Below are 57671 nucleotides of genomic sequence, written 5' to 3'. Positions count from 1 at the left end.
CAAGAATATTGGGAACAGAACGATTTCTTCGGTGATCTTGTAAATACCCCATTCTTAACACAACATCATCGTAGAATAGTTAAGCCACCTGTCTGTATTCAGCAGGTGTCATATCATTAAGTGAATCATGAGGTCTTTCGGTGTTATAAACCTTGATCCAGTCTTCAGTCAGCATATTGACCTCGTTTAAATTGTTGAAAAGGTAGCAATCTAAAACCTCATTGCGATAACTGCGATTAAACCTTTCAATGTAAGCGTTCTGATAAGGACAGCCAGGCTCAATATAATCAACATAGACACCATGAGCTGATGCCCAATCAGTGAATGTGCTAGATGTAAACTCACTGCCATTATCCACACGAATTTGCTTAGGATAGCCATGCCACTCAGCTAGTTGATCAAGGTAGCGAATTACTCGGAGTGAGGGAATACTAGTACCAATATCAATGCCGAGTACTTCGCGGTTATAATCATCAATCACATTAAAGGTTCGAAAGCGAATATTGTTGTGCAGCTTATCGCTCATAAAGTCCATAGACCAGGTATGACCCAATGCGTCTGGCACACTTAGCGGCTGAGGGTTACGTGCTGGTAGCCGTCTTTTAGACTTACGGCGTAGGTTTAAGTTTAACGCTGTATAAACACGGTGTACTCGCTTATGATTCCATGAATAGCCAAGCTTGCGTATACGCTTAAAACACTTTGGGAAACCCCAACGATTGTGCTTATCTGTTAGCTCATTTAAGACATCAATAATCTCACTATCATCAGATAGCTTAGGCTTATAGTAGTAAGCAGTTCGACTCATACAGACCACCTGACAGCTCAATGCAATACTGACACCATACTGCGCCTGCAATTCTTGCGCCCAGACTTTGCGCTCAAGGGCAGGCGCTATAGCTTTTTTATGATATCTTCCTGCATTTGCGCTTTAAGGCTTAAATCAGCATACATCTGTTTAAGCCTACGGTTTTCTTCTTCAAGCTCTTTTAAGCGTTTGACATCAGAGGCTTCCATACCACCATACTTGGAACGCCATTTATAGAAAGTCGAGCTAGCAATCCCGTATTTACGACACAGCGCTTTAGCAGGTATCCCAGCATCTGCTTCTTTTAATATCGATACGATTTGGGTCTCAGTCATTCGTTTGCTCATATTAAAACTCCTTATGTGTATTTTATAAGAAATTCTACGTTTGAGCTGTGCTATTTTAGGGGATAGGTACAATTTGATTGTAGGTATGATAGGGAAAGATATTGAACGTAATGTAGAGTTGATTAAAAACTTAGATAACCTTCCTGAAAAAAGTTTTGAAGTTTTTATTAACAAACTAAGCTCTGAAACCTTCGACGATCTGTCAGAAGAAAATAAAAAGCGTATTTGGAACGAGTTAACAGTACTATCTGTTAAGCATCGTAAATTTACAGATGCAGAGTGGGTATTACCAAGTCATATGGTCGATAAAATAGAGGATGTTTCTGAAAAATTTGCACCAAAAAATCCTTTTTTACTTTATCAATATTTATTTTCAGAAAGAGACTTTGAGCTTTATGAAAGTAATGATGACTTTAGTCAAGAGCAAAGTAAACTTGATGAAAAAAGAATGGTGGCAATAGAAGAGTTGTTAACCTACAGCGGAATTGAACAGGTTATAGAATTCATAAAAGTAGTATCCTCACCTCAAGCTGTCGGGTATGCTTTAGCTAGTATCTCGAATGATGAGATAGATGAATACTTATTACCAAGTTTGTTAACAACTTCGGATAATAAGTTAAAAGAGTTTTTGAGTTCATACATATTAAAATCGTTAAGAGAGAAAAGTTGGGATTGGGTTGATAATATTAATAGGTTGAACTGGTCAGAAGAGGATTTAGGTCAGTTTTGAACCGCCCCGACTATATCGGAGAGTGTTTTACTTGAGTCAGGCAGCAATGCCTGATAGGGTTAAATTGTCATAATACCGCTTTTCAAACTCAAAAGGCGAGACATAACCAATCCTACTATAGTCAGTTCAAAATAAAATTGTTATGCCTTGAACAAATATCATAAAACAATTTAGATAAATCATTCTCCATCCAGCCTTGGCGTAGAAACTTCACCTGAGCCCATTTTTTCTCGATAGGGTTCAAATCAGGGCTATAAGGTGGCAGCCATAGTATACGATGACCATGCCTGTTGAGTAGCTTTTGAACGCGTTTGTTTTTGTGAAATCGAGCATTATCCATCACAATCACGCATTTTGTTTTAAGACTTGGGATTAGTTTGTGTTTGCACCAGTTGTAGAATATGCTGCTGTTAATGTTGAGATTAAAGTAATCAAGCGCAAACAGCATTTTGTTATACAGAGCACCAATAACGTTGGTTCGCTTTTTACCTTGCCAGTTGTAGCTATCGATACATGGCTTACCAATAGGCGCGTAACCATGAGAGCGGATGGTCTCGTGCTCAAAGCCGCTTTCATCCATATAGACGATGGGATAGCCTTGCTGCGTAAAGCGATCAAGCTTTCCCTGATACGCCGCTCTTTTGATCGGACAAGCTTTTGGATGTTCTAAGGTCTTTTTTTTGACTGATGCCAAGACGCTTTAGAGCATGATAAATGCCTGTTTTGCTACAGTTCAGACGACGCGCTCGCTCATACTGGTAATCATCGGGATGTTCTTTGACATCATTAAGTAGCACGTCATCTGGTATTTTATAGGGCTTGGTTTGCCTGGTTGTTTTGCTATAAATACGTCTCTTCCAGTTCTGTATAGTGGTTGGACTGAGATTGTAAAACTCAGCTGCCTCGGCAAAGGTCATACCGTCATCTATACTTTTTAGTACCTGTTTGCGAAAATCTAGTGAGTAAGTCATGGTCTTTATAATAACAATTGGGTTTGATAATTAGTTTATAACACTTTTATATGGTCTTGACTATATGCAGTCGTGTTTTATTGAACCAATCTACCCACTCAAGGGTTGCTAATTCAACATCGTTCACACCAGTCCAGTTCTGCTTTAAATAATGAATCACCTCAGACTTGTACAGCCCATTGACCGTTTCAGCCAATGCATTGTCATAAGAATCGCCTGTTGTACCAACAGACGCAATCACGCCGCAGTCTGTCATCTTATCGGTGTAGCGAATGGATAAGTACTGAACGCCTCGATCACTGTGATGAATGACATCCTTAGGGTTATTCCTGTCTGTTAGCGCTTGATTTAATGCCGCCATCACCATATCGGTGTTCATGCGATTAGAGACTTTCCAGCCCACAATAGCGCGAGCAAACACATCAATAATAAAAGCGGTATATACCCAGCCGCTTGTCGTCTTGATATAGGTAAAGTCCGCCACCCAGAGCTGGTTAGGACGACGAGCACTAAAGTTACGATTGACTAAGTCATCAGCGCGTTTTTGGTCGTCACGGCTGTTGGTGGTAATTTTGCTTTTGCCACGCCAGACGCCTTGTAGGTCATGCTGTCTCATTAAACGCTCTACGGTGCAACGAGCAACCTTTATGCCTTCCGCTTGCATCTGCTGCCAAACCTTACGCGCACCATAACGGCATTTACTGTCCTGCCAGATGCGTTTAATCTCGCTGAGATAGTAGTCGTCATGCTGACTGCGTAATGAGCGCTTGTGTGGGTTGTCGCTTAAGTCTTGAGCACGATAATAAGTTGACGGGGCAATCGGTAATACTCTACAGATCAGCTCGACCCCATAAAGATGTTTATTGTCGTCGATGAATTGAATCATGATTTTAGTCAGCGGTCGAGCTCCGCCTGGGCGAAAAAAGCGGCTGCTTTGCGTATAATTTCATTAGCTTGCTTGAGCTCTTTATTCTCGCGTTCAAGCTCTTTAATACGTGCAGCTTGATCCTCAGCTTGAATATTAGCTGGTATAGTTCTATCGATGTGCTTTTTATGCCACGATCGCAGGGTTTCAGGCGTGCAGCCAATCTTAGGAGCAATGGCTTGAATAGCTGACCAAGTGGAGGGATAGTCGCTCGACGCTTCTATCAGCATGCGAACGGCGCGTTCTTTAATTTCGGGAGTATAGGTTTGTCTTTTCATTGTCGTATTCTCTCAGAATATTAGGTCTCCGACAATCCCGGGGCGGTTCATTTTTATCTTATTTGCCATTTTCTGAAAACACATGGGAAAGAGTCGAGTCTTGGTTGTCAGAAGATGAAAAAAAGTATTGGACTCGAACATTTACTAATGCCTTATATATTGAGAAAGATATAAAATTTGCTGTGGATAAGCTTTTACACTATGAGAGACCACGAGCAGCTTTAAGATGTATATCTAGTGGGATGTTTCAAGGTAAGAACTTGGATAGTGAGCAATCTATAGAGGTACTACTAGCTAGCTTAAACTCTAAAGAATCTATTAACGCACTCGTACCATACGAAGTTGTTAAGTTAATAAAATACTTACAGTCTGAAGAAGAAATAAATCAAGAAGCGTTAGCTAAAATAGAATGGGCTTATTTACCATGGCTTGATTACAAGCTTGATGCTAGACCTAGGCTTTTAGAATGGAAGCTTGGTACAGACGCCAGTTTCTTCTGTCAAATAATTCAACTAATTTACAAATCTAATAAAGCTACCGAAGAAAAACCTAATACAGATAGTGTAGATGAAAATAAAAGACAACTAGCTACTAATGCATGGCAATTACTACATAACTGGAATACTGTGCCTGGAACAGATATGGAAGGTCACTTTGACTCAGGTTTATTTCAAGAATGGTTCGAAGAAGTTAAAAAAATATGTATAGATTCTGGGCATTATAGAGTTGCTATGCAGCAAATAGGTGGTGTTCTTATCAACACATTAGAGGATAGTGATGGATTATGGATTGACATGACAGTTGCTGCAACTTTGAACGATAAAGATGCTAAAGAACTTCGTCGTGGTTATAGTATGGGCTTATACAACTCAAGAGGTGCGCATTTAGTAGATCCGACTGGTCAACCAGAGAAAAAGCTAGCAATCGAATATGATAATAAAGCAGAGGCTATTGAAAACGCAGGTTATCACCGTTTTGCAGTGACACTTCGAGAGCTTGCTAATGGTTATAAAAGGGAAGCAGAAGGTGTTATCTCTGATTATAAGGATAACTAAGAAGACAATCATGATACTGATATAGTTGTCATATTTAAAACTCTTAGTTTAACCTCGCTACGAAGGTGCGTTTTAGCCGTGACTGACGCGGTATCCTGTGCGCCTAAGCGGGTTGCGGGCACTTGGGCTAGAGGGGGTCGCTCGAATGTTGGAACGCCTCTAGCTTTAGTGCCCGCCGCGCTTAGAGGTACAGATACAAGCAGAAGGCGCGATTGGCTCCCCAATATTACCAGCCACAATCATCCCACCTCTTGACTACTCCCAATACCTCTATACCTTAAACTTGCGCAGATTACTTGGCGGGGTAGCCTGTGATGTCTTGAATGCTTTGGTATAAGGGTTTTAGGCGCTCGTACATCTTCAGATAGACCTCGTTATACAGGCGTTTGTAGAGTTGTACGTTGGCTTCAATCGGGACGAATTCGTCGCCTAAATGGGTCATGGCGTCGCTCGCCGTGGCGTGGTTGGGATAGACGCCGAGACCCACCGCGCAGTTGATGGCTGCACCGAGGCCGGTGGCCTCATAAGTGTGCGGGCGGTAAGCGGGCATGGCAAAGATGTCGGCGGTGAGCTGCATGGCGGCGTCGCTTTGGGAACCGCCGCCTGAGACGCGCAGGTGTTTGATGGGTTTGCCAGTGCGTTTCTCGATGGTATCAAAGCCGAGCTTGAGCTCGTAAGCCAGCCCCTCTAAGATGGCGCGGTACACGTGCGCGCGGGTATGCACATCACCAAAACCGATAAGTGCGCCTTTGCCCTCAAGCCCAGGATGACGGACGCCCGGTGACCAGTACGGCTGCATGATAAGTCCCATGCTGCCGGCTGGAATGCCTTTGACGGCGGCATCAAGGAGCTTTTCGGTGTCGATGCCTTGGGTTTTGGCAAGTTGTTGCTCGTAGTGGGCGAATTGTTCTTTAAACCAGCTGACCATCCAAAAGCCGCGATAAATCATGTATTCGTGATTGTAGTAATTTGGGGCGGCGGCGGTGTAGGCGGGCATGTGTTTGAGTATCTCGGCATAGTCGGGGGAGATGGTATTGATAGTGGCGGTGGTACCAAAGCTAAGACACGCAGTATCGGCGGCCAGCCCCGCTGCGCCTAGAGCTTCGCAGGCTTTGTCACTGGCGGCGGCAATCATCGGCGTGCCCTCTGGGATACCTGTGACTTTGGCAGCTTTGGCGCTTATCTCACCAAGAGTTTGGCCTGGTGGGATGATTTTGGGCATTTGCTCGGGGGTACAGCTAAACAGCCGCCATTTAAGGGTGTTGGGTTTGAACCATGTTTGCGCTTTGTAGTCGTATGGCAAGTAGCCGACCGAATGACCATTTGAGTCGATAAGTTTACCTACTAGCTGATAAGTGAGGTAGGCGGAGAGGTTGACGTAATGCGCGGTCTGCGCCCATATCTCAGGCTCGTTTTGCGCCAGCCAATTACAGCGCGCTTTTTGCTGGGCATCTTTGACCAGCTCGCCCATGCCTATGACTTTGGTAAGCGGGTTTAAAAAGCCAATGTCATGAGTCTCAGCGCGGCGCAAATCCATCCAAACGATGGCAGGACGTAGCGGCTGCATGTCTTTGTCCAGACATATCATGGTATAGCGCTGGGTGGCGAGACTGACGCCAGCGATTTGCTCAGGTTTAATGTCGCAGGTCTGCCAGAGCTTTTGGCAGGCCTCTGTCAGCTTTTGCCAATAGTAATCGGCGTGCTGCTCGGCATAATTGGGCTGCTCGGAGAAGTACGGCTCGATAGGCACACGGGCTTTGGCGATTTCGCTACCGAATTGATCAAAGATAAGCGCTCGCACGCTTTGGGTGCCGTTATCGATGGCTAAGAAATAGATGGGGTCGTGAGCGGTGGTCATAGTAGTCCTTTACTATGGGAGATATAGATATATAGTCTTTAAGGTAACCAAGGCACTAAGCGGCAGGCAAATGGTAATAGCGTTGCCATAACTCGCTATAGCGAGCGACTTCTTGCTGCCACTTTTGCTCATTCCAGCCCAGCTCTTGCTGGCAGATTTGCTTCAGTCTGGTGCTAATCAGCGGCGTCATTGCACCATGCGGGAGGATTAAGCCTAAGCGTGTACGCCGTAGCAGCAAATCATCTAAATGGATGACCTGCTCATAGCGCGCGGCAAAGCGAATCTCCGCCCAAATGGTGTTGCTATCGGTGACATAAGACAAATCATCGTCATGTGCTAGCGCTAATAAGTTATCGAGCTGCAGACCATAAAACCCTTGCAAGCGCTGCTGTAAGAGTTTTGGTAAAGTAGCAAATTTGGCATGAGTCGGCGTAGGATTGTTAAAGACTTGATCGCTATTCGTTTTTAAGTTTTGAGTAGCAGAGTCATCAAGGTCGAGCACTTCTTGACATTTTGCCAGCACATCAAGCGCAATCAGGCGAAAGGTGGTGAGCTTGCCGCCACTGACGGTGACAAGGTTATTGTCGAGCCAGACGCTATGATCGCGCTTTTCTTTACTGGGGCTAACGCGCTTACCATCACCGCCATCAGAGATCAACGGGCGCACGCCGGCCCACGTGCTGATGACGTCTTCACGATTCAAGCCAGTCTCATTAAATAGCGAGTTAGTCGCGTCTAATAAATAATCGACCTCTTCATTGGTAATGCCGACCTCTTCGTCATTAAGTGGCGGATGATCCAAGTCGGTGGTACCAAGTACCGTGCGGTTCTCCCACGGGAAGACGAACACCGCTCGTTTATCAGCAGGATGTAAAAAGGTGTAGGCTTGCTGAATTGGCAGGCGCTCTTGACTGACGACCAAATGACTACCGCGTGAGGGACGGATTTGCTGATGAAAGATGTGCTCGCTCTGGGCACGCGCCTGCCTACGCAAAGTATCGGCCCAAGCGCCGGTGGCACTGACCACCACTTTGGCATGGACGTCAAAAGTCTGATTGCTATTGTTAGAAGCCGTGTCTTTAAGCGTAGCACCGACGACTAAGCCTTGCTCATTAGTGAGTAATGATTCGGCTTTGAGATAATTAATCGCCTGCGCGCCGTCATGTACTGCTTCATCGAGTACGCGCATCACCAGCCGCGAGTCATCGGTGATCGCATCGCTAAATTGACTGGCACCCAAAAACTTATCTTGCTTGATATTAGGATTTAGCCGTAAAAAAGCGTCTTTTTTAAAGTATTTAAAATAGCGCTTGCCCGCTATCTTGTCGTAGACGCGCAGCAAGGTATTAAATATCCACGGCGGCGGAAACTTGCCTTTGTAGTGCGGCATGACGTAGTGCATCTCATTGACCAGACCGCTTGCCTCGTCAAGCAACCGCTCGCGCTCGCGTACACTAAGCAGTGTCGTTTTATAATCGCCTGAGGCAATGTAGCGCAGGCCGCCATGCACCATTTTGCTCGAGCGGCTGGAGGTGCCCCACGCAAAGTCTTTTTGCTCAATTAATAATACAGATAAACCTCGGCGAGCCGCTTCGCGGGCAATGCCGGCACCCGTGATACCGCCGCCGATGATGAGCATATCCCAAGGTTCAGATTTCGTTAAGGGCGCAAGGGCTTGCTGGCGTTGTTTGTTTTGGTTCATAAGATTTTCTTCTTAATAACAATTTACTTTGACACCCAATGAAATAAATACGTTGAATAATGACGCGCAACTGATATTCATTTTTCTTGCGTGCTGTGCCTACGCCGACAGAGGCGGCGCAAAACAAATATCAGTCACGCTGTAGCGCTCTTCCACTAAACTGTCTATAAACAAAGCTCTTAATTAAAATTAATCTTCAAGCAACACACCCGGGTTCATACGCTGCTCAGGGTCTAGACTTCTGAGCATATCATGAGTCACTTGTAGTCCCAGCTCGCCTTTTTCAGCCGCAAGGTACGGGGCATGGTCACGGCCAACGCCATGCTGATGTGAAATGGTCGCTTTACCATTGGCAAGGCTAGTACTGGCGGCGTGTTTGATTTTTTGCCAGCGCTTTAGTGTTGCTGCATGGTCTTTGGCCGCGCGGAACAAGTAAGTGGTATATAGACTCGCGCCTTGCTTATAGACATGTGAGATATGAGTAAAGGCCATTACTTCCTCTCCTTCGTCCGCTAAGGCCGTTTTTACCGCCTCTTGCATCTGCGCCATTTGCTCATCGATGCGCCCCCAATTGGTGGCGGTCTCAAAGGTATCGACCATGATGCCGCGCTCCCACAGCGTGCCGCGCAGATACGGGAACTTAAAGCGCCCATGCGCCCATACGCTACCCATGATATTGGTGATCTTACCGGTGACACTACCGTGCTGTTTTAATAACTTATTAAACTGCATCAGCGCCAGTTTATTTTGCGCTTTATCGCCTGAGACGCCGTAGGTGAGCATGACTTTGTCTGAATTAAGCCCGCGCGCTTTTAGATAGGTACTAATCGCTAAAAACTGACTTGGCGATGTGCCTAAATGCAGATGCGCGTCAGTCTCGGCGGCATTACTGAGACGTAGCATAGATAGGCGAATATTGCTTTGTACCGCTTGTTTGAGCACCGCTTTGCCTGCTGCCCAGTTGGGCAAGAAAGCAACTTTAAATACTTCTTGCTCAGGTTGCGGTTGTACGCGCATCTTCACTTCAGTAAAGATACCTACGCGGCCTTCAGTACCCATCATCATCTCGCGCAGATCAGGCCCTGCCGATGACGCGGGGATATCAGCAATCTCTAGCACGCCTTGCGGCGTCACTAAAGTGCCGCCAGCAAACATCTGCTCGATGCGTCCATAGCCGAGTGATTGCTGGCCACTTGAGCGCGCCGCAATCCAGCCGCCGAGCGTCGATAGCTCCCAAGACTGCGGGTAATGACCTAGACGGTAACCGTGCTCGCCTAATTGCGCCTCGACCGCTGGCCCTTGGGTGCCTGCGCCAAAGGTGGCGATTTGGCTATCAAAATCTAAGTCGATTAGCCGATCCATTTTACTCATGGCGACGGTCAAAACAGGCCGCGCGCCCTTTTGTGGATTGATATGCCCGACCACCGAGGTACCGCCGCCAAATGGAATGACGATCAGATCGTGCTCGCGTGCCAGCTTAAGTAGTTGCTCGACATCAGCGGTCGATTGCGGATGTGCCACGCCATCAGGGAAGGTCTCAAAATCGCCGCTATGCATGGCGATCCAATCAGGGAAGCTCTGCCCACGTGCGTGTCTGAGTCTGACCTCTCGGTCAGTAGAGACGATATCAAGGTCAGTAATAGCGGCAGGCAGGCGTGACTTTGGCACGGTTTTGAGGACTTGTTGTAAGCTAACGGAGGATAGTTTTTTGGTTTTGCCGATATGTGATTTGATCAGTTTTGCGCCGTGCGCTGAGACTTTTTTATTGATACTGATATTGCCCCAACCGTTCCAGCGTGTCTGCTCAATAGGGGTGTTGTTTGTGGCCGCTAAATCTGGATTAGCATGCTCATCGTGTGAGGTTGCAGCTGCGTTAGCGGCTTTACGAAAAAGTGAGTTACGTGTGTTCATAGAAGTTATAACCTATCCATTTATTATAACGCTATCGTCATGTCCTATGTCACTTAGAGCCGCCGCCATTTACCTACTATCCGTCCTAACAACATATCGAGATAATACGAGAGGATAGTAAGTAGGCTTATCAGCCCTGTGTCCAATATTTTTACATGACCATAATTTAAGTATGATGGGAGAGTGTCTGCTGCTAAAGCTATAGCAGTAAAGCGAAAGTAATGATGATGAAAGCATAGCATAATATAAATAAATGTTTTATAGGTATGCGTCATTTGTATAAGAAAAACTTATAGTGTGTATGTTACAGCGCTACTGGTATAAATTTTCCTTGTATGCTGTATACACAGAGGCTGCAAAAATTCATCCCAGTAGCGCTTTGGAACTTATGACAGTTTCGTTTGCAACTGACTATGGCTTATAGCGGTGCGGCTTAATTTGCGCCGTTTGTTGATTGATTTAGCCCTGCTGCTGCTTGTTTTTTTATCATGCTGTTGTTTGATGGTTTCAATCTTTAATGGTATTTACCTATAACAGTCAATAATCGTGAATAATTCATCATCTAATGGCCATTAATGGGCGCAAACTTGTTAAAATAGGGTACTAATTTTTCTTGATGGACATCGATTTATGACCACTGCCGCTGCTATCCCTACTATCAAAGAAGATCGTATTCTTATTCTTGATTTTGGCTCGCAATATAGCCAGCTCATCGCTCGCCGTGTGCGCGATTCTGGCGTTTTTTGTGAGATGCTCCCTTATGATATCGACACTCAGCGTATCATGGACTTTGGTGCCAAAGGTGTCATCCTATCGGGCGGCCCTGAGAGCGTGCATGCGGAAAACAGCCCGCGTATCAATGACGCTGTGTTTGAGCTTGGCGTACCAGTGCTGGGTATTTGCTATGGTATGCAGGCGATGGCAGATCGCTTCGGTGGGCAGGTTCATGCCAGTGATATCCATGAATTTGGCGCGGCGACCATCAATGTCAATGGTCCCTCAAAGCTTACTAGTGGCATCGAAGATAGCGTCAGTGAAGACAAATCGACCACGCTAAACGTCTGGATGAGTCACGGTGATAAGGTCATCGAAGCGCCGCAAGGCTTTGATATCATCGCCAGCACACCAAGCTGCCCGATTGCCATTATGGCCAATGACGACAAGCAATACTATGGCCTCCAGTTCCATCCGGAAGTGACGCATACCTTACAAGGTCAGGCGCTACTCGGCCGCTTTGTCCATCAAATCTGTGACTGCGCCGGTGACTGGACACCAGATAATATCATCGATATGCGTGTGGCACAGCTCAAAGAGCAAATCGGTGACAAGCAAGTATTGCTTGGTCTATCAGGCGGTGTCGATAGCTCAGTGGTCGCCGCGCTACTGCACAAGGCAATCGGTGATCAGCTCACCTGTGTATTCGTCGATAATGGCCTGCTGCGTCTGCACGAAGGCGATCAAGTGATGCAAGTGTTCGCCGAAAACATGGGCGTCAAGGTCATCCGTGTCGATGCCGAAGATTTGTTCCTAGACGCTCTAGCAGGCGAGTCTGACCCTGAAGCCAAACGTAAAATCATCGGTAAAACCTTTATCGATGTGTTTGCTAATAGCGCCCGCGAAATCAGCGCACAAAGCGATGGCAAAACCATTGAGTTCCTAGCACAAGGGACGATTTACCCTGACGTCATCGAATCAGCCAAATCGCATCAAGGCAAGGCGCACGTCATTAAGAGCCACCATAACGTCGGCGGTCTGCCAGATGATTTGGCGTTTGAACTCGTTGAGCCATTACGCGACTTATTTAAAGATGAAGTGCGTAAATTGGGTATCACCTTGGGTCTACCAGAGAAGATGATCTACCGTCATCCGTTTCCAGGACCAGGTCTAGGCGTGCGTATCTTGGGTGAGGTGAAAAAAGAATACGCCGATATCCTGCGCCTTGCCGATGCGATCTTTATGCAAGAGCTTGAGCGCTCAGGCTGGTACGACAAAACCGCGCAAGCGTTTGCGGTATTCCAGCCGATCAAATCGGTCGGCGTGGTCGGTGATGGCCGCCGCTATGCGTGGGTGATTGCGCTACGCGCGGTTGAGACGGTGGACTTTATGACCGCGCGATTTGCCCATCTGCCGTATGATTTGATCGAGACGGTCAGTAATCGCATCATGAATGAAATCGCTGAGGTTTCACGGGTGACTTATGATGTGTCGAGCAAGCCGCCTGCAACGATTGAGTGGGAGTAGTATCAAACTAAAAATCTGATTAGCGTTGTCAAACTCGTTCAGCCTACTTGATGTAGCGCTATCACTCGTTTTCCTCGCTACTCAAATTTTTTGAATTGATATACAACTTATCAATAATCAAATGGTCTTGCTATAGGTATAAAAAACACTCAACTTGGTTGGGTGTTTTTTTATTTGAAATCAGCAAATAGTGGTAAAGCCCTTAGTTTTTATTGAACATTTGTTTTTATTAACTATAATGTAATCAACTTTAATTGGTTTTTTAAGATGTGAGTTGAAATAAGGTCAACAACCATTCAGTAAAAATAAGGGATAAGATGTTTTGTAATTACTGTAATCAAGAAAACTCAAATGACGCAGGGTCTTGCTCAAAATGTGGCCACCAGCTCTCTGAGGCTCAAGCACAAACACCGCCGCCGCTCACGACTATCAATATCGCAAAAGATGCACAAATCTCAAAAAGCCAGTCGGCTTCTGACCCTGAGGCAGCTGACACGTTGCTCGCGGCCTTCGTTGGCAAAAAATATGATGATTTTTACCGTAATAAATGGTTTAAGGACAGTGAGCCACGTTTAGAAGTTAACAATAATGGTTCGAGCATTCATAGTTTTAATTTTGCTGGGCTGCTTTTGGGAACGTCTTGGTTGTGTTATCGCAAAATGTACTTAGTAGCTCTATGTATTGTCATTGGTATTAACGCGGTTGATTTGGTTTTGATGCATCTGCTCGGTATGGAAATGTATAGCGCTATAGGTCAAACCAGTTTTTTTATCGCGTGGGCAGTATTAACAGGTATGTTAGGTAATTATTTTTACTTTAATCACAGCATCAAAAATATAAAAGAAGTCATGGGCGATAATATAGACCCAGCTATGCGTGAGCAGGAGTTAGCAAAAAAAGGCGGTACGACATGGGTTGGCGCAATTGTGGGTAGTATCTTGGTGGTATTATTATCAATGGGTCTGAGCTACTTGTTTGCCCCTGATTGGTTTTGGTTGGTGTAGTAGGTCTAATAAATAAAATTAAGCTAATAAGGTGAGACAAGAGCGGTGAAACCATTAAAGCAAGCATATGATTTGGAACTCACGGATAATGATCATGGGTGTGGTTGGGCATTTGGTCGCCCTGTCGGTATTAGCACAGAACAATGGCCGCGAAGCAGGATTAACGGGCTACCAATGGCGCACTTATGGACGATATTAGTGCCTGAAGCGTATCGCGTAAAAGGGAAAGATCTCGTGGCAATATCGCTTTTTCAAGCGGATGATCATGTTGAAGATAGCGTAGACGGTGTTGAGGATGTTATTAATAAATCAGCTGAGGCAAATGCTTCAGGCGCTACAGCATTTTGGTCGTCACTAAATCGTTACGCTAATAATCGTCACCCTCAAGAAATCTATCTTGAAGACATTATTGGCGGCGGATGGGTATTACTTTGGCTAACTAAAGAAGAGTTTGAAGGTGAAACGACAGCACTGCCTAATAAAGAAGATTGTATATATCCAGACTATGAGATTGAAGAATGGGGTAGCACTTGCTTTGTCAAAGATCAGCCTGCCAAGTTTGTGCAACAGACAGTCCGTATCAATGATCCAAATATTGGCAAATCGCTAAACGAATGGCCAGATGAAGACGATGAGGATGCTTATATTCCTATGTTTTCTGAAAAAGGGGAGGCGTTAAAGCTTGATAGGTTTCATGCAAAAACCCATTTTGGTGGTACGGCCAACCCCATTCAAGCGATGCCAGAATTTAGTCCTTTTTATATTGAGTTTGAAGAAGAGTTTGGTGATGCCAATATGGGCGGTGGTAATGGTCAAATCGATTTGCTGAATAATGAGTTTGATTGGGCCTGTGGCTAGTTGTTGATAATGTAGAAATGATTGCGTTTGGTCGTCAGCCATTCGCTCCATCTTTATTTCATCTTACTCATAACAGACTCACGTTAAGATATAGCAATAATCAAACCCAGTGTGAGACTGTTATGACCGCAAAAAATAAAAAATACGTCACATATCTTGTCCTATTTATTCTCTCGGTAAGCTTACTTAACTCTCCCTATTTTGGCAGTTTTGGACCGATTTTGAGTTTGCTGACTCTGCTATTTTTTCTCATTGCTGGGTTATTATTTTCGGTGTTAAATATATTTATCAAAGGATATAAAAAGCCATCTTCTTATATGCCTTTAGCGATATTTCCCATAGTTACTGTGATGGCATTTTATCTTTCAGCAATCGGTATGGGTAATCAAGTACATTTTTTGCTGAATAAAAGTAATTTACAAGCTATAGATACCCTCAGCCAAGAGGCCAACGTCTATCAAATAAGTAATATGCGGCGTCACCATAAGATACTAAATGATCAGCTTATCTCCAATGATGATAGCTATACAACTGAGCGAGAGATAGCGGCAGCTTATGCTGGAAAAATTAGAGCAGATAACTTAGAGGTAGAAAAAGTCGCTTTACTGCGTAAGAAGCTAGATCGCTCAGGTATCGTAAGTATGGCCCGAGAGGACGGTTATATCGTGCTAACGATGGGTGGCTTTTTGGATAATGAATTTGGTTACCTAAAAGCGCCGAATAATAATATTGAAGTTGGTTATATGATACCGCCTGATGGACTTACCGTCATATCTCTCACAGAGTTATATGATGGTTGGTATTTCTATTATACGACGTAAGTATGTTTTCAGATGCTGCTCAAGCGCTTAAGATCTCGTAAATACTTTAAAAAAATGACAGCACCCCAAAGGAGCACTGCCATTCTCTATTAAGCTTGAGCTTCTAAACCAAAACCTTAACCCCGCACATTCACCACATAACGCCCAACCGTCTGACTCGCCATAAAGCGATCTAAGTACTCAGGTGTCTGCTCAAAGGTAATCTCTTTAGCATAACTCTCTAGGTTAAGCGGTTTAATATAGGCAGGTATTTGTAAAAAACCTCTTATGGCTTTACTAGCACCTTACCGTTTTTGCCAGACTGCAATTTGCCATCGACCGCTTTTTTGATATCTGCCAAATCAAACACAGCCTCCACAGGCAGATGGAGCTTGCCACTGGTCGCACGTTCGATTAGCTCATCGATTAAGCGCTGTTTATTCTCCACGCTCATCTCTTGGCTGATTTTACTGCCCCAAAATCCTTTTACGATGGCCTGTTTAAAGATAAGGTGCGTCGGATTGAGCGTCATAGGCTGGCCTGACATGATGCCAAAGGACGCCAAGGTGCCACCATGACCGAGCAGTGATAATAAGTCGCCGCTGGCGTCGCCGCCGACAGAATCAACCGCTGCGCTAATGCTATCATCGCCGATGATTTGTCGGACTCGGTCTTTCCAGTCATCATCTTCGGTGTTGATATTGTGTTTGATGTTGAGGGCTGCTAGCTCTTTTATGGCCTCGCCACTCCGTACGACGTTGATGGTATGGACGCCGCGCGCCGCCGCCAGCATGGCAAGTGACTTGCCGACTGCGCCATTGGCGGCATTGTGAATAAGCCATTGCCCGCTTTTTACTTCTAAGAACTCCAGCAGCATCAAGGCACTGAGCGGCATGGCGATCAATTGCGCGGCCATCTCATCATCTAGGCTCTCAGGGATGGCAAACACCATGTCCTCGTCAGCGACAAAATACTCCGCCCATGTCGCTTGCACGCTGGCCGCCGCCACGCGTTGCCCGACTTTTAACTCCTTAACGTCACTACCAACGGCGTCAACAATACCCAGCGCTTCACTACCGCCGATCGCCGGCAGCTCGGGTTTAAAGCCATACTGACCGCGCACGGTGAGCAAGTCATGGTTGTGGATAGAGGCGAGGATGGTTTTGACGCGTACCTCATTGGCCTGTGGCTCAGGGATAGGGCGATCGCCGAGGCTGAGGACTTCGGTGGGTTTGCCAAATTCGTTATAAGTTGCGCTACGCATAAGCATTCCTTTATTGTCGTTTTAACGGTTTTTAAACGAGCGAATATCTGTGTAGGCATCAACACTAGCAACTCTAGCAGCGTTTAATCAGTACTTTTTTGGTTAAGGAGTGTTGTCGTCGCCTCATTGTGCTCATGGTTTTAATAAAACTCAATACGGCTCAGTACATGCTCTTGAATAAAATATGCGCAGACATAGGCGCTTGGCCAAGCAAATACAAAGCCTAGTCCCCATGAACTAAGTAGGTCAGAGAAAAAATGATCACTATAGCCTGCTTTGACCAGTATCAGCGCCGCTGAAATAATAAGCGACATCATCATGGCCATCAGTCCAGTAAATACTAGGCGATATAGTTTGCGGCTCATACGTATTCTTAGTTTCGGTAGTGCCATAACGCATTTTTGTCCTAAAGGTTTTATAGGGAGCTATCATATAACCTATATGTAACTAGGTAAATTGGTTATTATCAAACACTAAGTTCTTTAAATGTTAACGATATCGATGGCATAAATAAACCAGACTACTCAATAAGAATAGACTATGAAAAGTAACGATAAGGCTAGACCACAACGTACATTAGGCATCATCGGCGGGATGAGCTGGGAGAGTACCGAAAGCTATTATCGGCTGATTAATGAAGGTATCAAAGCTGAGCTTGGCAATCTGCATTCAGCGGATTTGCTCATTCATAGCTTAGACTTTGCCCCGATTGGTGAGCTGCAAGCAAAAGGCGATTGGGCACAGATGGGCGCGATACTAGCCAGCAGCGGCAAGCGTCTGCAAGCGTCTGGAGCGCAAGGGCTGCTTATTGCGACTAATACCATGCACAAGGTGGCGGGCGAGGTACAAGCGGCCACAGGATTACCGCTTATCCATATTGCCGATGCAACCGCTACAGCGATTCAAGCGCAAGGACTGACTAAGATAGGCTTGCTCGGTACGCAGTTTACGATGACGCAGGATTTTTATAAGCAGCGCCTGACAGATAGCGGCTTCCAAGTGATGATACCTGAAGAAAACGCAAGGGCAGAGGTGCACCGCATCATCTATGAAGAGCTGTGCCAAGGACAGTTGCTTGATAGCTCAAGAGCGTATTACAAAACAGTGATTACGCAATTAGCCAATGCAGGCTGCGAGGGGGTGATTTTGGGCTGCACTGAGATTAGCTTGCTGATTAAGCAAGCTGACAGCCCCATCCCTGTGTTTGATACCACTGCTATCCATGCGCTAGCGGCTGTAAGGTTTTTATTGGACAAGGCAGTCGGCTAAATACTGCAAAGATAGCATAAAGCAAAGCCTGCTGCGAACGTTTAGCCTTTATCGTAAGTTGGTTAATGGCTACCATGAACCTTTTCATGCACTTTGATGATACGGCGCAGCGGTAACCGTCTCCATGGTGTCGTTGGTAGGGCGTCGCGGCATGCCGAACAAGTACCGACATGGGCGCGGTAACCTTCGGTTCTTTGTGCGGCTTCCTCTCCAGATAAATGCTTGCCTTTACGCCAGCCGCCATATAGATATAAGCCGCCGCCCATTACCGCAGTGGCGACCATACCTGCAGGGAATGAGAGCCACAGAGCATCAGACCCAAGAATCGGATACATCCCAAAAGCAAAGCCCAAGCGCACCGGATACATCGAAATCGCCATGACAACCAGCGGCCAGATGACATAACCATTAGCACGCATCGTCCCAAAGAACACTTGCGCTATCCCAAAGAACATAAAGCCCCAAGTCGCCATGATTTGAATATGACGCCCGATCGGTACGGCTGGACTATCACTGCCCAAAAAGAAGCCCAAAATCGTCTTATCAAAGATAGTCAATATGCCGATCATCGTCCCCGTCAATACCACGTTAAAGATAAGCCCCCAACGAGTAATCCCTGCCACGCGCTCCCATTGATTAGCGCCGATATTCTGCGCGACCATCGCACTTGCGGCAGCGCTGAGTGCCATCGCTGGCATCTGTACATAAGTCCACAGCTGCTGGGTGGCGCTATAAGCAGCGGTGGTCTGTACGCCCTCACGGTTAATCAAGGATAGCATCGTCAGTGCGGCGGTGGAGATAACGATCATCTGTAGTCCCATCGGCAAGCCTTTCGAGAACATCGACTTCAAAATACTAAGCTCGGCCTTCAGAAATCTCAGCTCTGGCATACTCAAAGTCAGCACTGAGCCGCGCCAGTACATCGTCATCACCATGCCGATGAGTGCCAAAGTATTGGCAACAGCAGTAGCAAAGGCTGAGCCAAAAATACCCCATTCAGGAAACGGCCCTAAACCCAAAATCAGCGTCGGCGTCAAAATAACATCTATTACCACCGACATGGCGATAAACCAAAGCGGCGTGGTGGAATCACCGGCTCCGCGCAGCGCCATCATCATCAGCGTAAAGGTGAGGGTGACCGGCATCGCAATAAAGATCATGCGCAGATAAGTCAAAGCAAGCTCAAGCGCGCTCGCTGGCGTGCCGAGTAGATCAAGCAAAGTCGGTGCAAATATCCAGCCTATCGCTGACAGCAAGATACTGATCGGTACAATACTACCAAGCGCCGTTCCCATCGTGCGCTTGACCTTGACATTATCGCGCTCGCCCATCGCCTGACCGATAAAAATAGTCGCTGCCATCCCAAACCCAAAGACAAAGGAGATCATAATAAACATCAAGATATTACCATTCGCCGTCGCCGCCAGCGCTTCTTCGCCCAAAAACCTGCCGACCCAAACGGCATTGATCGAGCCATTGAGCGACTGTAGTGCTGAGGAACCAAGCGTTGGCAAGGCAAACAGCAGCATGGTTTTGGCGATAGACCCTTTGGTGAGGTCACGCGATTTACTGGAGGGCTTACTTATGTCGCTCAAGTTGCATCCTTTTGTGCCACTTTGATTGGGCTTTATTGAGTGTCAGTTGGGTTTATTTAAGAGTAAATAGTGAACTTAGAGTGGTATTTATAACCGCCACTGCTATTAAAAGCTCCTATTATAGAGGACAACGCTTAAGCTATCTGGGCTAGAAAGGTAAACAAAAGCTAACGATAGTCTTGTTTATAAACACGAGAGATAAGGTTTTGACTAGAAAGTTATAAATTAAAAAATCTAGGCACAAGTTTAGCGCTAAAATCAAAGTCAAAATGTATTTTCACTCTATCTTCCAACAAGGATGTCTTTATGCTATTGAAACGCCTAGGCCTTGCCGCACTATTTAGTCTCTCTATCGTAGGCTGTACCACAGCGCCCAATACGTTTGCCGTTAACACCACTCAAAAAATTATCCAATATGAGCGCAATAAGTCTGATCTAGACGTCAAAACATTCACGCTAACTTCTGGCGACAAGTTAGTTTATGCCGAAAACGCCAACCTAACAGGCGAGCCACTACTTCTCATTCACGGTTTTGGTGGTAATAAGGACAACTTCACCCGTATCGCTGACGAGTTAGAGGACTATCATCTGATCATTCCTGATCTGCTGGGTTTTGGTGAGTCGAGCAAACCTATGAGCGCAGACTATCGCTCACAGGCACAGGCCACGCGCTTACATGAGCTGTTGCAAGCTAAGGGATTGGCAAACAATATTCACATCGGCGGTAACTCGATGGGCGGCGCGATCAGTGTCGCTTATGCCGCAAAGTACCCAAAAGACGTCAAGAGTCTATGGCTCGTCGATAGCGCAGGGTTTTGGTCAGCAGGCGTGCCAAAATCGCTTGAGGGCGCAACCCTTGAGAACAATCCATTGCTGATCAATAGCAAAGAGGACTTCTATAAGATGTACGATTTTGTCATGTATAAGCCACCTTATTTGCCAAAGTCAGTCAAAGCGGTATTCGCACAAGAGCGTATCAATAATAAGGAGTTGGACGCCAAAATCCTTGAGCAAATCGTCACTGATAGTGTCGAGGAGCGCGCTAAAGTCATCGCGCAATATAAGATTCCAACGCTTGTGGTTTGGGGCGAGAAGGATCAAGTCATTAAACCTGAAACGGTCAATGTGATCAAAGACATCATCCCGCAAGCGCAAGTCATTATGATGGAAGATATTGGTCATGTGCCGATGATTGAGGCGGTGGATCAAACGGCGGAGGATTATAAGGCCTTTCGGGAAGGGCTTAGTAAGTAGGTATTTAAATTTGTTTTAAACCAGAAAGAAACATCAGGCGCTCTGGTGTTTCTTTTTTTGTGCTAAAAGGTGGTATTTACCTCGATCAAACTACACCTCTTTTACTAGCCTTTCTAACAACTCAATCGTCTTTTCTTGTCTAACCAAAGCGACTCCTTGTCCTGCCCACAAAGACTGATGTTCTACATCAAGGTTCTTTTTGGCATGCGCACGTAAGGCTTTGGTCATGGCATTTAATTGCGGGTAGGGTGGTAGCTCCTGTGCACCTTCAAATTGCGCAAAGTCATGCAAATAATCATTGAGCAAACCGCGTGCCTGCTTGCCTGAAAACAGACAGGTTAAGCGGGTTTCGCTACTGCGCTTGCCCGTGCTGGCATCCAGTAAGGCTTGCTTATAAATATCATTGATTCCGCATTTATCTGTCGTCAAAAATGCCGTGCCAATTTGCGCCAGCTCAGCACCCGCCGTCTGTACTGCTTTGATGGCGTGCCCCGTCATGATGCCGCCCGCGGCGATCAGTGGAATATCGGTGCAAGCGCGCGTTTGACCAATCAATGTCAGCAGCCCCATGGGGTCATTTGCGCTTTGTGGTAGCCAGCCACCGCGATGGCCGCCCGCTTCGACGCCTTGTACGCAGACGGCGTCCGCGCCAATATCCGCCCATGCTTTTGCTTCGAGTGGATGATTGGCAGTACCGATGACATGCGTACCTAGACTTTGCAAACGCTGTACGTGCTCAGCACTGATAATGCCAAAGGTAAAACTAGCGACAGGAACGGGATTGTCATAGAGGACTTGTAGCTGCTCGTGAAAGTTGTGCGCTGGACGTTCAGGTAACGCCATGTCTATATTATGCTGCTGATAATACTCGCTTAACCAAGCAGGGATTTCGCTATCCAAAGTAGTAGAATCATGCTCAGATAACACCATCAGATTAATCATAAAAGGGCGATCGGTCAGCGATTTAAGCCTATTAATATGGTCATGCAAAACCTCTGGCGCCGTCGTCCCACCTCCCAATGACCCCAATCCACCAAAATCGCTCACTGTCAGCGCCAGCTCAGGGGTGGTCGCTCCTGCCATTGGTGCTTGAACGATAGGATGGGTTAACTGCAGAGTATCTAGTAAGGACATGAGGGGGTCTCCTGTTGATTTTATACCAAACCAAAAAAGCACAATAAATGGCGTTAAATCGCTCAGTCGCAAAATAAGGCAGCTGCGCTCATTTGTTCGGCCACTTCGGCTTTTGGAAATAGTCATTTCGAAATAAAATCGATACGCTCATATGAACGTGCAACTGGTATAAATTTTCCTTGCTTGCTGTGTCTACGCTGACAGATGCTGCGCAAAATTCATACCAGCTGCACTGTATCGGTTTTAAAGTGAATTAACTATATATGGTTATGAGAGTAGCATGACTTACTGTAGCAAAGCTGGGCGCGAGGTGGGTGAGATAGTGTTTATTTAGTTGCTAAATAAGGATAGCAGAGGCACCGTAAATCGTCGTCAAACGAGCTCAAGGAAAAACGATATAAAACATAAAGCTTGATGCAAAAAAGGTCAGATGTTAAACCTCTAAAATCTGACCTGTAGGGATAAAAATCGCTTAGTTCAACTGCAGCGATCCTTTGGCGTGCATTAGCAGCGCCACCACATCATCACCGCTAATCTTGGTAAAGCGGGTGTCGATAGCAGTGTCTTCAATACGGTTATGTTCCATACACGCGCCGCACACGAGCACATTGCCGCCTTTGTCGATAAAAGCTTCTAGCAATTCTTTAGCAGGTTTAAATGGCGCGCCGATATCGACGTTATCTAGTGCATTGGGCAGTGCCAAGTGCACCGCATCGACCATTAGGATGACTGAGGCTGAGTGACCTTGCTCAAGCGCTTTGCCCGCCATGGTAAAGGCGAGAGTGATTTTGCTGGGATTGGACTCTGCGTTATCAAATAACGTGCCCACGTAGTCCGTGCGATAGTCCGTATTATTTGCCATGCTATTCTCCTTATGGACGATGTTAAGTAGTAACATATGACTAGATATAGTGAGTTCAGTATAAAAACGATACAGTGGGACTGGGATAAATTTTACGCAGCCTCTGTCTGCGCAGGCACAGCACGCAAGAAAAATTTATACCAGTTCCACGTTGACATATAATGTATCTGTTTTATTTAGAATCGACTATATCACTATAGCACTTACTATACTTATTTATATAATGTCTTGTTGGCAAATAGTAGTCATAAGGTTACTCTCTGGTGACTTACGCTACCGCTTAGATACAGTTAAGGAGCATTGAATATTCACAAACAGGTACCGCGCGATTGGTATTTATTTGCCTTGCGTGCTGTACTGACGCCGATAGATGCTACGCAACATAAACACCAGTAGCAGGTGGCGCTACGTGACACCATGTCATATAGATTATCTTGCATGCCCGTTTTATTGAGGATTGACTATCTGGGTGCTACGCTTGCGGCGGCCATGGACGGTCGGCATCACTTATGATCCACTCTGCTACGTAGCCTGTCGGCGGTAGCTGCCAGTCTGATTGCCCCATCACCTCTAGGATGCGTGCGGTTTTTATTACCTTGCCGCCTTCGGTGACGCCAGTACGTAGTAGAGCGGAGGAGCAGGGTTTGCCCTTGACCCACATTGACTGCTCGATATAGATCCAGCGCTCATCAAAGCCCACTACTCTGGTCTTGAGCGTGACTTTGTCAAAGGCGCGAATACGCTTGCGGTATTGGATGGTACTGCCAGCGACCACCAAGCCCCAACGCTGCTTGAGCAGTTGACGACCCAGCCCGCTCCGTACTGCAAAGTCCGTACGACCCAAGTCATACAGAGTGAGGACGCGGCCATTATTCATTTCAAGGAAGTTGTCGATATCTGACAGACGACAGCGAAAATGGATTTCGCTGGTATCTTTAAACGTTAAAGTACGGCCTCTTTTTACTTGTAGCGCAGCATGCGCGATGGTGCTGGCATAACGAATAAATGGATACATAGGACAGTCTCAAAGGGTCAGTAGTCTTAAAAAGCCAGTAGTCTCAAAAGACAGGAAGTCAGGTAAAGGGTAACGCTGGCGGAATGCGATAAAACGCCGCCCGCTCGATTATCACGCTGCAGAAGGCACGCCAATGTGTTTAAAGTAAGCGCAGACGGTTTCGGGTAACCAATTAATATCAAATCGGGACTGTGTGTACAGAGGCGTCGATTTGTCTTTGCTCGTGCGATAACGAATAAAGCCCACGTGCCCGCCGTGCTCAGTGTCCAAGATAGTGACAGTGTCCGATACGTCATTTTCTGTGGCGGTAAAGCCCAGGAAAGGATCGTCTTTGGCGCTGATGAGCAATAGTGGGCGGGTGACATTGATAAGGTGCGGCAGGGCAGAGGCACTATAGTAATAGTGATTGTTTGAGCGGTAGCCGTGACGCGGTGCGGTAAAGATATCATCAAAATCGCTGATACGATTGACCGCTTTGATCGATGCCATCTCCTCTGGGCTGATGTCGTTGGCGAGGGCTTTTTTGATAATGGGGTTGAGCAGATATGGCGTATAAATGCGATGGCTCAAAAAACTGTGCATACTAAGCGCCGCTGACGACATATCGACTGGTGCTGAGATCACCGCAGCGCCTTTACATAGCGCTTGGTCGCCATATTCGCCTAGGTATTTTGCCAAGGCATTACCACCAAGTGAGACGCCAACGGCATAGATATTGGCATACTGCTCGCGCAGCGTTTGTAGCATATGATGCACCTCGTCTGTGTCGCCCGCGTTATAAAACACGCGGCCTTTTGCTGGAATGCCGCCGCAGCTACGAAAGTGAGCGACGACGAAATGCCAGCCCTGCGCGTGTATCTGATACGCCAGAGCGCGCGCATAGTGACTGTCACTACTGCCCTCCATGCCATGAAACAGGACAATCAATGGGGTCTGGTGAGGCGTCTGATCCGCTGACTCTGTGAGCGGATGCGCATCATAAAAGTCATAAGCGATGTCTGTCTCGCCTAGAGAGTCTGGTTTGATGACGCGGCGATAGGTAGGGGGCTTGGGCGCAAAAAACTTCGGTAAAATGCTTTGTAAGTGTGGATTGCTTAGCCAAAATGGCGGCTTAAACGGGGTAGGAGAAAACGCGGTATCAGGGCTACTAGATGTGGGCATAAAGGCTTCTTATTTAACAGTTATTAAAATTATCGTTAAAATCATCTTTAACAATCAATGCCTTATCATACCGACGGCCGTGGCCAAAACCAATGCTTTTCAGTGAACGCTCAGTGAACGTATGATTACTCAAAATTTATGATGACTCTAAGACGCGCCCATCCATCGCTAGTCGTTCTTTTAAGTCGGCAATATCTGCTTGGGCAAGCGTCGCGGTCAGCATGACTTGCTGACTATAAGCGACATCCTCAACCTGCCCGCCCAAGTCCTCAATCACATAGCGGCACTGGGCTTCAGTGGCAAACGTCGCGACTATCTGCACCTTCGCCATCGGTATATAAGGGCTTAGTGTCATTTGGTCGACGGCCGCTTGTGCTGAGCCAGCATAGGCGCGAGTCAGGCCGCCTGCCCCGAGCTTGATACCCCCAAAATAACGCACCACCACGATGATGACGTTGCCGATAGATTTGTGCTGTAGTACGCCTAGTATCGGACGACCCGCCGTGCCATTTGGCTCACCATCGTCATCAAAGCCTGCGCTAGTGGTGTTGTCAGGGTCGCCGATGATATAGGCCCAGCACCAATGGCGCGCATCGGGATATTGCTCGCGCAGTTGTTCCACGTGAAACATCGCTTGCTCACGCGAGTTGACAGGATAGGCATGAGCGATAAACTCAGACTTTTTGATTTCTAAACGCGCAGTGACGGCGTGTTTTAGCGTTTGATAGCTCATATTTCATCAGGTTTAGGTTGGATATGATAAACTGGTGACACTTATACTGTCAGTGCTTGTTTGTGAATGTTCAAACACGCTCTAGCACAGTGTGCAATTAATTTTCATTATAGTACCATGTCTCAGCTAAGAAGATAACGAGCCGCTCGCGCTTGCGTGCTAAGCGATTTATTCTAAATATCTTGGCGCCAAAGCGCACAGGATTGATAGACGGGGCTTACGTAGGCTGGGATTGGTAATACAAAACTGATGGTAGCAAATACATGCGTTTAGATAAATTTTTAAGTAAAGCCACTGAGCTGTCGCGTAAAGAATCCAAAAAGATCTTGCACGCCGGCGAGGTGACGGTAAATGATGAAGTGGTTAAAGACCCAGGCCTGCACGTTGACGTGCTCAATGACGAGGTGATGTGGGTCGGTGAGTCGCTATCTGTGGCAACAGGCAACCGTTATATTTTATTGTATAAGCCTGAAGGCTTTGAGTGTACGCTAAAAGCCAAAGAGCATCCGATTGTCACTGAGCTGATTGCTGTGCCTGAGCTTGCCAGCTTGCGTATCGCAGGCCGCCTTGATGTCGATACCACAGGCGCACTCCTACTGAGTGATGATGGCAGCTGGCTACACCGCGTGACCAGTCCCAAGCATGAACATGCCAAAGTCTACGAGCTGACACTGGCCGATCCTATGGACAGCGACGCGCAAGCAACCGCTGTCAAAAAAGTAGCAGAGGGCATCTTGCTCGATGGCGATTACGAGCCGACCAAACCTGCTACGCTAGAGTTCATCGACGAAACTCATGCGCGTCTGACGCTTGAGCAGGGTAAGTATCATCAGGTCAAACGCATGATGGGATATTTTGGCAATAAAGTCGTTGAGCTGCACCGCGCCAGTATCGGCCATATCACGCTTGATGGATTAGAAAAAGGCGACAGTCGCTTTTTGAGCGCAGAAGAAGTGGCCAAATTCTAACATTGAGTTTGAGTGCCGATTGGCCAAAGCGATAATATGTTACTAAAGACACTTCATCAGCAGCCACGTCATGTGTGCTGCTTTTTTTATGAAAAAATCAACTATGGCCGCTTGTGTGTTGCCTATCTCTTAAAGCTGGGTAGCAATTTTGCAAACTTGCGCCCTGAGCGCTTTGCAAATACCCTTCTTGTGCTAAAGTCTTGTTATTCTTTTTACTTTGTTTTTTTACATAATATCGTTGTCTTTATTGATAGCCGTTTTTGATAAAACTGTTTTGATAGCGCCTGTGGCAGCACACATAAGTAATACGTGCCGACGCCTTATTAGCAGCGATTTGATAGTGATGTATATCGCTGTTTGTTTGATGAACGTTTGCTATCAATCTACCAAATAGGATGGTCTTTGTGAAACTCCCTGTATTAAAATTTACCAGCTTGATGGCGGCCATGCTACTTGCTGCCACCGCCTGTGCGCAGCCGAGCGCCACCGACGTCAGCAAAAAAACGCCCAATCAAATGCAATCAGCAGGCGGTGTGAGCCAAACGCTCGATAGTCAGCTGCGTGAGCGCTTGACCCAAGCGGGTATTAAAGCTCAGATTACGGCGATTGTGCCATCGCAGCTGCCCAATATGTATCAGGTCAGTCTCGCCGGCCAGCCGCCACTACATATCACCGAAGATGGCAAGTACGTCATCCAAGGCGAGCTACAAAAAAATCCCAGTAAGCAGGTGGTGACCAAAACCCCTGCCCGCAGCCGTAGTGAGCAAGCAGGGCAGCCGGTGAGCGCCGAGACCAAGTCGGCCATTCTCGCCAATATGAGCGCGCTCAAACACATGAGTGCCAAGACGCCGTTTTTTTATACCGCGGTGCCAGGGGTGATCTGGGGCGCGACGCTAGAAGGCGTGCCGTTTTTATTGTCCGATGATGCGCAGTACATCACCGATGGCGAGATATCTGTCATCGAAAACGGTCGGTTTATGGGGCTAGATGAAACCTTTGAGCAGCGCAAAAACCAGTCAGTCTTTCAGGGGTTAGACCGTCAGCAGCTGATCACCTATCCTGCCACCACCACCGAAAAGGCGGTGATTTATGTGGCGGACGATGTCAATTGTCCTTATTGCCGCCGCTTCCATCAGCAGCTACCGATGCTCAATGACAAAGGCGTCACGGTGCATATCATTGGTTATCCGATATATGAAGCATCGCCTGAGCAGATGCGTGCTATCTGGTGTCAAAGCAGTGAAGATAGCCGCCGCCAAGCGTTCGACAAAGCCATGCTGCAAGGAGAAATGACACCTGCTCCAGCAAGCTGCCAGGCCAACCACCTGACCCCCAATCTCGAAAAAGCGGCAGGGCTGGCCGTGATGGCGACGCCAGCCATCTACCGCGAAGACGGCGTGCTATATCAAGCAAGTTTTGAGAGTCCGGAGTTTTTAGAGTTTTTGGGCGTGGAGTAAATAGATGAGCGGTCGCACGCCCTAAACGCTGTGCGCTTTTGACTTATAATCGACAATGATCATAAAAACCGCTCTATGATATGGCTCATAAGGCGGTTTTTTGGTGTTTGTTTTATCTGCTGGATTTAGCGCAAACGTGTTGTAGCGCTAGTGCTCTCAACCAATAATGACACGGCGCTTATCTCAACATACTGATAAAAAGCCGCTTATGGCAACACAATATCGACGATTTTCCATTCAATCAGCCCCTGACGCTGCATCTCAATGGTCAGCGGATAGCCTTTGATCTGTCCACTGATGGTAAAGCAGTTGATGCCACAATAGCTCAGCGCTGGTTTGTCACTATCATTGCCTTGCACGGCTTGTTTTTCCAGCTCAGCCGCTTGTTTTTGCATGACCTGTTGCATTCGATCTTTGACCACCGCATCGATATCACCGCGATGAATGATGAGGTTTTGAATCAAGTTTTTTAGATTGACCTGATTACTGGCGATGGCCCACGCCGCCGCCAGCTCTTTGGTCGCGGTATTGGCTTGACCTTGGGTGTTGATGACGGTTTCGATATTTTGTGAGGTGATGGCACCATTAACGGCCTTTATGATAAAAGTGTTGGCCGCTTGTATTAATGGCTCGCCGCCGAGCTCGGCCACCAACGGATAGCTGCGTATGGTGGTCGCAAATTGATTGGTGAGCTGGGCTTGTACGCTTGGCCTGACTTGCTCGTAGTCGATGGCGGCCGCAATCGCCGCACCGTCGTTGGCATCATAGGCGTTTTTGAGCTGATAGGCACTGTAGTAAGGCGAGCCTGCATAAACTGTCACCGCAATGACGATCAATAAAACCAACAGCTTTTTCATAAAAATACTACCTTATCGCCAATCTAAAAGCTAAATTTAAATGCGTACGAATATGGCGATAAATACTAGCATGATGGCCTGCCAAAAAGGTATAAAAACCTTTGTGCTATTCTTAACGAACTCTGTTTTGGGCATCCATCATCCTCTGTCCGACAATTTCACCCCTAATGTGCTTGATAAATCACCTTGCCATCTCCATAAATAGCGCAAACTTTTAATAATTGATTTGGCTAAGCAGCACCCCGCCGCATTCGCTTGTACGATTCAGACGATTCTCTTCTTTGCTTTTTATTGTCTCGCCATGTTTCATGTGAAACATTACCGCGAGTCTGAATAGCAACAGACGATAATTGCTATGGGTTGATGAATCGATCGATCGGCGGCCCTGCGAAGACGATAGGAGAGCCCATGAGTAAGCGCGATTTTTATGAAGTATTAGGTGTCAGTAAGACCGCTGACAGCAAAGAAATTAAGCGAGCCTACCGCAAGCTGGCCATGAAATACCATCCAGATCGCAACTCTGATGACCCTGATGCCGAAGACAAATTCAAAGAAGCATCGATGGCTTATGAGGTGTTGAGCGATGAAGAAAAGCGCTCAGCCTATGATCGTATGGGGCATTCGGCGTTTGAAAACGGCATGGGCGGCGGCGGTTTTGGTGGCGGCGGTAACTTCCAAGACATCTTCGGTGATATCTTTGGCAACTTTGGCGATATCTTTGGTCAGTCGCGCGGCGGCGGTGGTGGTCGCTCGCGTCGCGGCTCGGACTTGCGTTATGTGATCGAGCTCACCCTCGAAGAAGCGGTACGCGGTACTAAAAAAGAAATCAGCTTTACCGCGCCTGCGCCTTGTGGCACTTGTGATGGTAAAGGCGCAAAAGACGCCTCTGACGTGGTGACGTGCCAGATGTGTCATGGTCAAGGCCAAGTACGTATGCAGCAAGGCTTTTTTGCTGTACAGCAGTCCTGCCCGCAGTGTGGCGGCTCAGGTAAGCAAATCAAAAACCCATGCCCTGACTGTCATGGTAACGGCGTCAAGGACAAGTCACGCACGCTGGAAGTCTCTATCCCAGCCGGCGTCGATGATGGCGACCGGGTTCGTCTCGCAGGTGAAGGTGAAGCGGGCGGGGCTGGCGTACAAAATGGCGACCTGTATGTCGAGGTACGCGTCAAACCTCATGACGTCTTTACTCGCCAAGGCGCGGATCTGTATATGGATGTGCCCGTCAGCATCACTGATGCTGCTTTGGGTAAAGAAGTGGAAATCCCCACCTTAGATGGTAAAGTCAAAATCAAGGTCGCTGAAGGTACGCAAAGTGGCAAGCTGTTACGCGTGCGCGGTAAAGGCGTGACGCCAGTACGCACCACCATGAAAGGTGATCTGATCTGCCGTGTGGTCATCGAGACGCCCGTGAACCTAACGCGTGAGCAAAAAGACCTATTGCGTCAATTCCAAGACACACTAGATGGTGATAGCAAGCATCAGCAATCGCCGCACAAAAAGTCTTTCTTTAAAAAGATTGGCGATCTATTTGATTGATCAAAGGGCTTCCATCGCGTTGATCACGCATGTGGCTTAATGAATCAATAACAGACCCCTAGTGTTTCACGTGAAACACTAGGGGCTTTTTAATGGGTGTATAAAAAACCACCCATGCAGGGATATTTGCTAAACTTAGGATAAATGGCCTATAAATACCACCGTGCTAAAAACATAAATATCTAGGATAAAACATGACTCAACAAACCAAAAAACAAACACAAGAACAAACCATCAAAGTCGGCGTCATCGGTGCTGGTGGCCGTATGGGACGCATGCTCATCGAAGCGGTACAAGAAAACTCACAAACGACCCTGACCGCCGCGATTGAACGTCAAGGTTCAAGCCTTGTCGGTGCAGATGCAGGCGAGGTCGCGGCGATTGGGCATTTAGAGGTACAAATCGTCGATGATTTAAAGGCAGTGATTCATGACATCGATGTGCTGATTGATTTTAGCTTGCCCGATGCCACTGAGCAAAACATGCAAGTCTGTGCGGCAAATGACGTTGCGATGGTGATCGGTACCACAGGTTTTAATGAGCAGCAAGAGCAAGTGCTAAAAACCGCCAGCGAGCAAATCGCTATCGTCTATGCAGGCAACTATTCGACTGGTGTGAATCTGTCATTAAAGCTGCTTGGTATGGCAGCCAAAGCCTTTGGGGATGACGCCGATGTGGAGGTCATCGAAGCCCATCATAAGCACAAAATCGATGCACCATCGGGCACCGCCTACATGATGGCAGAAGCAGTGGCCGACGCGCGCGGACAAAGATTAAAAGACGTCGCTATCTATGGTCGTGAAGGGCAGACCGGTGAGCGCGAAACGGGTAGCATTGGCATTCATGCGATACGCGGCGGTGAGATTATCGGTGATCATACGGTGATGTTTATCGCTGATGGTGAAGTGGTCGAGATTACCCACCGCGCCCGTGCACGTATGACCTTTGCCGCTGGTGCAGTACGCGCCGCTACTTGGGTCATTGAGCAGGGCGCTGGACAATATAATATGCAAGATGTACTGGGTTTAAATGAGTAACTCTGCCCGTGCTTATCTTAAAGCGCTCAGTTGGGCGGTAGCGACTGTGATGGCAGTCAAACACAGTCGCCGTGTCATTGATAGTCATGCTATTTATAAAAGCCTACTAGCCACGGCTGTTGGTATGATGGTGCCGCTGGTGGCTGTCCAAGCGGCGACTTATGAGACTTATGTCATTGATACCTATGGTGGCCAGGCACTCATACCAGCAGTACGCCAGCAGCTAGAGAGTAGCCGTGACGGTGGTACGGTGACCAGTTATCAAGACAAGCTGGTCATTCGCACCACGCCTGCCAATTACCCAAAGCTGCAGCAGCTATTGTCTTTGATTGATCGTCAGCCGCAAGCGCTCACGGTGACGGTACGCGTTGGTAATGACCGCCAGTTACAAGGTAGCATCCAGCAAGGTCAGGTTGTTATTAATCATCGCGGTATTCAAGGTGTAGGTATTATTCACCAGCAGAGCAGTCGACAGCAAGATAACAACTTATATCAAATCCAAACGCTGTCGGGCAGTGCGGCCAGTATTAGCACAGCTACTCTGTATTCATTAAACCAAACCTATATGGTCAATGGCTATCCGAATTATCATCGTCCTATAGGGCAGATTGTGATTCAGCAGCAGGTACTACTACCAACGACGCAAGGCATTGAAGTGACGCCAAGGCTATTACCAAGCGGGCAAATCGAAGTAAGATTAGTCCAAGTTGCAGAGCAGCTCGAGCGCGACCATTCTGCTGATAACCGAGACAACGATTACCATCATCGTATGCACGGCCAAAGGCTTGCTAGCACAATGATCGTCCCGCGTGGGCAGTGGGTCACTATCGGGCAAATCTCACAAAACAATCAAACCCGACGCTCAGGTTATGGCAGTCATAGTACGCGAGATAGCAGCAACAACACGCCAATTTCATTATTAATACAATGAGTGGTCATCATCAACATATTCGGTAGTGCTAACGCTCGGTCGTGTTTCTGGTCTTTGAACCATGATCAAACCAGTACAAAAAAGCGCGGCACTACTTATCACAGTGCCGCGCTTTATGATGGATATCAACCCTCTAAAAGCTAATCAATATAAACCACCTCTAACGGCGGAAAGCCATTAAACTCGACTGAAGAATACGAGTTGGTATAAGCGCCCGTGGTCAGCCAATAGATTTTATCGCCAATCTCCAGCTCTTCTGGTAGCTGATAGCCCGCTTCTTCGTACATGATGTCGGTTGAGTCGCACGTCGGGCCTGCCAGTACCACGGTGCCTTCGCTTGTTGACGTTTCCATTTTTGGCGTATACACAGGATACTTGATGGCCTCGCCCAACGTCTCAATCAGGCCTTGGAACAAGCCCACATCGGTATATACCCAGCGAGTGAGATCCGTATGCGACTTACGCGAAATCAGTACCACATCACTGACCAACACGCCTGAGCCGCCGACCAACGAGCGGCCTGGCTCAAGGATAATCTCAGGCATCTCGTCTTCGTTGTAGTCATCGGTGAGATAACGAGTGATCTCTTCGGCATATACCCGAATCGGGTTGACCTCGCTGATATAATTGGTCGGAAACCCGCCACCTAGGTTGATCATTTGCAGTTTGATATTTTCTTCGTTTTTCATCCAGTCAAACATATATTTGACCTTAGCCAGCGCATCATCCCAAGCGGCCACGTCTTTTTGCTGGCTGCCGACATGGAACGAGATACCATAAGGTACCAAACCCAGCTCACGTGCCTGAATGAGTAGATCAATCGCCATATTGGGGTGGCAACCAAACTTGCGCGACAGCGGCCATTCAGCGGTTTCTGACCCTTGTACTAAGATGCGTACAAACACTTTAGCACCGGGCGCATGCTTGGCGATGTTTTTTAGATCCGCTTCTGAGTCAGTTGCATATAGCTCGATGCCTTTATCAAAGGCGTATTTGACGTGCTCGGCTTTTTTGATGGTGTTGCCATACGAGATGCGTGATGGCTCAACGCCGCAATCAAGCACGCGGTCCAGCTCATAGATGGAAGCACAGTCAAAGTTTGAACCCAGCTCTGCTAATAGCTCGATGACTTCAACCGCTGGGCTGGCCTTCATGGCATAGTGGATTTTTGCTTTTGGAAACAGGCTGACCATCTCATGATACTTGGCTTTGATACGACTAAGATCCACCACCAAAAATGGGGTTTCGCGACCTTCAGCGGCTTTGGTAAATTTCTGCCAAGCGGCAGAGTCAAAATATTGGTCAATTTTGATCATCGTCATATAAAAAACCTTTGGTAAAAGCGAATAGCAAATATGCTTGGCTTATGCGTTAGTGGTTTGCGGCTGTTGTTCAGCAGCATGTGCGCCTTGTTTTTCGCGGATTTTGATTACTTTACGTACTTTATCGCGTGCTCGTGTTTGCTTGAGACGAGACAAGTAATCGACAAAAATGACCCCATTTAAGTGGTCCATTTCGTGCTGGATACATACTGCGAGCAGGCCTTCGACCTCTTCGTCTATCTTGTCGCCGTTTTCGTCTAGGGCTTCGATACGCACCTTGGTCGGACGCTCGACTTTGTCATAGACATCCGGCACTGACAGACAGCCTTCTTCGTACGGTTGTTTTTCTTCAACCAGTGGCGTCACTTTTGGGTTGATAAATACGCGAGGATGGCTTTTATCTTCAGATAAATCCATGACGATTAGCTGAATATGGCGATCCACTTGACTGGCTGCCAAGCCGATACCTTGAGCATCGTACATGGTCTCAATCATATCGGCGATCAAGGTTTTGATTTCAGCAGTCACTTCCTTGACAGGCTCGGCGATCGTACGCAAGCGCGGATCTGGATAGTTTAAAATAGGGAGTAATGCCATAATGCTTACCTCAATGCTAAGGATAAAATAGGGTATATATTATAAGGTAAATGGGGACAAAAGTAATGCTTATCAATACTTTCCCCTTGTGTTCGCGGGCGTTAGAATTTATGCCGGTACATACAAAAGCCCTGCTGATCGCAAGGCTTTTGGGTAAGATACGTATTTTTGCTGGATAGGTTTTGCTTGATTGATTTTGCTCAACACTATCTTTTTTTATCAATGCGGTTTTATCAAGTTATCTGTACCAAATTAGCTAAGATGCGTTTCTTATACGCGGCGCTTACTGACGATCATCTCATACAAGAACAGTAAGATGATAGCACCAATGACAGAGAAGATAAGACCCATAAAGCCGCCGTCAGCGTTGATACCGATAAGCCCTGCAATAAAGCCACCGAGCATCGCTCCGACGATACCTAATACAATCGTCATAATCCAGCCCATGGGATCGCTACCTGGCTTGATAGCACGTGCCAATAACCCTGCGACCAAACCGACGATAATCATCCAAATAAAGCTCATATTATTCTCCTAATTTTTTATCATTTATAATTGCGTGCTGTGTTTTGATGAATTTATTGTAGTCATTCTAAGGATTGAAGAGTAAGCACAAAATGTTATCTGTGTATGGGCTATGTGAGGAAAAACCGCTATTTGCTATCAAGCAGAGGAAATAGGTAAACGGAAGGTTACAAAGGTAGTAAAGTCGCTAACGGGTGGCGAAGGTATGTACTGAAGTAAAAAACGATAAACATTAGACAAAAAAGCGCCGTTTATCATCCATAAACGGCGCTTTGGGTATGTAATAGGCGACTTATAATAGCGTCCATCTAAAAATCAGATACATGGTTATCAAGTCGCTCAATGGAAGGCTGTTTTTCTTGCGTGCTGCGCCTATCGCTCGCGTAGGGCGGTGAGTAGTCGCTGATGAATCCCTTCAAAGCCGCCATTAGACATAATGACGATCGCATCACCTGACTGCGCATGCGCACAGAGATACTCAATAATACCCTCAATACTACAAAGTACTTGCTGATGACCGATGGTACTATCCTCGGCCATCGCGGTATCAATAACTTCTTTAAGCCCCCACTCCAAACCAGACGGCTCATACCAGAGCGTATCGTCGGCTAGCCCCGCTGACTGTGCAAGGCTGTCTTGATGAATGCCCATCTTCATGGTGTTGCTACGCGGCTCGATGATGGCCCAAATGCGTCGGTCCGCCAGCTTCTTTTTGGCACCGTCTAAGGTGGTGGTGATCGCAGTTGGATGATGAGCAAAGTCATCGAAAACCAAGATATCATCGACATTGCCAATCAGCTCCATACGGCGCTTGATACCCGCAAAGTCTGATAGAGCAGCACACGCGGTCTCTACACTCACGCCTACATCGTAGGCGGCGGCGACTGCGACGAGGGCGTTGTTGACATTATGCATACCGCTCATCGACCACTCTACAACCGCTGCTGCGTTATCGGCAGGATAGCTGATCTGAAAACGACTACCGTCAGCGGTTAATAGCTTAGCATGCCAGTCGCTACGAGCCGTGGCGCTGTCTGCGGCAGTGGTATTTGTATCATCAATCGCGGTGCGCCAGACGGGCGTCCAGACGCCTTTTGCCAAGGTGTCCTCTAGGCTGGCTGTGGCGGCGGGCATGATGATTTTACCCGTACTAGGAATCATGCGTATCATATGATGGAACTGCGTCTGAATCGCATTGAGATCGGCAAAGATATCGGCATGATCAAACTCAAGGTTGTTTAAGATAGCCGTACGCGGACGATAATGGACAAACTTAGAGCGCTTATCAAAGAATGCAGAGTCATACTCATCGGCTTCGATGACAAAATAGCCGCCGTTTTTACTCTCACTGTCTTTATTCGCAGCAAGTTTGTCTGCGCCAAGATAACTGCTGTGGGCAAACACTTGCTGCAAGTGCGTATCAGGCGTATCGACCAGTGGCACGCCGCCGATCAAAAACCCTGCATCGATACCAGCATAGTGCAGTATCCAAGCCAGCATCGTCGTGGTCGTGGTCTTGCCGTGCGTACCAGCTACCGCGATGACGTGACGCGACTGCAATACTTGCTCAGACAAAAACTGCGGACCTGAGGTATAGCGCAGTCCTTCGTTTAGCAGGTACTCGATGACATCCATACCGCGTTTCATGGCATTGCCTACCACTACTAAGTCTGGCGCGGGCTGCAAATGCTCGATCAGGTATCCCTCTTCGATGACGACGCCGGCATTTTGCAGCTGGGTCGACATCGGCGGATAGACATTGGCGTCTGAGCCGGTAACCTTATGCCCAAGCGCCCGCGCCAGCAATGCCAGCGACCCCATAAAAGTACCACAAATGCCAAGGATATGAATATGCATAGACGTTCCGTACGTGCTGAAGTAAAAAGGTGGACTCTCAAGCTGGTAGACCCAAAGACACAAGATCTATCGGGGCAAACTGACTGGCTGAACCTGGCTGGCTAGACTTGCTGATTAGAGTTCGTCCGCAAGGTTGGATGCGCAAACGTTTGGTGCCCAAGAGTGGGATTCATTGTAAAGTAAACGTCGTTCGATGACCAATAAAAAACGCCTAACGAGTAGGCGCGGTATCAAGGTTTTATCATAACAGGCATGAGTCAGCAACAAACGGATACGCTATTTACGCGATAAAATATAATCGTCATCGAGCTGTTTGTCATTATCCATCAATATCAGAAGATTGTCTTGAATACGGTAGGTCTCTATGTTTTCTTGCTCATAAACGATGGTAATGAGGTCGTTATCTTGACGATAAATGCCAGACTCAATCGTCGGGACTTTGGGCTGGGAAGGGTTGTTATACAGACTGGTTTTTAGGACGGAGCCATCGGCAAATAGGTTTAGGGTGATATCGATACTGTCACAAAAAGAGCAGGGCACCATACCGCCATAGTCGCCTATTAATGTGGCTTGTAGCGAGCCATAATCGGCGGTGCCCCCATCTCTATCTACAGTGTCAATGCTGCTATCGGCAGCTGATTGCGCTGCCATGATCAGTGAGCGACCTTCTACGGCGTCGAGCTCGTCGGCATCAGCCTTAGATTTAGATAGGCTGTCTGCCAGATCGACGGTAGATGGGCTGCTGTCTGCAGCGTTATTGACCGGCGCAACCTTAGTACTCACTTCTTTATTGGTATTAGAAGAGGCGCTATCACAACCAACCACTAACACGCAAAGCGGTATACCTAAGAGCAGACGATGAAAGCGTCTGATCGTCGATACATTAAAAGAGCAACTAGGCGCACGGTATATCATGGTCACACCAAAAACAGTTTTTTAGACAACATCTGAAAAGACTGCCTATCATATCGGCAAGTTCAGGGTATTGTCAAAATCGAGAAATAATGAAAAAACCAGACAAACCATCAAAAACCATGATTTTTATGAGGCGATTATCATGTGACTCATCGTTGGTTTTGAGGTAGATGAACAGCGTTCAACCGCTTGGCGATTCTATAAAGCGGCGTATGTCATGCAGGTCTGCTTATCAGCAAATAGAATAAGCTGTGACAAGATATCAAAGGTTTAGAATATCTTTGTAGCGTTTTTGTTATTGGTTATTTTTATAAAATTATGCCATACCGATAGGCGTATCAGTATGGCATGGGGATAATATGGGGATAAAGAGGACTATTTAGAGGCGATAGGACGTACGATACGCCACAACACCAAAGCGTGGACGACCAGCAATAGGCTAAACAAAATCAAAGACTGCTCAGGGATACTCAGTCCCATAAACGTCCAGTCGATAGCGGCGCACTCACCAGAGCCTGCAAAAACTTCTTTAAACACCTGCAAAATAGGTAAGGTATCTAGCCAGTAGTCTAGCCCCGGGCCACAAGAAGGCACTTGATCGGCAGGTAGGTGCTGTAGCCAGACGTGACGGCCTGCAACCACAGTCGCCCAGCCAATACCCACCAAGCTACCTAGCCATAATACCAGACGCACCGCCATAGATTTGGGGTGAAATAAAGCCGCCATCAGGGCAAACACGCCCATCACAATCAGCCCGATACGCTGAAAAATACAAAGCGGGCAAGGGGTAAACCCCATATAGCGCTGCAAAAAGAACAGCGCAAAGCTCATACCTATCACGGCCATAACGACCAAAAATACTTGTAGATTGCGGTAAGTGGTCAGCGGTAGCATGGGGCAGTCACTCTTATTAGGTCGTTGTCTAAGGCATCAAACCAACGGTTAAGTTGGTTGCTGGCGGTATTGTTGTAAAAATTCCATAAAATCTTCTGTTTCGGCTGACTCAATCTCTGCTTGTTGCAAAATAGACTTTTCTGCCAATACCTCATATTTGGCTTGGGTGTTGGGGCTCAAGGTCTGCTGCAACAACGCGTCACGATGCTGCTCTGCCAAGGTAAAGCCAAGTTGCCATAAGCTGCCCAAGCGTTTGCTATCGGCATTGACTTGCGCCGAAATTGTCGATTCTGGATGACTGGCTTTGCCTTGCATCAAGGCCACGGCTGCTCGGTAGTCATTGCCGCCGTAGTGCGCGTCAAATAGCTCGGCAAGTGGCTGCATACGATCTAAATGCATCAGCATCCAGCTCTCAAGCGATTGCTCTTCGCCGTTATTGATGATGTGCAAGCCCTCGCGGCGACCTTCGTTTACCACGCGCTCAAGGTTGATTGCCAGTGCTTCTTCTTCCTCAGGGAGCAAGTCAGGTGAGTCATTTAGCAGACAGTACAGCGCCATGACTTCTAAAAAACAAGCGCTAGAGAGACGAATGCCGACATCACTATACGGGTCGAGATCGATGGCGCGAAACTCGACATAAGCGATACCGCGGCGCTCTAGTGCTTCGGTTGGCGTCTCACCGCTCATGGCGATTTGTTTGGGGCGGATAGGGCTATAGTATTCGTTTTCTATTTGCAAAATATGATTGTTAATCTGAATAGGATTGCCATCTGCATCATCCAAACCTAGTTTTTTAAAGCTCTCATGCGGCGTCTGAATCGCGCGGCGCAGTCCTTTGATATACTCAGGCAAGTTGTTGTAGCGGATGTCGAGCTGCTCTTGTACGCTGTTGGTATAGCCAAGCTTGCCCATCCGTAGGCTAGTGGCGGTAGGTCTGTAGTAGGTCGAGTCATTGAGGCGCTCTAGGTCATGCTCGCGCCCCGCCAAAAAACACGGACAAACGCTGGGGCTGGCTCCCAATAGATACAGCACCAAGCTGGTTAGGCGCTTAAAATTACGGATCAGTCCAAGATACTTATCGTTTTTAAACTCCGTCAGCGTCAAATTTTGCGCCGCTGGCGTCTTTGCTTGCCAAGCAGTAAACAAATCGTCACCAAACGACAAATTATAATGCAAGCCTGCGATGGTCTGCATACGGCGACCATAGCGAATACCAAGCCCGCTGCGATACAGTGTTTTTAACTTACCCGTATTAGAGCTGCCATAGTCGGCCAGCGGAATATCTTCATCGTTCGATGACAGCATACACGGCATGGATAACGGCCACATCAGCTCACCCTCAGGCATACCTTGATAGACCAGCAAATGCAGCTGGCGCAGCATGTTTAAGGTTTCTTTGGGAGAGGTTTTTGGGTCAGTGATCAGCTCAAGCAGACTTTCTGAGTAATCTGTGGTAATAAACGGATGAGTAAGTTTGGAGCCCAGCTTGGCCGGATGCGGGGTTTGTGCCAAAAAACCATCAGGTTTAACACGCAAGCCTTCTTTTTCGATACCGCGGAGCATCCCAGTCAGATGCTGATGGTCAAACCAATTGGGGATTTCAAAGTTCACAAAGCTACTCGCAAAATTACTCATAATAGGCATCTATTGTTATTGATTATGGCAGACCAAAACACGACGGGCGTTTGACCATAAAAGAGGTAAATATAAGGATGAAGAATTTGGTCAGTTTAGCTCAAAGCAGTCCTGAAAACCACGGACAATTACAAATACGATAAGCTTTATCCAAGGCGGTTTTGGCTGGTTTTACTAAAAAAATTGACACACAAATCACAGAAAAAAGCAGTCTGGCTTACTGCCCATTTAGCGAATGGGCAGGCACGAGACGAAAAAGCACCTATAGATAAGATAGGAGCCTTATCCATAGGTGCTTGAACCGTCGTTCTCAAACCGCAAAAAAGCGTCATTTAGATAGAGAATGACGAGCCGCAGCCACACGTCGTGGTGGCGTTGGGGTTGGTCACGATAAAACGCGCGCCCTCTAAGCCCTCGGTGTAGTCAACGGTAGAGCCTTGCAGGTATTGATAGCTCATCGAGTCGACGACCAAGGTCACATCGCCATTATCAAAATTGGCGTCGTCTTCGTTTAGGTCATTGGCAAAATTAAAGCCATAAGAAAATCCTGAGCAGCCGCCACCGGTGACATAGACGCGCAGCATCAAGGTGTCATCGCCTTCTTCTTCGCGCAGGCGGCGCACTTTTTGAGCGGCGCTGTCTGTTAGGTTTAAAACCGTTGGGTCTACAGGCTGGGTGGCGCTTGGGTTAAATTGATTGGCTGATTCGTTCATATCTACCTCAGTTACTAGGATCAAAGGCTGTCGTCCTGTTTGGGTTTGCAAGCACAGTCATGCAAAAAAAGATACGCACGGCGTTTGATTCAATGGAATGCTGTCATTATGGCAAAGCGATGCGCGCGTTATCAATCCTCGTTATCAATATAATACAAGTGTCATCACTCACGCGCTAAATACATGCTCGGCCATGGGCACTTATGGTATCGCAGTATATCATAATGGGGGTGTTGATTCGTTTGTCAAGAGTGACGCTTGGTTATGCGCTATTAATAAACAAAACTGCCTTCGTGATGCTGCCGTACGGCCTCACCGAGGCGACTATGTTAACCGACTATGTTAACTGACCACGTTTAGCGATTCTGTTTAGCGATGATGGCCATCATAACAATCAAGATTTGCTTTTAAAATAGTGATTTAATCGTTTGCCTATCGGCGAGGCGTTTGAAATAATAGCCGCCAGTAAACATGCCAGACGTGTGTTTTTTATTGCCTTGAGTTTTATATTATTGTTGAGATGAAGAGATTATATGATCGAATTTAAAGACGTAAGCGTACGCCGTGATGGTCGAGAGTTGTTTGCAGGGGCAAGCTTTCAGCTCCATCCAGGTCATAAAGTCGGCCTAACGGGCAATAATGGCACCGGCAAATCTACTTTGTTTGCGCTACTGCTTACGCAGATGGGTATGGGGGACACCGAGGTCACGCTGGACAAAGGCGAGGTGAGTATCCCTGATAGCTGGCAAGTGGCGCACATGGCGCAGGAGGTCGGAGCCAGTGATCAGACGGCGATTGATTACGTGTTGAGCGGTGATGAGCAGTGGTACAAGATTAATGCCGCACTCAGTGATTTAAGCGCTGTCAGTGATGAGCAAATTGGGGTATTACATCAGCAGTTCGATGAAATCGATGGCTACCGTACGCCGACCAAAGCGGCACAAATCATGGCAGGCCTTGGGTTTAACACCAGTCAGCATGAGCTGCCTGTCTCAGGGTTTTCGGGTGGCTGGCGCATGCGCTTAAACCTCGCCAAAACCTTGATGAGCCGCGCCGATTTGATGCTGCTCGATGAGCCGACCAACCATTTAGACTTAGACGCCATTCTATGGCTTGAGACTTGGATCAATGCTTATACCGGACTGGTCATCGTCATCTCGCATGACCAAGCGTTTTTGGATGCCACCGTCGGTCATATCTTGCACGTCGAACAACAAAAAATCACCCTTTATACCGGTAACTATCAGCAGTTTATCCGTACCCGTCACGAGCGTATGGCGCAGCAGCAGCAAGCGTTTGAAAAACAGCAAGCGACCCGCGCCCACTTGGATGACTTTATTCGCCGTTTCCGTGCCAAAGCCAGTAAAGCCAAACAGGCACAAAGCCGTATCAAGCAGCTTGAGCGTATGGCAGAGCTGTCGCCGATGATGGCGGACAACCCGTTCTCTTTTCGCTTTTATGAGCCAGCCCATATGAGCTCGCCGCTGATTGAGATGACGCACGCCGATATTGGCTATAGCGATACGCCTTTGCTTCGTAACGCCAATGTGCAGGTCACGCCTGATACGCGTCTTGGGCTACTGGGTATGAATGGCGCCGGTAAGTCGACGCTGATTAAAGCCTTGGTCGGCGAGCTGAAAATTTTGTCAGGTACTTACCGCGTGTCCGACACACTCAAGCTTGGTTACTTTAACCAGCATCAAATGGATGCACTGGATGCGGCGGCCACCCCGCTACAGATGATGCGCCGCCTAGCTGGTAAGACATCAGACGCCGAGTTGCGCTCGTTCCTCGGTAGCTTTGATTTTCGTGGTGATCGTATCGATACGCCAAGTGAGCTGTTCTCTGGTGGCGAGCGCGCTCGTCTGACGCTGGCTTTGATTGTCTGGCAGCGTCCAAACGTGCTGGTCCTCGATGAGCCGACCAACCATTTGGACTTACAAATGCGTCAGGCGCTGACCCTAGCTTTACAAGGCTTTAAGGGAGCGGTAGTGCTGGTCTCGCATGATCGTGAGCTGATTGCCAATGTCTGTGATGAGCTATATCTGGTGCATGACGGGCAAATCGATGCGTTCGATGGTGATATCAGCGACTACGGAAAATGGCTGAGCGAGAAGCGCAAACAAGAAAATAGCTCAGATAAAGTAGCAGGCAAGAAAAAAAGCAAAAAAGAGAGTAAAAAGTTTGTTTCACGTGAAACGCGCGATAGCCTAGCAAATACAGCAGCGCCTACGAAAGCTGTCAAAGACAACCCTACGTCGCCTGCTTTGAGCAAAGAAGAGCAGCGTAAAATGGCCGCCGAACAGCGTAAACTGACTGCACCGGTTCGCCGCGAGATTGAAGATACCGAAAAAGTATTGGCTAAGACTGAAACGGCGCTGACAGCCATAGAAGAAAAGCTTGCCGATACTAGTCTGTATGAAGAAAGCCGCAAAGCGGACTTGCTAAAACTGCTGGATGAGCAAAGCACCCTACAGCAGCAGCAAAGCGCTAATGAAGAAAAATTACTGCTGGCCATGACAACGCTGGAAGAAATGGAAGCGGGTTTTGAATAGCGCCGTACCTATAGTCAGCTGAATGTAAAACTGTTATGGATTGAAACGCGCTACTGGTATAAATTTTACTTGCGTGCTGCGTTCCCAGAGGCTGCGCAAAATTCATCCCAGTGGCGCTATTACATTTTTAGAGTGTATCGACTATAGATAAAGCGCCACACATAAAAAAAGGGAGAGCATAGGCTCTCCCTTTTGTTTCACGTTATTCTTTACGGTATTTACCATCACCATAAGACAGTATCTCCATGGTGGTGGTGCACAATTGGCAGTTGATTTGACCAGCAGCGGCTTTCGACAAATCTAAAATACGGCCTCGTATAAAAGGCCCTCTATCCGTGATTTTGACGATCACGCTTTGCTTTGTCTTTTGATTGGTCACTTGTACCTTAGTACCGAAGGGCAGCGTACGATGCGCAGCGGTCAAGGCATTCATATTAAAAATACTGCCACTGGCAGTACGCTTTCCGTGAAACTTGCTACCATAATAACTGGTGTTACCTGCAAAAACGCTGGTGCTTAGTAGCAGTGACAAGGTGATAACCAAAGACTTGATTAAATACGACATTCAATACCTTTATACAGTTTAAAAAATAGACAGATAACCTTGCCTATATCATCGATACTCCCTGTGAGTATCAAATTTATATTCATTTTATAGCACATAAATTGTCGTATCCTTACGGCTCTGTTAAAAAACGCCCCAGTTCAAATAAGGGTAGGATACGAGAAAATCATTTTGATGGTTCAGGCAGTTTTGTACATTCAGTTTTCTAAACGTTGATTTATATGGCATCACACTGTGGAAAATTATCATGAAGTTAAGTGAATAAATATGTTTGCTCATAAATAGAACAGCGTTATCGCATCAAAAATGAATAATGGTAATGATTGAATTTATATAGAATTTGGGTCTTTATCTTTAGGGAGTTCGTAGGAAACCCTTGAGCTACAAGGGTTGGTACCATATATTTAATAGCTGAAATATCAATAAAAGCAACCTAAAATAACTTTTAATTTAATGTAAAAAATCTTGCTATATTCTTACAATTTTGTAAAATACGTAAGATTGAACATTATTTCATAATATTAAATAGTCACTAACAATATTTTGAGTAAAGGTTTGATAATTCGTTTTTTATCACTCTTTAAGGAAGTTGTATGTTGAAAAAAATTGCAATTGCTTCAGTTGTTGCTGCCATGATTCCATTTAGCGCAGCTAATGCCGATCTTGGTTCTAAATTTAAAACGGCAGAAACTGGTCGCACTATCGAGCAGATTTATAAGCAGTGTGGTATTGGTGGTGCTTTGTTTGGTAATTCTAGCCCTATCTTAGCTATTATCTCTAACGTGACTTGGGATTTAGGTACTACGGCTGCTACTTCTGACTCTATGTCTCCTGAAACTTGCCAAGGTGGTAACGTTAGAGCTGCGGTTTTGATTAAAGAAGCTTTCCCAAGTGTTGAAAAAGATCTAGCTTCAGGCCAAGGTGCTCATTTATCAGCATTACAAAGCGTTGCTAACTGTGACTCAGCCGCTAGCGTACGTGCACAGTATGGTCAATACGCGCAGACTTCTGCATATCGTACTGCTACCCAAGATCAAAATGCAGAAGCGCTATTCAGCATCGTTAAAACAAGCTGTGCTATCTAAAGCTTGTCAGTTTTAAAGTATTAAGTCATCGGTTTAATGATTAAGCTTTTGACTGTTTAATGATAAAAACACGTAAACCTAGTGCTTACGTGTTTTTTATTGCTTATGTGTTTATGGTGCTAATAAAAAATGCAAAAAATATTTTTGTACGTAGCTTGTTTTGCTGTACCTACTGTCTATGCCGCTGAACCCTACGTGATGAATTCGGTAATGGATTCAATAATGGTTGAAGAACAAGATAGTAGTGTTTTTACTCACGATGGAAATGCTGATAATAATGAGACTTCTGAACCACGCATGCTTGCTAACGGACTGGATATTTCATTAGCGAAAGAGCAAGGCATGCAACTGCCTAGTGAAACTATCATTGAAAAAAAACGACAACCCAGTAAAAACACAGCTACCACTTCTGCCAAGCTAAAAGCATTATCTAAGCACTCTCAATGGCAACATTTACTATTTTACAAAAATGGCAAAGCTGAAGTTATTTCACCAGATTTTTATTTAACCGATCCAAAATCACGCTCAAAACGCAATCTTGATCCTTATGCAGAGCTCATGGCAACGATAGAGCAGGCAAGTAATGAGAGCGTTTTTTGCAAGTATCCAGCCAGATATTTATGGCTGAATCACCATTTACCCGAACTAAATATTAATCTAAAAGATTGCCCGCAGCTGCCAGATCCCAATCAAGAGATAAGCCTAATCTTAGTCAGTAATTACTTAAAAAATCCTGCGTCTTCATTCGGCCACGTGTTGGTCAAGACCAGTATGACTGCAGAGGCTGAAGACAGTATGAGTAAAGAGGTCAAAGCGCTCTCAAGTGAGGATTTGCTTAATAACTCATATAACTTTGGCGCGCGTATTCCAGCCAATGAGAACGGAGCAATGTATGCTATTAAGGGGCTCTTTGGACTTTACGATGCGGGTTTTTCGGAGACGGAATTTTTTAAACAAGATGCCGTGTACTCCAAAAACGAGCAACGAGATATGTGGGAGTATGTGCTAAATCTTGAAGCATTTGAAACGCAATTACTTAACTACCATTTGTACGAAGCAAAATCCGCTCGATTTAATTATTACTTCATCAAACAAAACTGTGGCTATCGTTCAGGAGAGATATTAGAGCTGATAAGCGATGTAAAAACGACTGAGCGCATAGGCCCTTGGTACGCGCCAGATTATATATTTGATCAGTTGTTAGAGCATGATAGTGGCACAGAGTCGTTAGTAGCCTCGGTACGTTACCTACCTTCTGAGCAAACGCAGTTGCGAGAGAAGTTTGTACAGCTATCTAAGCCACTACAAAATGTTATCAATGAAGTTATTCGTACAGAAAATACCGCACCGCTTACCACGCTGAATGCTGATGACAAAGCACTTGCGCTTGATTTTCTAATCTTACATCGCACTTATAAAATATCGCAAGACAATACTCCAGAGCAGCTAGCGTTTAAAAATGAATTATTGAGTCAACGTTTTGCGCTACCAGCCAGTGATGGTTTAGCTAATCTGGCTGTACCTAATAAAGCGTCACCCGCACTCAGTAACAAAACCACGCAGACCAAAGTAATTTTGTCTGATGAGCGTGTGCAGGTGGGACTATCACTATTTGTGAAAGATCCTCTCAACGCTTACACTGATATTGATAAACAGTTTGAAGCAGTACAAGCCTCTCTAGGTTATGATTTTGATGATAATAAATGGACGCTGACAGACTTTGTCTTTTTGGACATGCAGCAGATTGAAAATTTGAGACAACCGTTATCAGGCGCACCCAAATTGTCTTGGCAACTAAAAACAGGCGCGCGCACAGACTTGTTTACTGGTAATAATCACAGTCCTTACGCGCAAGCTGGTATGGGAGCCGGCGCAAAATTTGGCAAGCATATGCTTGGCTATGGGATGGTAAATGCGACAGTCCACGATCAAGATCGGCATGCAGATATAGGGGTTGAGTTTGGTTTGCGCGCTAAACGTGATACTCAAAGTGCTGAGTTGTCTTATAGTGCCTCTAAACGAGAGGGACGTGCCTCCATTGCCCTCACCAAATTGACATTACGGCAACAGTTATCAAAGAACAATGATGCCAGAATCATAGTCACGCACGCTAATTATGATGCTTTAAGCGGTTTAGGTCATACAAATGCTAGCATCGCTTGGCATCACTACTGGTAATACCTTAAAAATCAAAGTTGTATTTACAGGCAAAGCAATGAAATATTGCCGCATCACCCCTATATTATGTATTAAGTAAATCGTTAATAATAAATGCGATAAGGAAAAATAATATGGCAGAAAAAAACTACTACGACGTTTTGGGGGTCAAAAAAGACGCCTCAGACGCTGATATCAAAAAAAAATATCGTAAGCTGGTTCGTCAGTATCACCCCGATGTGAGCGACGACCCAAACGCGGATAACAAAATCGCTGAAATCAACAACGCTTATGAGACGCTTAGAGAGAAAGACAAGCGTGCGCAATATGATGCCATGCTCGACAACCCATTTGCCGGTCAAGGCGGCGCTGGAGGCTTTGGCGGGTTTGGTGGTCAGTCGGCGGGCGGACAGGGTGGTTTTCGCTGGGAAGATATCAAAGATCAGTTTGGTGATGGACAAGCCTTTGGCGATGGCGGCTTTCGCTTTGATGATATATTTTCGGCATTTGGTCGCGGCGCGCGTGGCTCAGCTGGTGGACAGGCAGGAGGCCGCACGCAAGGTAGCGGCTTCGAGCAGTTTGGGGGTGGCTTTGGCGCGCAGGATAATAAAGGCCAAGATCAGCATGCCGAGATTGCGGTGGACTTGGCCTCAGTCTATAGCGGTGACGACTATAGTATCAAACTAAACGTGCCGGTACGCCAGCCCAATGGCAGCGTGGATTATGAAAATAAAACCCTTAAGATTAAAATCCCAAAAGGCATCACTGATGGCAAGCAAATCCGCCTAGCAGGTCAAGGCTCAGCTGGCATGGGTGGCGGCAAAAACGGTGATTTGTTTTTAAAGGTGAAAATCCGCCACGACGCCAATATCCGTATCGAGGGCGCTGATGTCTATCAGACGGTGAATATCGCGCCATGGGAAGCGGCATTGGGTGACAAAATCAATGTCAGTACGCCCGCTGGTACCCTTGGCGTGACCATTCCCAAAAACAGTAAATCTGGCAGCAATTTACGTCTAAAAGGTAAGGGTATCCCTGCCAAACAAGCGGGCGACTTATACTTAACCCTCAATATCATCAACCCTGATATCACTGATAGCAATAGCGAGGCTGTGACAAAAGCCTATGAGCAGCTAAAGCAAGCCTTTGCTGATACCAGTATCAATCGCTGATAGCTGCCGCGCTGCTATCGACAGAGGTCAGCGAGAAGCGATAACGGGGAGAGATGAAAACGATCACGATGACATAAAGCACAAATAAGGATAGCAACCAAAAGAGGATAATAATAATGAAACACTCGCCTGAATTTACCGATATTATCATGAGCTTGGATGAGCTGGTATCTGCCTGTGGTCAAGAGCGTCAATGGGTCATCGAGTTGATGGAAGAAAACATCATCGAATACGACGTGCCAGAGCGTGAGCAGTTTACTGGCTATCAGCTCACCACGGTGCGCCGTGCCTCTCGTCTGAGTCGTGACTTTGATGCCAGTGTGCCAGCGATCGGCCTGATACTGGAGCTATTAGAAGAAGTCGAGCAGCTGCGTCAGCTCAAACGCCAGCTAGAAGGACAGACGCCAATCATTGAAGTGGATACCGAGCATCTAAAGTAACCAAACCAGTGATAAAGCCCAGCTCATAAAAAAGGCCTCATTGCGATCATTGAGGCCTTTTGTTTTACAGTGTGTGATGTACAGATACGGATTGCGCCGGATTAACGCGCGTATTTAGGGTCGGCTGCCGCAGTAAACAAGACGTCAGTTGACGAGTTGAGCGCGGTCTCGGCCGAGTCTTGAATCACGCCGATGATAAAGCCGATGGCAACCACTTGCATGGCAATGTCATTGGGGATACTAAAGAGGCTTGCGGCCAGAGGAATCAGCAATAACGACCCACCAGCGACCCCAGAGGCACCGCAAGCACTAATGGTCGCGACCAAACTCAATAAGAGCGCAGAGGCAAAGCTCACCTCGATACCGAGCGTATGCGCTGCCGCCAGCGTCAAGACGTTGATGGTAATCGCCGCCCCTGCCATATTGATAGTTGCACCAAGTGGAATGGTGACAGAGTAAGTGTCTTCGTGTAGGCCCAGTTTGCGTGCAAGGTTCATGTTTACAGGGATGTTGGCCGCCGAACTACGCGTAAAGAATGCTGTAATCCCTGACTCACGCAGGCAAGTAAATACCAGAGGGTAAGGGTTTTTGCCGGTTTTGAGTAAGACGATAATAGGGTTGGCAACGAGGGCAATAAATACCATACAGCCGACCAATACCATCAAGATACGAGCATAACCTGCCAATGATGCAAAGCCTGTCTCAGCGACTGTATTGGCAACCAAACCTAAGATACCAAATGGCGCGAGAGCGATGACCCATTTCACCACTTGTGAGATGGCATTGGCAAAGTCGCCGACGACCGTACGCGCGGTATCGCTGGCTTGACGCAGTGCAAAACCGATGATAATCGCCCAAGCCAAGATACCGATATAGTTGGCCTCAGCGATGGCATTGACAGGGTTTGCCACCAAATTCATCAGCAAATTGGTCAATACTTCTTTGAGGTTAGCCGGTGGTACTTGCTCGACAGTTGCGTTGACGAGTACCAGCTCCGTTGGGAATAAAAAGCTGGCGCCGACAGCAGTCAATGCTGCCAAAAATGTGCCAAACATATACATGATGAGCACCGGTTTGACATATACTTCGTTGCCACTACGATGCTGACTAATGGCCGCCATCACCAGCACAAAGACCAATATCGGCGCGACTGCTTTTAGCGCACCGACAAATAGCGTCCCCAACAATCCTAAGGCGATACCAACGCTTGGTGCCAGCCAGCCTATTAGCACCCCTAATATTAAACCGATAATAATGAGCGGCACCAGCCCTATACGCTGGTACATCGCAATCAATGAACGCATTTGTACACCCTCGAGTTAGTCAGTCAGAAGTAAATTAATGATAAATGTAGAAAAACAATCGGAGGATAGTAGCATTTTTTCGGATACTCGCCTACCAGTCAGACTGGACGCGGCAAATCAGACGGCAACAAACCACGCTGTAAAAACCACAAAAACGGTAAGTAGAATAAAGGAAAGGCAGGCAAGCGCGCGGGGAAAACTGAGCGAGGTGACTGATAAAATAAAGCTGATGGAATAAAGCTAAGATAGCAAAACTAATGGGAAAAAGTTAAGACATAAACCAGCAGACAGCTCGCAAGTAAAACGTATAGCAGTAGCGTTATGTCGTCTTTAGAACAAATCGACTGTATAAGCTACACCGTATAGTGCGTCAGCTCATAGCCGAGCTGTTTATAATGCTTATATTTATGACGGCCTTCTTGCATACTTTTGGCATCAGGTTTTATCAGCTCAAGTATTCGAGTGGGTTTGGCAGGACTGGTCGCGGCTATAAACTCGCTGACAGGCTGCAATGTGGTATTGAGAACGATACCTGAGAAGTCCGCTGGCATATAACGGCCGAGCATGACGGGTGCTGATACTGCCTCCTCGATATCGGAGGTATCAGGCTTTGCGGCATCAGGCTCCATCGTATCAGGTTCTATGGAGTGAGGATCGCGGCCCAAAAGGCGCTGGTGCGGGATAAAGCTGGTCGCGTCGTGCGTCCATAGCGCTTCATCAAGCGAGCTGAGTAATGTCTCATCTTGAGACAAAATCAGTAGCGATTGGCTGCTTTTATTGAGCGCCGTTTGGGTCAGCTGACAAATAAAGCCCAAGATTTCTTGGGCTTTACGCTCGCTTAATACATAAAAACTTACGTTCATAAATTGGTCGTCATCACTGTATTAAGCGTTGTTTGCGCTGCTTTTTAAGTACTGCATAAATAAAGGCACAGGGCGACCGGTTGCCGCTTTATCTTTGCCTGAGTTCCATGCGGTGCCTGCGATGTCTAGGTGCGCCCATGGCTGACCTTCTTCGACGAAGCGTGATAAGAAGCAAGCTGCGGTCACAGCGCCTGCGCCTTTACCACCGATGTTTTGCATATCGGCGATGGGTGAATCAAGCTGCGCCTGATAGTCGTCATCTAATGGCATGTGCCAGATGAGGTCACCTGATGAGTAGCTGGCGTTTTCTAATTCAAACAACACATCTTCATCATTACTAAAGACCGCTGAGCGCACATGCCCTAAGGCCACCACGCAAGCGCCCGTCAATGTCGCCACATCGATGATGGCTTTTGGCTGATAGCGCTGGACGTAGCATAAGGTATCGGCCAACACCAAACGACCTTCCGCATCGGTGTTTAAGATTTCAACCGATTTGCCGTTCATGGCTTTGACGATATCACCAGGACGCGTCGCCTCACCTGATGGCATGTTTTCTGCACAAGCGAGTGCCCCTACGACATTAATTGGTAGACGCGCCTCGCACAGCGCTTTGATGGTACCCAATACAGACGCTGAGCCGCCCATATCGAACTTCATCTCATCCATGGCCGCACCTGGCTTGATAGAGATACCGCCTGAGTCAAAGGTCACGCCTTTACCGACCAACACGATAGGCGCATCGTCATGACTGCTATCAGTGTTTTTGTCTGATTTTTTGCTAGGCAGTTTGGTGGGGAGCTTATCAGCCAACGCTTTTAGACCACCGGTGACTTTTGCACTGCTATTGCCGGCTGTATAAGTATCAGTCGCGCCTGCTTTGGCACTAAAGTTAGACTTGCCGCGATACTCGAGTAGTACCAATTTGCCTTCTTTGCTAGAACCTCTAGCCACCGATAAAAAGCAGTTCATGCCCAGCGCCGACATTTCCTCTTCGCCCAGCACCGTCACTTTTAGGAGGTCAGGATAGGTCTTTGCCAGCGCTTGGGCTTGTTCTGCCATATACGCTGGGAAGCAGATATTGCCTGGCTCATTGGCGACGTCACGAGTCAAGCTTTGACCGGCGAACACCGCTTGCGCGAAGTCTAGCGCTGGCTGCAATGCTGCATCGGCCAAAAAATACACATCCGTGAGTACCGGTGTGGTTTGCTCAGATTTGTATTTATCAAAACGATAGCTGGCCGCTAGTAGATTTAGCGCAAATTGGCCAAAGTGGTTTTCTTCTAGATCATCGCCGAGCGCGACAGTGATAGAGGCGACGCGTTTTTGCGTATTGCTATAGATGGTTTTGGCGATTTTTTGTAGGGTAGTGTGGTTGAGCTTGTCGATATTACCAACACCGACCAACAATAACTGAACTGGGTTTTGTTTGGTGGTTTTTTTGTCACCGGCCAATGCCAAGTCAGCAACGGTTTCGCAGGCTTTACCACTAAAGTGTGACACTTCCATCAATTGCTCAATACGAGCGCTATAGTCAGCTAGCGCAGACTCAGCGAAGAGGTTTTTTTTGTCATCCACCAACACCACCAAACAAGCCGCGTCTTTGCTCTTCGCTTCTTTTTTGAGGATTTTTTGGGTATGGGTTTTGGGGAGCTGCTGAGTTAATTTGATATTCATATAGTTATCCTTATTTGAATGGTCAATAGATGCTGCCTTTTAATCAGATTATTAAACAATCAGATTATTAAACAATCAGGTTGTTAAACAATCAGATTATTAAACAACCAAATTATTTAACAACTGGGTTGCTAAATGGCTAAGCTGTTCAATCAGTTAAATCAATAATCACCGAGCCAAGCGGCTGTTTATCACCAGCTTAATTTTTCGTAAGCTTAATGTCGCACAGACTCAGTGCAATAGCCGCATGACAAGTGACTGCCAGACGATGCCTGAGATTATGTGTATGGTTCGAGGTGATAAGGTGATAAAAACATAGAGTCATCTTGCCCAGCCGATATCTGACCGCTATGCTCAAACCAACGATAAAATCCAAGATTAAGCCATTGGTTCAGTCAAAGCTTCAGTCAAAGTATTGGAAGGTTGGGCGCTTGTTGTAGTGTAGCATATCAGGTAATCAGCGTGCTGTCGGCATCGGTTAAGTAATGTTTTCGTATATATTTGCTGCGAGATCTTAAGAGCGAATGCTGCATAAACCACCGCCTTAATCTTAGCAAGGGTTAGGTAATGTTTTAGCACATTTTTCACAGCCATTTTTTGCCAAAACATGCTAGCATTAACGGTTATATTCATGGCTTGTATTTGTGTAGTATCGCTAACGATACTACTGTTAAGTGTTATTATCCGTTAACTATCGGCGAGCGGTACAAACCTGCCGCCCAAAAAAAGCCATTATAATAGCCAAATAAGTGCCACGCCTGAGCCAGCGCTCTATCATACAGCACGCGCATACCAACTGTTTAAGAGTCTCTATTGTGATATTACGCCGCTACATGACCCAACAAGTTGCCTCGACCACCGCTTTGGTGTTGGGGTTTTTAGTGGTGATGATGCTCGGTGGGCGCTTGATTCGTTACTTTGGGATAGCTGCTGAAGGTCGCTTAGACATCAGTTTGTTATTTACCATTATCGGCTACAATCTGCCGTACTTTTTAGAGCTTATCTTGCCATTGGCGTTTTTTATTGCGCTGATGCTGGTATTTGGCCGTCTATATGTCGATCAAGAAATGGCAGTTATCAATGCCAGCGGTGTGTCGCGTGGTAAGTTGGCACGCTTGATGACGCCATTTATCCTCGCGCTGTTTGTCGGCGAGGCGGCGTTGTCTATCGTTGGTAAGCCGTGGGGGGTGCGCTCATCTGAGGCGGTGTGGCAACAGCAAGCCTTGACCAGCGCCTTTGATTTGATTCGCCCAAAAGAGTTTATCAGTAGTGGTAATTATCATCTGTATGTCGGCAGTCTGAGCGAGGACAAAAAGCAGCTGCAAGATGTGATATTGATTCAATCAGAAAAATCAGAAAAATCAGAAAAATCAGAAAAGGGCAGTCAGCCCAAAAACGCGGCGGCAAATACAGCAAAAAATGAGCGTGATCAAAGCGCCGCGGTCTCTGTCGATAATCGCATCGATCCCAAAACCGCTGAGCAGTTAGATATTCCAGAGCTGCCAGAGACACTCGTCAATCATGATATCAGCAAAGACACCATCACCTTAGCCAAACGTGCCGAGCAGGTCGATACAGGGAGCCGCGGCGTGACGCAATTGGATTTGTTTCAAGGCCGACGATACGAAGTCGGCGCAGGGAGTCTAAAGTACAATCAAGTAGGCTTTGATCGCTACCGTATCAGCTTGACTGAGTCTGCCAAAGACGTCGTCACCGAAGACAATATCGAAACCCAAGCCATCGGGCCGTTGTGGCAAGCGGCAACCGGTAGCGGCAGTGCACAAGTGAGCACGGTCGAGGCCAAGCGCGCTGCGCAAGGTGAGCTCGGTTATCGTTTTGCGTTGCCTTGGCTGATGATTATCGCGCCGATGCTGGCGGTACCGCTGGCACAAGTGCGTCCCCGTCAAGGTCGCTGGCTGCGTTTGTTTCCGGCGATTTTATTGTTTGTCAGCTGCGCGCTGGGTATCATTTCGCTCAAAAACGCGGTGAGTAAAGGCAGCGTCAGCGTGTGGGCGTATGCGTGGCTAATCTTAGGATTTATGGCGTTGGCGCTGTATATGAACTGGGGCAGCCGTGTGCAGCATCGCCTGCGCTTTCGCCAACCTCAGCCGCCGCAAACAGTGGCCGACAGTCGCGCCAATCCAAATGACAACACGTCAGGAGGGCAATCATAATGCGCTCCTTATTTGCCAAAGCCCCAAGCGCTGAGCCGCTGGCCCAAAAACCCGGTCAACTAGAAGTGCTCGGCCGCTATGTCAGACGCAATGCGCTGCTTGCTATCATCGGGGCCGTTGTCGGTCTATGGGCCTTGCAGCTTATTTTTTCTTACTTATCCGAGCTTGATTCGCTCGATGATAGCTATACGATGAGTGAGGCGATTAAGTATATCTTTTATCGCTCGCCTTACTTTTTAGAGCAATTTATTCCGACAGGGGCGCTACTTGGGGCGGTCGTAGGTTTGGGGCTGCTGGCCAACAAAAGCGAGCTGGTCGTCATGCGCGCCGCTGGCGTCAGTATCTATCGCATCGTCGGTTGGGTGCTACAACCCGCTTTGGTTTTTGTGCTGCTTGCCTTAGCGATCAATCAGTTTGTCTTGCCACACTCCAATCAGTTGGCAAAAGATATCAATGATGAGGGCAGCCGCTCGCTTGTGACCTCGGTACGTGGCTATTGGACGGTGCAACCACGCTTTGAAAATGCACAAGATGGTAGTGCAAAGCCTGCTGGCAGCGATATTTTATATATCGATTATGCCGACGTACAAGGCAACATCGGCGAGGTGAAGCGCTGGCATTTGGACAATGATGGCAATTTGCAAACCGCTATTCATGCCAAAGATGGGCAATATGTCGGCCGGCAAGCTCTAGATAGTAGCAGCGGCACACCGAGCGGACAGTATCGTTACGAGTGGCAGCTCAATGACATGACCACGCTCAGTATCAACCAAGGCTTCGAGAGCAGTCAAGCTGTATTCGCCTCCGATACGCTCAGTTTGCCATTTGCCCCAGAGTCGGTTTATCTACTGACGCGTAAGGCAGAGGATTTGTCTCTGACGCAACTATATGAGCATCGTCAGTTTATGCGAGGGCAGGGCAATCGCTCTTTAGAGCATGAGCTGGCATTTTGGCAAAAGCTGCTGTCGCCACTATCGATTTTATCGCTGGTGATCGTTGCTTGCTCGTTTGTCTTTGGCTCGCTGCGTACGCACAGCTTGGGTCTGCGTATCGTCGTCGCGCTACTGTTTGGTTTGCTATTTAGCTACGTGCAAGATTTGGTCGGCTTTGTCTCATTAGCGACAGGATTTTCGCCACTTTTGATGGTGCTATTACCGATACTTGGTAGCGCCGCCTTGGGCTTTTATCTGATAAAACGGCAGATGTAAGATAATGTGGTAGGTGATATGCCATCTTTAATGCCCTAAGCAAGAGAATAAAAAAACAAAATCCCGCCAACACATCAGCATGTTAGCGGGATTTTTGTTTGTGCAGCTTTTAAGTTATTGAAGCTTATTCTTTGGTCGCCATAGTAATGGTATAGGTTTTGCCCTGTTTGACCTTTTCGCTATTACCAAATACTTCGGTAAACGAGCGCTTCATAAACTGGCGCAAACCATTGATGGTTACCACATAAAACCGCCCACCTTGACGCATACGCGCATAGGCATCGAGGAAGTATAGATAGTGCTGCTCTTTGCCGACTTTGGCTGGCAAGTTTGACATCACAAGGCTAAAGTCTTTGTCCGCTGCCACATGATTGAAGCCGTTTGATAAATGCACATCGACATTTTTTAGACCGTTTTGCACGCAGTTACGGCGCGCATATTCTACCGCCATAAAGTCTTTATCAATGAGTGTATGCTGACCGTTCGGGCACTCACGCGCTGCCGTCATGCCGAGCACGCCATAGCCGCAGCCTAAGTCGATCGAGTCATCATCCGCCTGAAAATCCACATAATCGAGCAGCATTAGGCTACCGTCATCGAGCTTTTGCGGTGAAAAAATACCCCAAGTGGTCGAAAAGTCAAACGGCTTACCCAGTACGTCTTGGCGAAAGTGAATGTCTTCGCGCCAGTGTTCAGCATTTTTTAGCAGGTCGGCAGGGGGACGGTGGTTTGTAGAGTGGCTCATGCGATTCTCAAATAATAGATAGGTAAAAGGTTAATAAGCTATGGCAGGTATTGTAGCGAGAAAAGGGTTAGTTTGCAGCTAGGGATTGATAGAATTATATTAAATGGTGATGGGAGCTAATCGCGCCTTCTGCTTGTATCTGTACCTCCGAGCGGGGCGGTCACTATTGGCTGATGGCACTCCTGCTCAGCGATACTACCCTCAGCCTAGTGACGCAGCCCGCTCAGATGCACAGGATACCGCGACAGTCACGGCTAAACCGCACCGCAAGGTGACTATTTTATGTAAAGGAGTATGGTAGCAAGTAGGCAAGCACCAGATTTGAGAGGTGTTTATCTTATTGGTATGCTGAATGCATCCTACAACAAAATGCAAAATCTAACATTTTCTTAAATCAAATAATCCTAGTATGCTATCTTTAAATAGAAGTAATTCAAAGTCTACTATTTAAAACCCAATGGACGCTAGCTATATGAGTGATTACACCTTTGAAACTCTACATGATAAAGAGTTTGAAGTTTTGACTGTTGATTTATTATCTAAAGAGTTTAACACTCGTATAGAAAGGTTCAAATCGGGTAGGGACGGCGGAGTCGATGGTCGCTTTTTTGAGGGAAATGTTGGAAACACAGTAGTTATTTTACAATGTAAACACTGGTTAAGATCAGGCATTAAAGCCCTGATAGCAGAGTGTAAGAAAACCG

At 46.9% G+C, this 57671-nt stretch carries 49 protein-coding genes, 2 pseudogenes and 1 other annotated feature (2 of these 52 cut by a window edge); of the genes and pseudogenes, 22 read left to right on the top strand and 29 right to left on the bottom strand.

Going from position 1 to position 57671, the window contains the following annotated elements:
* Positions 1-120, top strand: partial view of a hypothetical protein gene (locus AADH33_RS12930; protein WP_348549151.1) — the 3' end only. The gene continues 1857 nt to the left of window position 1, outside the view; 120 of the gene's 1977 nt are visible here — the last part of the coding sequence; its start codon lies off the left edge, out of view; the stop codon is at positions 118-120.
* Here the strand turns inward: AADH33_RS12930 and AADH33_RS12925 are convergent.
* Positions 80-1155: pseudogene (locus AADH33_RS12925) on the bottom strand (IS3 family transposase). The gene AADH33_RS12930 and the pseudogene AADH33_RS12925 sit on opposite strands and share 41 nt — an antisense overlap.
* A 40-nt stretch (positions 1156-1195) precedes the next feature.
* Here AADH33_RS12925 and AADH33_RS12920 point away from each other — a divergent pair.
* Entirely contained in the window at positions 1196-1885 is a 690-nt protein-coding gene (locus AADH33_RS12920) for a hypothetical protein (protein WP_348549150.1), read from the top strand.
* A gap of 121 nt (positions 1886-2006) precedes the next feature.
* On the opposite strand, the gene AADH33_RS12915 is transcribed toward AADH33_RS12920, so the two are convergent.
* The 3 genes and pseudogenes from AADH33_RS12915 to AADH33_RS12905 all read right to left on the bottom strand — a co-directional run.
* Complete coding sequence (locus tag AADH33_RS12915; protein ID WP_348549149.1) at positions 2007-2579, bottom strand: IS630 family transposase; 573 nt, start codon at positions 2577-2579, stop codon at positions 2007-2009.
* Positions 2500-2856, bottom strand: coding sequence for an IS630 transposase-related protein (locus AADH33_RS12910; RefSeq protein ID WP_201585383.1), 357 nt, complete (start codon positions 2854-2856; stop codon positions 2500-2502). Before AADH33_RS12910 ends, AADH33_RS12915 begins: the two co-directional genes overlap by 80 nt.
* Positions 2857-2920: 64 nt before the next feature.
* Positions 2921-4059, bottom strand: a pseudogene (locus tag AADH33_RS12905) (IS3 family transposase); the annotation flags it as partial.
* Positions 3668-3784: a sequence feature (AL1L pseudoknot), on the bottom strand. Its footprint overlaps the pseudogene before it by 117 nt.
* A 104-nt stretch (positions 4060-4163) precedes the next feature.
* Here AADH33_RS12905 and AADH33_RS12900 point away from each other — a divergent pair.
* A complete protein-coding gene (locus AADH33_RS12900; RefSeq protein ID WP_348549148.1) occupies positions 4164-5114 on the top strand; it encodes a hypothetical protein in 951 nt (316 codons plus the stop codon).
* A gap of 292 nt (positions 5115-5406) precedes the next feature.
* On the opposite strand, the gene AADH33_RS12895 is transcribed toward AADH33_RS12900, so the two are convergent.
* The 3 genes from AADH33_RS12895 to AADH33_RS12885 form a co-directional block, all read right to left on the bottom strand.
* Positions 5407-6972, bottom strand: a complete 1566-nt coding sequence (locus AADH33_RS12895) for an FGGY-family carbohydrate kinase (protein WP_348549147.1) — start codon at positions 6970-6972, stop codon at positions 5407-5409.
* A 55-nt stretch (positions 6973-7027) separates the two neighbouring features.
* Complete coding sequence (locus tag AADH33_RS12890; RefSeq protein ID WP_348549146.1) at positions 7028-8674, bottom strand: glycerol-3-phosphate dehydrogenase/oxidase; 1647 nt, start codon at positions 8672-8674, stop codon at positions 7028-7030.
* 189 nt (positions 8675-8863) lie between these two features.
* A complete protein-coding gene (locus AADH33_RS12885; protein ID WP_348549145.1) occupies positions 8864-10585 on the bottom strand; it encodes an FAD-binding oxidoreductase in 1722 nt (573 codons plus the stop codon).
* A 630-nt stretch (positions 10586-11215) separates the two neighbouring features.
* Between AADH33_RS12885 and guaA the strand changes: the two genes are divergently transcribed.
* The 4 genes from guaA (at position 11216) to AADH33_RS12865 (ending at position 15509) form a co-directional block, all read left to right on the top strand.
* Positions 11216-12826, top strand: a complete 1611-nt coding sequence (gene guaA, locus AADH33_RS12880) for a glutamine-hydrolyzing GMP synthase (protein ID WP_348549144.1) — start codon at positions 11216-11218, stop codon at positions 12824-12826.
* Positions 12827-13143: 317 nt separating this feature from the next.
* Positions 13144-13830: a DUF2628 domain-containing protein gene (locus AADH33_RS12875; RefSeq protein WP_100748609.1), complete on the top strand. Its 687-nt coding sequence runs from the start codon at positions 13144-13146 to the stop codon at positions 13828-13830.
* Between the two features lie 45 nt (positions 13831-13875).
* The gene (locus tag AADH33_RS12870; RefSeq protein WP_348549143.1) at positions 13876-14688 is read left to right on the top strand and encodes a hypothetical protein; all 813 of its coding nucleotides are present in this window, start codon (positions 13876-13878) and stop codon (positions 14686-14688) included.
* Between the two features lie 122 nt (positions 14689-14810).
* Positions 14811-15509 (top strand): hypothetical protein, encoded by a 699-nt coding sequence (locus AADH33_RS12865; protein ID WP_348549142.1) that lies wholly within the window; start codon positions 14811-14813, stop codon positions 15507-15509.
* A gap of 265 nt (positions 15510-15774) precedes the next feature.
* Here AADH33_RS12865 and AADH33_RS12860 read toward each other — a convergent pair whose 3' ends face one another.
* Complete coding sequence (locus AADH33_RS12860) at positions 15775-16752, bottom strand: zinc-binding dehydrogenase (protein WP_348549141.1); 978 nt, start codon at positions 16750-16752, stop codon at positions 15775-15777.
* A gap of 140 nt (positions 16753-16892) precedes the next feature.
* Positions 16893-17117, bottom strand: coding sequence for a DUF2798 domain-containing protein (locus AADH33_RS12855; RefSeq protein ID WP_348549140.1), 225 nt, complete (start codon positions 17115-17117; stop codon positions 16893-16895).
* Between the two features lie 175 nt (positions 17118-17292).
* Between AADH33_RS12855 and AADH33_RS12850 the strand changes: the two genes are divergently transcribed.
* Complete coding sequence (locus tag AADH33_RS12850; protein WP_348549139.1) at positions 17293-18021, top strand: aspartate/glutamate racemase family protein; 729 nt, start codon at positions 17293-17295, stop codon at positions 18019-18021.
* A gap of 62 nt (positions 18022-18083) precedes the next feature.
* On the opposite strand, the gene AADH33_RS12845 is transcribed toward AADH33_RS12850, so the two are convergent.
* A complete protein-coding gene (locus tag AADH33_RS12845; protein WP_348549138.1) occupies positions 18084-19616 on the bottom strand; it encodes an MATE family efflux transporter in 1533 nt (510 codons plus the stop codon).
* A 306-nt stretch (positions 19617-19922) separates the two neighbouring features.
* On the opposite strand from AADH33_RS12845, the gene AADH33_RS12840 reads away from it, so the two are divergent.
* The gene (locus AADH33_RS12840) at positions 19923-20870 is read left to right on the top strand and encodes an alpha/beta hydrolase (RefSeq protein ID WP_348549137.1); all 948 of its coding nucleotides are present in this window, start codon (positions 19923-19925) and stop codon (positions 20868-20870) included.
* A gap of 90 nt (positions 20871-20960) precedes the next feature.
* Here the strand turns inward: AADH33_RS12840 and AADH33_RS12835 are convergent, their stop codons facing one another.
* The 5 genes from AADH33_RS12835 to AADH33_RS12815 all read right to left on the bottom strand — a co-directional run bounded on the left by AADH33_RS12835 (position 20961) and on the right by AADH33_RS12815 (position 25775).
* Positions 20961-22004: an NAD(P)H-dependent flavin oxidoreductase gene (locus tag AADH33_RS12835; RefSeq protein ID WP_348549136.1), complete on the bottom strand. Its 1044-nt coding sequence runs from the start codon at positions 22002-22004 to the stop codon at positions 20961-20963.
* Between the two features lie 472 nt (positions 22005-22476).
* Positions 22477-22866: a DsrE family protein gene (locus tag AADH33_RS12830; RefSeq protein WP_207969013.1), complete on the bottom strand. Its 390-nt coding sequence runs from the start codon at positions 22864-22866 to the stop codon at positions 22477-22479.
* 472 nt (positions 22867-23338) lie between these two features.
* Positions 23339-23881: an acyl-CoA thioesterase gene (locus AADH33_RS12825; RefSeq protein WP_348549135.1), complete on the bottom strand. Its 543-nt coding sequence runs from the start codon at positions 23879-23881 to the stop codon at positions 23339-23341.
* 111 nt (positions 23882-23992) lie between these two features.
* Positions 23993-25042 (bottom strand): YheT family hydrolase, encoded by a 1050-nt coding sequence (locus AADH33_RS12820; RefSeq protein ID WP_348549134.1) that lies wholly within the window; start codon positions 25040-25042, stop codon positions 23993-23995.
* Between the two features lie 136 nt (positions 25043-25178).
* Positions 25179-25775 (bottom strand): YigZ family protein, encoded by a 597-nt coding sequence (locus AADH33_RS12815; RefSeq protein ID WP_317053139.1) that lies wholly within the window; start codon positions 25773-25775, stop codon positions 25179-25181.
* A 263-nt stretch (positions 25776-26038) separates the two neighbouring features.
* Between AADH33_RS12815 and AADH33_RS12810 the strand changes: the two genes are divergently transcribed.
* On the top strand, positions 26039-26743 hold the full coding sequence (locus AADH33_RS12810) for a pseudouridine synthase (protein WP_348549133.1): 705 nt from the start codon (positions 26039-26041) through the stop codon (positions 26741-26743).
* Positions 26744-27147: 404 nt separating this feature from the next.
* On the top strand, positions 27148-28200 hold the full coding sequence (locus AADH33_RS12805; RefSeq protein WP_348549132.1) for a disulfide isomerase DsbC N-terminal domain-containing protein: 1053 nt from the start codon (positions 27148-27150) through the stop codon (positions 28198-28200).
* Positions 28201-28406: 206 nt separating this feature from the next.
* On the opposite strand, the gene AADH33_RS12800 is transcribed toward AADH33_RS12805, so the two are convergent.
* A complete protein-coding gene (locus AADH33_RS12800) occupies positions 28407-29057 on the bottom strand; it encodes a DUF2939 domain-containing protein (protein ID WP_348549131.1) in 651 nt (216 codons plus the stop codon).
* A gap of 408 nt (positions 29058-29465) precedes the next feature.
* Between AADH33_RS12800 and dnaJ the strand changes: the two genes are divergently transcribed.
* The 3 genes from dnaJ (at position 29466) to AADH33_RS12785 (ending at position 32564) form a co-directional block, all read left to right on the top strand.
* Positions 29466-30596 (top strand): molecular chaperone DnaJ, encoded by a 1131-nt coding sequence (dnaJ, locus tag AADH33_RS12795; RefSeq protein ID WP_075101327.1) that lies wholly within the window; start codon positions 29466-29468, stop codon positions 30594-30596.
* Between the two features lie 194 nt (positions 30597-30790).
* Complete coding sequence (gene dapB / locus AADH33_RS12790) at positions 30791-31633, top strand: 4-hydroxy-tetrahydrodipicolinate reductase (RefSeq protein ID WP_348549130.1); 843 nt, start codon at positions 30791-30793, stop codon at positions 31631-31633.
* Positions 31626-32564, top strand: coding sequence for a hypothetical protein (locus AADH33_RS12785; RefSeq protein ID WP_348549129.1), 939 nt, complete (start codon positions 31626-31628; stop codon positions 32562-32564). The genes dapB and AADH33_RS12785 overlap by 8 nt, the downstream gene beginning before the upstream one ends.
* Before the next feature lie 140 nt (positions 32565-32704).
* On the opposite strand, the gene AADH33_RS12780 is transcribed toward AADH33_RS12785, so the two are convergent.
* From AADH33_RS12780 to erpA, 8 genes are all read right to left on the bottom strand, one after another.
* Positions 32705-33880, bottom strand: coding sequence for a type III PLP-dependent enzyme (locus tag AADH33_RS12780; RefSeq protein WP_348549995.1), 1176 nt, complete (start codon positions 33878-33880; stop codon positions 32705-32707).
* Between the two features lie 48 nt (positions 33881-33928).
* Positions 33929-34483 carry a peptide deformylase gene (gene def / locus AADH33_RS12775; protein ID WP_075101330.1) on the bottom strand — a complete coding sequence of 185 codons (555 nt, stop codon included), beginning with the start codon at positions 34481-34483 and terminating at the stop codon, positions 33929-33931.
* Between the two features lie 270 nt (positions 34484-34753).
* A complete protein-coding gene (locus AADH33_RS12770) occupies positions 34754-35008 on the bottom strand; it encodes a GlsB/YeaQ/YmgE family stress response membrane protein (RefSeq protein ID WP_100748626.1) in 255 nt (84 codons plus the stop codon).
* Between the two features lie 372 nt (positions 35009-35380).
* Positions 35381-36865, bottom strand: a complete 1485-nt coding sequence (gene mpl / locus AADH33_RS12765) for a UDP-N-acetylmuramate:L-alanyl-gamma-D-glutamyl-meso-diaminopimelate ligase (RefSeq protein ID WP_348549128.1) — start codon at positions 36863-36865, stop codon at positions 35381-35383.
* Positions 36866-37141: 276 nt separating this feature from the next.
* The gene (locus AADH33_RS12760) at positions 37142-37780 is read right to left on the bottom strand and encodes a copper resistance protein NlpE N-terminal domain-containing protein (RefSeq protein ID WP_348549127.1); all 639 of its coding nucleotides are present in this window, start codon (positions 37778-37780) and stop codon (positions 37142-37144) included.
* A 375-nt stretch (positions 37781-38155) separates the two neighbouring features.
* A complete protein-coding gene (locus AADH33_RS12755) occupies positions 38156-38674 on the bottom strand; it encodes a disulfide bond formation protein B (protein ID WP_348549126.1) in 519 nt (172 codons plus the stop codon).
* A 48-nt stretch (positions 38675-38722) separates the two neighbouring features.
* The gene (gene gshA, locus AADH33_RS12750) at positions 38723-40309 is read right to left on the bottom strand and encodes a glutamate--cysteine ligase (RefSeq protein WP_348549125.1); all 1587 of its coding nucleotides are present in this window, start codon (positions 40307-40309) and stop codon (positions 38723-38725) included.
* Between the two features lie 332 nt (positions 40310-40641).
* Positions 40642-41022, bottom strand: a complete 381-nt coding sequence (gene erpA / locus AADH33_RS12745) for an iron-sulfur cluster insertion protein ErpA (protein WP_075101336.1) — start codon at positions 41020-41022, stop codon at positions 40642-40644.
* Positions 41023-41555: 533 nt separating this feature from the next.
* Between erpA and AADH33_RS12740 the strand changes: the two genes are divergently transcribed.
* Positions 41556-43577 (top strand): ATP-binding cassette domain-containing protein, encoded by a 2022-nt coding sequence (locus AADH33_RS12740; RefSeq protein WP_348549124.1) that lies wholly within the window; start codon positions 41556-41558, stop codon positions 43575-43577.
* Positions 43578-43779: 202 nt separating this feature from the next.
* Here the strand turns inward: AADH33_RS12740 and AADH33_RS12735 are convergent, their stop codons facing one another.
* Positions 43780-44142 (bottom strand): septal ring lytic transglycosylase RlpA family protein, encoded by a 363-nt coding sequence (locus AADH33_RS12735; protein ID WP_100748633.1) that lies wholly within the window; start codon positions 44140-44142, stop codon positions 43780-43782.
* A gap of 593 nt (positions 44143-44735) precedes the next feature.
* On the opposite strand from AADH33_RS12735, the gene AADH33_RS12730 reads away from it, so the two are divergent.
* The 4 genes from AADH33_RS12730 to AADH33_RS12715 all read left to right on the top strand — a co-directional run bounded on the left by AADH33_RS12730 (position 44736) and on the right by AADH33_RS12715 (position 48996).
* Positions 44736-45227, top strand: a complete 492-nt coding sequence (locus AADH33_RS12730; RefSeq protein ID WP_075101339.1) for a DUF3015 family protein — start codon at positions 44736-44738, stop codon at positions 45225-45227.
* A gap of 129 nt (positions 45228-45356) precedes the next feature.
* On the top strand, positions 45357-47405 hold the full coding sequence (locus tag AADH33_RS12725) for a lipoprotein N-acyltransferase Lnb domain-containing protein (protein WP_348549123.1): 2049 nt from the start codon (positions 45357-45359) through the stop codon (positions 47403-47405).
* A 113-nt stretch (positions 47406-47518) separates the two neighbouring features.
* Positions 47519-48556: a DnaJ C-terminal domain-containing protein gene (locus AADH33_RS12720; protein WP_348549122.1), complete on the top strand. Its 1038-nt coding sequence runs from the start codon at positions 47519-47521 to the stop codon at positions 48554-48556.
* A gap of 116 nt (positions 48557-48672) precedes the next feature.
* Entirely contained in the window at positions 48673-48996 is a 324-nt protein-coding gene (locus AADH33_RS12715; protein WP_075101342.1) for a chaperone modulator CbpM, read from the top strand.
* Positions 48997-49097: 101 nt separating this feature from the next.
* Here AADH33_RS12715 and sstT read toward each other — a convergent pair whose 3' ends face one another.
* The 3 genes from sstT to AADH33_RS12700 all read right to left on the bottom strand — a co-directional run bounded on the left by sstT (position 49098) and on the right by AADH33_RS12700 (position 52840).
* A complete protein-coding gene (sstT, locus tag AADH33_RS12710) occupies positions 49098-50300 on the bottom strand; it encodes a serine/threonine transporter SstT (RefSeq protein ID WP_075101343.1) in 1203 nt (400 codons plus the stop codon).
* A gap of 353 nt (positions 50301-50653) precedes the next feature.
* Positions 50654-51163, bottom strand: a complete 510-nt coding sequence (locus AADH33_RS12705; RefSeq protein ID WP_348549121.1) for a DNA polymerase III subunit chi — start codon at positions 51161-51163, stop codon at positions 50654-50656.
* A gap of 21 nt (positions 51164-51184) precedes the next feature.
* Positions 51185-52840, bottom strand: a complete 1656-nt coding sequence (locus AADH33_RS12700) for a leucyl aminopeptidase (protein ID WP_348549120.1) — start codon at positions 52838-52840, stop codon at positions 51185-51187.
* Positions 52841-53673: 833 nt separating this feature from the next.
* On the opposite strand from AADH33_RS12700, the gene lptF reads away from it, so the two are divergent.
* Entirely contained in the window at positions 53674-55014 is a 1341-nt protein-coding gene (gene lptF, locus AADH33_RS12695; RefSeq protein WP_348549119.1) for an LPS export ABC transporter permease LptF, read from the top strand.
* Positions 55014-56222 (top strand): LPS export ABC transporter permease LptG, encoded by a 1209-nt coding sequence (gene lptG, locus AADH33_RS12690; protein ID WP_348549118.1) that lies wholly within the window; start codon positions 55014-55016, stop codon positions 56220-56222. The genes lptF and lptG overlap by 1 nt, the downstream gene beginning before the upstream one ends.
* A 124-nt stretch (positions 56223-56346) precedes the next feature.
* Here lptG and AADH33_RS12685 read toward each other — a convergent pair whose 3' ends face one another.
* The gene (locus tag AADH33_RS12685; protein WP_075101349.1) at positions 56347-56967 is read right to left on the bottom strand and encodes a class I SAM-dependent methyltransferase; all 621 of its coding nucleotides are present in this window, start codon (positions 56965-56967) and stop codon (positions 56347-56349) included.
* A 472-nt stretch (positions 56968-57439) separates the two neighbouring features.
* Between AADH33_RS12685 and AADH33_RS12680 the strand changes: the two genes are divergently transcribed.
* Positions 57440-57671 carry the beginning of an nSTAND3 domain-containing NTPase gene (locus AADH33_RS12680; protein WP_348549117.1) on the top strand. It continues 2027 nt past the right edge of the window, so only the first 232 of its 2259 coding nucleotides appear in the window; the start codon lies at positions 57440-57442; its stop codon lies off the right edge, out of view.

It is taken from the genome of Psychrobacter sp. KFRI-CH2-11 (assembly GCF_038239325.1).
Taxonomy (GTDB): Bacteria; Pseudomonadota; Gammaproteobacteria; order Pseudomonadales; family Moraxellaceae; genus Psychrobacter; species Psychrobacter celer.
The sequence above is the reverse complement of the archived record's forward strand: the minus strand, read 5'-3'. Positions and strand labels throughout refer to the sequence as shown.

What these genes read in the sequence shown, in the direction of transcription:
- AADH33_RS12910 (WP_201585383.1), bottom strand. Translation starts at nt 2,856, where the DNA reads ATGACTTACTCACTAGATTTTCGCAAACAGGTACTAAAAAGTATAGAT.
- AADH33_RS12895 (WP_348549147.1), bottom strand. Translation starts at nt 6,972, where the DNA reads ATGACCACCGCTCACGACCCCATCTATTTCTTAGCCATCGATAACGGC.
- AADH33_RS12890 (WP_348549146.1), bottom strand. Translation starts at nt 8,674, where the DNA reads ATGAACCAAAACAAACAACGCCAGCAAGCCCTTGCGCCCTTAACGAAA.
- AADH33_RS12885 (WP_348549145.1), bottom strand. Translation starts at nt 10,585, where the DNA reads ATGAACACACGTAACTCACTTTTTCGTAAAGCCGCTAACGCAGCTGCA.
- guaA (WP_348549144.1), top strand. Translation starts at nt 11,216, where the DNA reads ATGACCACTGCCGCTGCTATCCCTACTATCAAAGAAGATCGTATTCTT.
- AADH33_RS12875 (WP_100748609.1), top strand. Translation starts at nt 13,144, where the DNA reads ATGTTTTGTAATTACTGTAATCAAGAAAACTCAAATGACGCAGGGTCT.
- AADH33_RS12865 (WP_348549142.1), top strand. Translation starts at nt 14,811, where the DNA reads ATGACCGCAAAAAATAAAAAATACGTCACATATCTTGTCCTATTTATT.
- AADH33_RS12860 (WP_348549141.1), bottom strand. Translation starts at nt 16,752, where the DNA reads ATGCGTAGCGCAACTTATAACGAATTTGGCAAACCCACCGAAGTCCTC.
- AADH33_RS12855 (WP_348549140.1), bottom strand. Translation starts at nt 17,117, where the DNA reads ATGAGCCGCAAACTATATCGCCTAGTATTTACTGGACTGATGGCCATG.
- AADH33_RS12850 (WP_348549139.1), top strand. Translation starts at nt 17,293, where the DNA reads ATGAAAAGTAACGATAAGGCTAGACCACAACGTACATTAGGCATCATC.
- AADH33_RS12840 (WP_348549137.1), top strand. Translation starts at nt 19,923, where the DNA reads ATGCTATTGAAACGCCTAGGCCTTGCCGCACTATTTAGTCTCTCTATC.
- AADH33_RS12835 (WP_348549136.1), bottom strand. Translation starts at nt 22,004, where the DNA reads ATGTCCTTACTAGATACTCTGCAGTTAACCCATCCTATCGTTCAAGCA.
- AADH33_RS12830 (WP_207969013.1), bottom strand. Translation starts at nt 22,866, where the DNA reads ATGGCAAATAATACGGACTATCGCACGGACTACGTGGGCACGTTATTT.
- AADH33_RS12825 (WP_348549135.1), bottom strand. Translation starts at nt 23,881, where the DNA reads ATGTATCCATTTATTCGTTATGCCAGCACCATCGCGCATGCTGCGCTA.
- AADH33_RS12820 (WP_348549134.1), bottom strand. Translation starts at nt 25,042, where the DNA reads ATGCCCACATCTAGTAGCCCTGATACCGCGTTTTCTCCTACCCCGTTT.
- AADH33_RS12815 (WP_317053139.1), bottom strand. Translation starts at nt 25,775, where the DNA reads ATGAGCTATCAAACGCTAAAACACGCCGTCACTGCGCGTTTAGAAATC.
- AADH33_RS12810 (WP_348549133.1), top strand. Translation starts at nt 26,039, where the DNA reads ATGCGTTTAGATAAATTTTTAAGTAAAGCCACTGAGCTGTCGCGTAAA.
- AADH33_RS12800 (WP_348549131.1), bottom strand. Translation starts at nt 29,057, where the DNA reads ATGAAAAAGCTGTTGGTTTTATTGATCGTCATTGCGGTGACAGTTTAT.
- dnaJ (WP_075101327.1), top strand. Translation starts at nt 29,466, where the DNA reads ATGAGTAAGCGCGATTTTTATGAAGTATTAGGTGTCAGTAAGACCGCT.
- dapB (WP_348549130.1), top strand. Translation starts at nt 30,791, where the DNA reads ATGACTCAACAAACCAAAAAACAAACACAAGAACAAACCATCAAAGTC.
- AADH33_RS12785 (WP_348549129.1), top strand. Translation starts at nt 31,626, where the DNA reads ATGAGTAACTCTGCCCGTGCTTATCTTAAAGCGCTCAGTTGGGCGGTA.
- AADH33_RS12780 (WP_348549995.1), bottom strand. Translation starts at nt 33,880, where the DNA reads ATGATCAAAATTGACCAATATTTTGACTCTGCCGCTTGGCAGAAATTT.
- def (WP_075101330.1), bottom strand. Translation starts at nt 34,483, where the DNA reads ATGGCATTACTCCCTATTTTAAACTATCCAGATCCGCGCTTGCGTACG.
- AADH33_RS12770 (WP_100748626.1), bottom strand. Translation starts at nt 35,008, where the DNA reads ATGAGCTTTATTTGGATGATTATCGTCGGTTTGGTCGCAGGGTTATTG.
- mpl (WP_348549128.1), bottom strand. Translation starts at nt 36,865, where the DNA reads ATGCATATTCATATCCTTGGCATTTGTGGTACTTTTATGGGGTCGCTG.
- AADH33_RS12760 (WP_348549127.1), bottom strand. Translation starts at nt 37,780, where the DNA reads ATGATATACCGTGCGCCTAGTTGCTCTTTTAATGTATCGACGATCAGA.
- AADH33_RS12755 (WP_348549126.1), bottom strand. Translation starts at nt 38,674, where the DNA reads ATGCTACCGCTGACCACTTACCGCAATCTACAAGTATTTTTGGTCGTT.
- gshA (WP_348549125.1), bottom strand. Translation starts at nt 40,309, where the DNA reads ATGAGTAATTTTGCGAGTAGCTTTGTGAACTTTGAAATCCCCAATTGG.
- erpA (WP_075101336.1), bottom strand. Translation starts at nt 41,022, where the DNA reads ATGAACGAATCAGCCAATCAATTTAACCCAAGCGCCACCCAGCCTGTA.
- AADH33_RS12740 (WP_348549124.1), top strand. Translation starts at nt 41,556, where the DNA reads ATGATCGAATTTAAAGACGTAAGCGTACGCCGTGATGGTCGAGAGTTG.
- AADH33_RS12735 (WP_100748633.1), bottom strand. Translation starts at nt 44,142, where the DNA reads ATGTCGTATTTAATCAAGTCTTTGGTTATCACCTTGTCACTGCTACTA.
- AADH33_RS12730 (WP_075101339.1), top strand. Translation starts at nt 44,736, where the DNA reads ATGTTGAAAAAAATTGCAATTGCTTCAGTTGTTGCTGCCATGATTCCA.
- AADH33_RS12725 (WP_348549123.1), top strand. Translation starts at nt 45,357, where the DNA reads ATGCAAAAAATATTTTTGTACGTAGCTTGTTTTGCTGTACCTACTGTC.
- AADH33_RS12720 (WP_348549122.1), top strand. Translation starts at nt 47,519, where the DNA reads ATGGCAGAAAAAAACTACTACGACGTTTTGGGGGTCAAAAAAGACGCC.
- AADH33_RS12715 (WP_075101342.1), top strand. Translation starts at nt 48,673, where the DNA reads ATGAAACACTCGCCTGAATTTACCGATATTATCATGAGCTTGGATGAG.
- sstT (WP_075101343.1), bottom strand. Translation starts at nt 50,300, where the DNA reads ATGCGTTCATTGATTGCGATGTACCAGCGTATAGGGCTGGTGCCGCTC.
- AADH33_RS12705 (WP_348549121.1), bottom strand. Translation starts at nt 51,163, where the DNA reads ATGAACGTAAGTTTTTATGTATTAAGCGAGCGTAAAGCCCAAGAAATC.
- AADH33_RS12700 (WP_348549120.1), bottom strand. Translation starts at nt 52,840, where the DNA reads ATGAATATCAAATTAACTCAGCAGCTCCCCAAAACCCATACCCAAAAA.
- lptF (WP_348549119.1), top strand. Translation starts at nt 53,674, where the DNA reads ATGACCCAACAAGTTGCCTCGACCACCGCTTTGGTGTTGGGGTTTTTA.
- lptG (WP_348549118.1), top strand. Translation starts at nt 55,014, where the DNA reads ATGCGCTCCTTATTTGCCAAAGCCCCAAGCGCTGAGCCGCTGGCCCAA.
- AADH33_RS12685 (WP_075101349.1), bottom strand. Translation starts at nt 56,967, where the DNA reads ATGAGCCACTCTACAAACCACCGTCCCCCTGCCGACCTGCTAAAAAAT.